The sequence below is a fragment of the Acidovorax sp. Leaf73 genome, assembly GCF_916855635.1.
GTDB classification, from domain to species: domain Bacteria; phylum Pseudomonadota; class Gammaproteobacteria; order Burkholderiales; family Burkholderiaceae_C; genus Acidovorax; species Acidovorax facilis.
Genome location: NZ_CAKASI010000006.1, coordinates 56908 through 114027, shown reverse-complemented (window position 1 = coordinate 114027; position 57120 = coordinate 56908). Strand labels below are relative to the sequence as shown.

At 65.0% G+C, this 57120-nt stretch carries 50 protein-coding genes and 1 tRNA gene (2 of these 51 cut by a window edge); 37 read left to right on the top strand and 14 right to left on the bottom strand.

Annotated elements, in window-relative coordinates:
* From LPA35_RS20200 to LPA35_RS20110, 19 genes are all read left to right on the top strand, one after another.
* Positions 1-1489, top strand: the 3' portion of a protein-coding gene (locus tag LPA35_RS20200) for a 4Fe-4S binding protein (protein WP_228898888.1). 593 nt of this gene lie to the left of the window's left edge; the window shows 1489 of its 2082 coding nt (coding positions 594-2082); the start codon falls outside the window, past its left edge; the stop codon is at positions 1487-1489.
* The gene (locus LPA35_RS20195; RefSeq protein WP_228898564.1) at positions 1486-2121 is read left to right on the top strand and encodes a molecular chaperone; all 636 of its coding nucleotides are present in this window, start codon (positions 1486-1488) and stop codon (positions 2119-2121) included. The genes LPA35_RS20200 and LPA35_RS20195 overlap by 4 nt, the downstream gene beginning before the upstream one ends.
* A 147-nt stretch (positions 2122-2268) precedes the next feature.
* The gene (locus LPA35_RS20190) at positions 2269-2478 is read left to right on the top strand and encodes a formate dehydrogenase (RefSeq protein ID WP_228898563.1); all 210 of its coding nucleotides are present in this window, start codon (positions 2269-2271) and stop codon (positions 2476-2478) included.
* A 13-nt stretch (positions 2479-2491) separates the two neighbouring features.
* Positions 2492-5452 carry a formate dehydrogenase subunit alpha gene (locus tag LPA35_RS20185; RefSeq protein WP_121421028.1) on the top strand — a complete coding sequence of 987 codons (2961 nt, stop codon included), beginning with the start codon at positions 2492-2494 and terminating at the stop codon, positions 5450-5452.
* 23 nt (positions 5453-5475) lie between these two features.
* A complete protein-coding gene (gene fdh3B, locus LPA35_RS20180; RefSeq protein WP_108616030.1) occupies positions 5476-6093 on the top strand; it encodes a formate dehydrogenase FDH3 subunit beta in 618 nt (205 codons plus the stop codon).
* Positions 6093-6335, top strand: a complete 243-nt coding sequence (locus LPA35_RS20175; RefSeq protein WP_228898886.1) for a hypothetical protein — start codon at positions 6093-6095, stop codon at positions 6333-6335. The genes fdh3B and LPA35_RS20175 overlap by 1 nt, the downstream gene beginning before the upstream one ends.
* 8 nt (positions 6336-6343) lie before the next feature.
* Complete coding sequence (locus LPA35_RS20170; RefSeq protein WP_228898562.1) at positions 6344-7561, top strand: formate dehydrogenase subunit gamma; 1218 nt, start codon at positions 6344-6346, stop codon at positions 7559-7561.
* Between the two features lie 11 nt (positions 7562-7572).
* Positions 7573-7959: a hypothetical protein gene (locus LPA35_RS20165; RefSeq protein ID WP_228898561.1), complete on the top strand. Its 387-nt coding sequence runs from the start codon at positions 7573-7575 to the stop codon at positions 7957-7959.
* A gap of 143 nt (positions 7960-8102) precedes the next feature.
* Positions 8103-9092: a formate dehydrogenase accessory sulfurtransferase FdhD gene (locus LPA35_RS20160; RefSeq protein ID WP_228898560.1), complete on the top strand. Its 990-nt coding sequence runs from the start codon at positions 8103-8105 to the stop codon at positions 9090-9092.
* A 109-nt stretch (positions 9093-9201) separates the two neighbouring features.
* On the top strand, positions 9202-10833 hold the full coding sequence (locus tag LPA35_RS20155; RefSeq protein WP_228898558.1) for a C13 family peptidase: 1632 nt from the start codon (positions 9202-9204) through the stop codon (positions 10831-10833).
* Between the two features lie 40 nt (positions 10834-10873).
* The gene (locus LPA35_RS20150) at positions 10874-13393 is read left to right on the top strand and encodes an ABC transporter permease (RefSeq protein ID WP_228898557.1); all 2520 of its coding nucleotides are present in this window, start codon (positions 10874-10876) and stop codon (positions 13391-13393) included.
* Positions 13394-13487: 94 nt separating this feature from the next.
* Positions 13488-13922, top strand: a complete 435-nt coding sequence (locus tag LPA35_RS20145; RefSeq protein ID WP_228898556.1) for a group II truncated hemoglobin — start codon at positions 13488-13490, stop codon at positions 13920-13922.
* Positions 13923-14112: 190 nt separating this feature from the next.
* Positions 14113-14682: a DUF2199 domain-containing protein gene (locus tag LPA35_RS20140; protein ID WP_228898555.1), complete on the top strand. Its 570-nt coding sequence runs from the start codon at positions 14113-14115 to the stop codon at positions 14680-14682.
* Positions 14683-14740: 58 nt separating this feature from the next.
* Positions 14741-15235, top strand: coding sequence for a RidA family protein (locus LPA35_RS20135; protein ID WP_218298603.1), 495 nt, complete (start codon positions 14741-14743; stop codon positions 15233-15235).
* A 52-nt stretch (positions 15236-15287) separates the two neighbouring features.
* The gene (locus LPA35_RS20130; protein WP_228898554.1) at positions 15288-15698 is read left to right on the top strand and encodes a GFA family protein; all 411 of its coding nucleotides are present in this window, start codon (positions 15288-15290) and stop codon (positions 15696-15698) included.
* Positions 15699-15703: 5 nt separating this feature from the next.
* A complete protein-coding gene (locus tag LPA35_RS20125) occupies positions 15704-16096 on the top strand; it encodes a GNAT family N-acetyltransferase (RefSeq protein WP_228898553.1) in 393 nt (130 codons plus the stop codon).
* 14 nt (positions 16097-16110) lie between these two features.
* On the top strand, positions 16111-16329 hold the full coding sequence (locus tag LPA35_RS20120) for a hypothetical protein (protein ID WP_121507315.1): 219 nt from the start codon (positions 16111-16113) through the stop codon (positions 16327-16329).
* Between the two features lie 125 nt (positions 16330-16454).
* A complete protein-coding gene (locus LPA35_RS20115) occupies positions 16455-18476 on the top strand; it encodes a bifunctional 2',3'-cyclic-nucleotide 2'-phosphodiesterase/3'-nucleotidase (protein WP_228898552.1) in 2022 nt (673 codons plus the stop codon).
* 122 nt (positions 18477-18598) lie between these two features.
* Positions 18599-19126 carry a midcut-by-XrtH protein gene (locus LPA35_RS20110; protein ID WP_228898550.1) on the top strand — a complete coding sequence of 176 codons (528 nt, stop codon included), beginning with the start codon at positions 18599-18601 and terminating at the stop codon, positions 19124-19126.
* A 105-nt stretch (positions 19127-19231) separates the two neighbouring features.
* Here the strand turns inward: LPA35_RS20110 and LPA35_RS20105 are convergent, their stop codons facing one another.
* Together LPA35_RS20105 and radC are read right to left on the bottom strand one after the other, a co-directional pair.
* Entirely contained in the window at positions 19232-20014 is a 783-nt protein-coding gene (locus LPA35_RS20105) for a Smr/MutS family protein (RefSeq protein WP_228898884.1), read from the bottom strand.
* A gap of 152 nt (positions 20015-20166) precedes the next feature.
* The gene (gene radC / locus LPA35_RS20100; RefSeq protein WP_228898549.1) at positions 20167-20880 is read right to left on the bottom strand and encodes a DNA repair protein RadC; all 714 of its coding nucleotides are present in this window, start codon (positions 20878-20880) and stop codon (positions 20167-20169) included.
* 90 nt (positions 20881-20970) lie between these two features.
* Between radC and LPA35_RS20095 the strand changes: the two genes are divergently transcribed.
* Together LPA35_RS20095 and ispH are read left to right on the top strand one after the other, a co-directional pair.
* Entirely contained in the window at positions 20971-21435 is a 465-nt protein-coding gene (locus LPA35_RS20095; protein WP_228898548.1) for a peptidylprolyl isomerase, read from the top strand.
* Complete coding sequence (gene ispH, locus LPA35_RS20090) at positions 21435-22430, top strand: 4-hydroxy-3-methylbut-2-enyl diphosphate reductase (RefSeq protein WP_228898547.1); 996 nt, start codon at positions 21435-21437, stop codon at positions 22428-22430. Before LPA35_RS20095 ends, ispH begins: the two co-directional genes overlap by 1 nt.
* Before the next feature lie 134 nt (positions 22431-22564).
* Here the strand turns inward: ispH and LPA35_RS20085 are convergent, their stop codons facing one another.
* Positions 22565-23293: an HPP family protein gene (locus LPA35_RS20085; RefSeq protein ID WP_121507309.1), complete on the bottom strand. Its 729-nt coding sequence runs from the start codon at positions 23291-23293 to the stop codon at positions 22565-22567.
* Between the two features lie 168 nt (positions 23294-23461).
* Between LPA35_RS20085 and LPA35_RS20080 the strand changes: the two genes are divergently transcribed.
* From LPA35_RS20080 to mnmH, 4 genes are all read left to right on the top strand, one after another.
* The gene (locus LPA35_RS20080; RefSeq protein WP_228898546.1) at positions 23462-24403 is read left to right on the top strand and encodes a threonine/serine dehydratase; all 942 of its coding nucleotides are present in this window, start codon (positions 23462-23464) and stop codon (positions 24401-24403) included.
* A gap of 32 nt (positions 24404-24435) precedes the next feature.
* Positions 24436-25758 carry a serine--tRNA ligase gene (serS, locus tag LPA35_RS20075; protein ID WP_228898544.1) on the top strand — a complete coding sequence of 441 codons (1323 nt, stop codon included), beginning with the start codon at positions 24436-24438 and terminating at the stop codon, positions 25756-25758.
* Positions 25759-25900: 142 nt separating this feature from the next.
* Positions 25901-26971, top strand: a complete 1071-nt coding sequence (gene selD, locus LPA35_RS20070) for a selenide, water dikinase SelD (protein ID WP_228898542.1) — start codon at positions 25901-25903, stop codon at positions 26969-26971.
* Between the two features lie 2 nt (positions 26972-26973).
* Positions 26974-28086, top strand: a complete 1113-nt coding sequence (gene mnmH, locus LPA35_RS20065) for a tRNA 2-selenouridine(34) synthase MnmH (RefSeq protein WP_228898540.1) — start codon at positions 26974-26976, stop codon at positions 28084-28086.
* Between the two features lie 293 nt (positions 28087-28379).
* On the opposite strand, the gene LPA35_RS20060 is transcribed toward mnmH, so the two are convergent.
* Positions 28380-29306 (bottom strand): LysR family transcriptional regulator, encoded by a 927-nt coding sequence (locus LPA35_RS20060; RefSeq protein ID WP_228898538.1) that lies wholly within the window; start codon positions 29304-29306, stop codon positions 28380-28382.
* Positions 29307-29417: 111 nt separating this feature from the next.
* Between LPA35_RS20060 and LPA35_RS20055 the strand changes: the two genes are divergently transcribed.
* A complete protein-coding gene (locus tag LPA35_RS20055) occupies positions 29418-30623 on the top strand; it encodes an alpha-hydroxy acid oxidase (protein WP_228898536.1) in 1206 nt (401 codons plus the stop codon).
* A gap of 104 nt (positions 30624-30727) precedes the next feature.
* Here LPA35_RS20055 and LPA35_RS20050 read toward each other — a convergent pair.
* Positions 30728-30817, bottom strand: a tRNA-Ser gene (locus LPA35_RS20050).
* 231 nt (positions 30818-31048) lie between these two features.
* Here LPA35_RS20050 and LPA35_RS20045 point away from each other — a divergent pair.
* From LPA35_RS20045 to LPA35_RS20015, 7 genes are all read left to right on the top strand, one after another.
* Positions 31049-31669, top strand: coding sequence for a hypothetical protein (locus LPA35_RS20045; RefSeq protein WP_121421008.1), 621 nt, complete (start codon positions 31049-31051; stop codon positions 31667-31669).
* A 110-nt stretch (positions 31670-31779) separates the two neighbouring features.
* Complete coding sequence (locus LPA35_RS20040) at positions 31780-32397, top strand: hypothetical protein (RefSeq protein ID WP_176888664.1); 618 nt, start codon at positions 31780-31782, stop codon at positions 32395-32397.
* A 92-nt stretch (positions 32398-32489) separates the two neighbouring features.
* Complete coding sequence (locus LPA35_RS20035) at positions 32490-35432, top strand: hypothetical protein (RefSeq protein ID WP_228898882.1); 2943 nt, start codon at positions 32490-32492, stop codon at positions 35430-35432.
* Positions 35429-36070 carry a tail fiber protein gene (locus LPA35_RS20030; protein ID WP_228898534.1) on the top strand — a complete coding sequence of 214 codons (642 nt, stop codon included), beginning with the start codon at positions 35429-35431 and terminating at the stop codon, positions 36068-36070. Before LPA35_RS20035 ends, LPA35_RS20030 begins: the two co-directional genes overlap by 4 nt.
* 42 nt (positions 36071-36112) lie before the next feature.
* Positions 36113-37528 carry a hypothetical protein gene (locus tag LPA35_RS20025; RefSeq protein WP_228898527.1) on the top strand — a complete coding sequence of 472 codons (1416 nt, stop codon included), beginning with the start codon at positions 36113-36115 and terminating at the stop codon, positions 37526-37528.
* Positions 37515-38372, top strand: a complete 858-nt coding sequence (locus tag LPA35_RS20020; RefSeq protein WP_228898525.1) for an FkbM family methyltransferase — start codon at positions 37515-37517, stop codon at positions 38370-38372. Before LPA35_RS20025 ends, LPA35_RS20020 begins: the two co-directional genes overlap by 14 nt.
* Entirely contained in the window at positions 38373-40679 is a 2307-nt protein-coding gene (locus LPA35_RS20015; RefSeq protein ID WP_228898523.1) for a glycosyltransferase family A protein, read from the top strand. It abuts the gene before it with no gap.
* A gap of 12 nt (positions 40680-40691) precedes the next feature.
* Here LPA35_RS20015 and LPA35_RS20010 read toward each other — a convergent pair whose 3' ends face one another.
* Together LPA35_RS20010 and LPA35_RS20005 are read right to left on the bottom strand one after the other, a co-directional pair.
* Positions 40692-42203, bottom strand: coding sequence for a protein kinase (locus tag LPA35_RS20010; RefSeq protein ID WP_228898519.1), 1512 nt, complete (start codon positions 42201-42203; stop codon positions 40692-40694).
* A 17-nt stretch (positions 42204-42220) separates the two neighbouring features.
* Positions 42221-43216 carry an FHA domain-containing protein gene (locus LPA35_RS20005; protein WP_176888670.1) on the bottom strand — a complete coding sequence of 332 codons (996 nt, stop codon included), beginning with the start codon at positions 43214-43216 and terminating at the stop codon, positions 42221-42223.
* Positions 43217-43736: 520 nt separating this feature from the next.
* Here LPA35_RS20005 and LPA35_RS20000 point away from each other — a divergent pair.
* The 3 genes from LPA35_RS20000 to LPA35_RS19990 are packed head-to-tail and all read left to right on the top strand — an operon-like array spanning position 43737 to position 46854.
* Positions 43737-44405 (top strand): hypothetical protein, encoded by a 669-nt coding sequence (locus LPA35_RS20000; protein ID WP_228898515.1) that lies wholly within the window; start codon positions 43737-43739, stop codon positions 44403-44405.
* A gap of 4 nt (positions 44406-44409) precedes the next feature.
* A complete protein-coding gene (locus LPA35_RS19995; protein WP_228898513.1) occupies positions 44410-45048 on the top strand; it encodes a glycoside hydrolase family 25 protein in 639 nt (212 codons plus the stop codon).
* Between the two features lie 57 nt (positions 45049-45105).
* Complete coding sequence (locus LPA35_RS19990) at positions 45106-46854, top strand: hypothetical protein (RefSeq protein WP_228898511.1); 1749 nt, start codon at positions 45106-45108, stop codon at positions 46852-46854.
* Positions 46855-47127: 273 nt separating this feature from the next.
* Here the strand turns inward: LPA35_RS19990 and LPA35_RS19985 are convergent, their stop codons facing one another.
* From LPA35_RS19985 to LPA35_RS19955, 7 genes are all read right to left on the bottom strand, one after another.
* Positions 47128-49479 (bottom strand): CHASE2 domain-containing protein, encoded by a 2352-nt coding sequence (locus LPA35_RS19985; protein ID WP_228898509.1) that lies wholly within the window; start codon positions 49477-49479, stop codon positions 47128-47130.
* A gap of 42 nt (positions 49480-49521) precedes the next feature.
* Entirely contained in the window at positions 49522-51285 is a 1764-nt protein-coding gene (locus tag LPA35_RS19980) for a FecR domain-containing protein (protein ID WP_228898507.1), read from the bottom strand.
* 80 nt (positions 51286-51365) lie between these two features.
* On the bottom strand, positions 51366-52064 hold the full coding sequence (locus LPA35_RS19975) for a response regulator transcription factor (RefSeq protein ID WP_121507291.1): 699 nt from the start codon (positions 52062-52064) through the stop codon (positions 51366-51368).
* Positions 52065-52161: 97 nt separating this feature from the next.
* Complete coding sequence (locus LPA35_RS19970; RefSeq protein ID WP_228898505.1) at positions 52162-53226, bottom strand: formylglycine-generating enzyme family protein; 1065 nt, start codon at positions 53224-53226, stop codon at positions 52162-52164.
* 8 nt (positions 53227-53234) lie between these two features.
* Entirely contained in the window at positions 53235-53498 is a 264-nt protein-coding gene (locus LPA35_RS19965) for a hypothetical protein (protein WP_055393485.1), read from the bottom strand.
* Positions 53499-53752: 254 nt separating this feature from the next.
* Complete coding sequence (locus LPA35_RS19960; protein ID WP_228898503.1) at positions 53753-55057, bottom strand: tryptophan--tRNA ligase; 1305 nt, start codon at positions 55055-55057, stop codon at positions 53753-53755.
* A gap of 35 nt (positions 55058-55092) precedes the next feature.
* A complete protein-coding gene (locus LPA35_RS19955) occupies positions 55093-55761 on the bottom strand; it encodes a site-2 protease family protein (RefSeq protein ID WP_055393480.1) in 669 nt (222 codons plus the stop codon).
* A 279-nt stretch (positions 55762-56040) separates the two neighbouring features.
* Here LPA35_RS19955 and LPA35_RS19950 point away from each other — a divergent pair, with 279 nt between their 5' ends.
* Positions 56041-57120: the 5' portion of a methyl-accepting chemotaxis protein gene (locus tag LPA35_RS19950; RefSeq protein WP_228898502.1), read on the top strand. It continues 78 nt past the right edge of the window; the window shows 1080 of its 1158 coding nt (coding positions 1-1080); the start codon lies at positions 56041-56043; its stop codon lies beyond the right edge, outside the window.

Genomic DNA, 57120 nt, shown 5'->3' with positions numbered 1-57120 from the left:
CGCCATCGGCCTCGATTACCAGATCGACATGGCGGCCTGCAGCTCGCACCGCGACTGTGTGAAGGTGTGCCAGGTGGCGGGTGCCATCGACTTCACCCGTGACGCCACGGCGCAGACCGAGCGCTTTGACCTGGTGCTCGACCTGCGTTCGCCCACCGCCACGCCCACCTTCTTGCAGCACGCGCTGCCGCAGGGTTACCTGCGCTGGGACGGGCGTAGTGATGGGGTCAATATGGCCACGCTGCTGAAGCTGCGCGAGCTGGTGGGCGAGTTCGAAAAGCCCAAGTTTTTTGTCTACAAACAAAAGCTTTGCGCCCACAGCCGCAACGAAACCGTGGGCTGCAATGCCTGCGTGGACATCTGCTCGGCCGAAGCCATTGCCAGCGACAAAAGCCGTCAGCAAATCAAGGTGAACCCCAACCTGTGTGTCGGCTGCGGCGCTTGCACCACCGTGTGCCCCACGGGCGCGCTGACCTATGCCTACCCCAGTGCGACCGAGCAGGGCACCAAGCTCAAAACCCTTTTGTCCACCTACGCCGCTGCAGGTGGCAAGGATGCTGTGCTGCTGCTGCACAGCCAGGAGCGCGGACAGGCGCTGGTGGAAGAGCTGGGTCGTGCCGCCCAGTTGAAACTGGCGCAGGGCGTGCCTGCCAATGTGATCCCGGTGGCGCTGTGGCACACCGCCAGCACCGGGGTGGACCTGTGGCTCAGCGCAATCGCTTACGGCGCCTCGCAGGTAGTGTTGCTGACGACACAGGAGGAAGCACCGCAGTACCTCGACGGCCTGCAGGCGCAGATGGATGTGGCGCAAGCCATCTTGCGGGGCCTGGGCTACACGGGCACCCATGTGCAGCTGCTGCGCGCCACCCATCCCACCGAGCTGGACGCCGCCTTGCAGGCCCTGGGCCAGACGCGCCAGAAGACCCCGGCCGTGGCCGCTCGCTTTGCCGTGGCGCAGGAAAAGCGCAGCACGCTGGAGATGGCGCTGGACCATCTCATCGAGCAGGCCCCGATGGCCGTGGCCGAGCGGCCCGCAGCCATCGCTTTGCCCGCAGTGGGTTCGCCCCTGGGCACGATTGAAGTCAACAAGGACCGCTGCACCCTGTGCCTGAGCTGCGTGAGCGCCTGCCCCGCCAGTGCGCTGCAGGACAACCCGCAGCTGCCGCAGTTGCGCTTTATCGAAAAGAATTGCGTGCAGTGTGGCCTGTGTGCCACCACCTGCCCGGAAGACGCCATCACCCTGCAGCCGCGCCTGCTGCTGGCGCCGGAGCGTGCGCAACTGCGCGTGCTCAACGAGGCCAAACCCTGGGCCTGTGTGCGCTGCAGCAAGCCCTTTGGCACCGTCAAGGCCATCGAGGCCATGCTGGGCAAACTGTCGGGCCACGCGATGTTCCAGGGCGACGCGCTGGAGCGCCTGAAGATGTGCAGCGACTGCCGCGTGATCGACCTGTATTCCTCTCAAAGCGAAACGAAAGTGACGGACCTGTGAGCGCCCAACCTGCTTCTTTGACCCCCCCTGGCGGCAGCTCTGCGCTGGATGAGGAAACGGCACGCGCCGAACTCTATGGTCTGCTGTCGCAGCTGTACTACGCCGCGCCCAGCGCCGAGTTGTCGTCTGCCTTGCGGGTAGCCGTGACCGAGGCACCCGCCGACGGCGCCTTTTTGCAAGAGCCTTGGCAGGTGCTGGTGGGCGCGGCCCGCGAACTGAGCGATGCCGCCATCGCGCAGGAGTTCGACCGTCTCTTTGGCGGTGTGGGCAAGCCCGAGGTGTTTTTGTATGGCTCGCATTACCTGAGCGGTTTTCTGAACGAAAAGCCACTGGCCCGTTTGCGCACCGACCTGGATCGGCTGGGACTGGCACGCGACGATTCCATGTCCGAAACCGAAGACCACATCGCGTACCTTTGCGAGGTGATGCGCTACCTGATCGCGGGGGATGACGTAGCTGTCTGCAACCTGACGGCACAGCGCGACTTTTTCGCAACGCATGTGCAGCCCTGGGTTTTGCAGTTGTGTGATGCCCTGGCTGCCCAACCGCAGGCGCGCTTTTATGCAGCACTGGCCCAGTTCACACGGGCCTTCGTGTCGGTGGAGGCCCAGGGCTTCGACATGCTCGACTAACCTCTGGGAGGCTCGAAAAGCCTGCTCAGGTTGCTACAAAAGATGAGTGTCTTAGTGGGAGGTGTAAAGCTCGATTGCAGGCTTTTACACACTGACATAGACTGTATGAATTCCGTTTCATAGCTGCCAGCCATTCTGGAGACAAGCATGCAGAACCGCCAGCCCAATTCCTCACGCCGGAGCTTCTTCTCCGGCACCGCCACCGTAGGGGCTGCAGCCGCAGCCGTCGTGGCACTCCCCCATGTAGTTCCCTCAGATGCCGTCGTGTCTGAACCCGCTCGGGTGGCGCCAGAAAAAGGCGGTGGCTATCACCTGTCTGCGCACGTGAAGCAGTACTACAAGACCACCCAACTCTGAAGCGGGGCGTGCCATGTTGCTAACCAAGAAGTCCTCCCACGCTGCGCAGGTCGCATCGTCTCCTTTTGTGCACAGCTTGCGCCGTGGCCTGTCGCAGGCGCTGCCCACGATGGACCGCCGCTCGTTCCTGCGCCGCTCCGGCCTGGGAGTGGGCGTGGGTATTGCGGCGTCGCAGCTCACGCTGGTCAAAAAATCCAATGCTGCCGAGGGTGCCAAGGTGGGCATCGGCGACAGCAAGATCGAAGTACGCCGCACCATCTGCACCCACTGCTCGGTGGGTTGTGCGGTGGATGCGGTCGTCGAGAACGGCGTGTGGGTGCGGCAAGAGCCTGTGTTCGATTCGCCCATCAACCTGGGCGCCCACTGCGCCAAGGGTGCGGCACTGCGTGAACACGGCCACGGGGAGTACCGCCTGCGCTACCCCATGAAGCTCGTCAACGGCAAATACGAGCGCATCAGCTGGGACACGGCCCTGAACGAAATCACGGCCAAGATGAAAGAGCTGCGTGCCGCCAGCGGCCCGGATAGCGTGTACTTCGTCGGCTCGTCCAAGCACAACAACGAGCAGGCCTATCTGCTGCGCAAGTTTGTGAGCTTCTGGGGCACCAACAACTGCGACCACCAGGCGCGCATCTGCCACTCGACCACCGTGGCGGGCGTGGCCAACACATGGGGCTATGGCGCCATGACCAACTCGTACAACGACATGCAAAACAGCAAGGTCGCTCTGTACATCGGCTCCAACGCGGCCGAGGCCCACCCGGTGAGCATGCTGCACATGCTGCACGCCAAGGAAACCGGCTGCAAGATGATCGTGGTGGACCCACGCTTCACCCGCACCGCAGCCAAGGCCGACGAGTACGTGCGCATCCGCTCGGGCACCGACATCCCGTTCCTCTTCGGCCTGCTGTACCACATCTTCAAGAACGGCTGGGAAGACAAGAAGTACATCAACGACCGTGTCTATGGCATGGAGAAGGTGCGCGAGGATGTGCTGGCCAAGTGGACTCCCGACAAGGTGGAAGAGGCCTGCGGCGTCAAGGAAGACCAGATGTTCAAGGTCGCCAAGATGCTGCACGACAACAACCCTGGCACCATCGTGTGGTGCATGGGCCAGACCCAGCACACCATCGGCAACGCCATGGTGCGTGCCTCGTGCATTTTGCAACTGGCACTGGGCAATGTGGGCAAAACAGGCGGCGGCACCAACATCTTCCGGGGCCACGACAACGTGCAAGGTGCCACCGATGTCGGTCCCAACCCCGATTCGCTGCCCGGCTACTACGGCCTGGCCGAAGGCTCGTGGAAGCACTTCGCCGCAGTCTGGGGTGTGGACTTCGAGTGGATCAAAAAGCAGTACGCATCGCCCGCGATGATGACCAAGAGCGGCATCACGGTGTCGCGCTGGATCGATGGTGTGCTGGAGAAGAATGAGCTGATCGACCAGGACTCCAACCTGCGCGGCGTATTCTTCTGGGGCCACGCGCCCAATTCGCAGACCCGTGGCCTGGAAATGAAGCGGGCCATGGACAAGCTGGATCTGCTCGTGGTGGTGGACCCGTACCCCTCGGCCACCGCCGCCATGGCCGCCATGCCCGGCAAGGCCGAAGACCTGAACCCCAACCGTGCGGTGTACCTGTTGCCAGCCGCCACGCAGTTTGAAACCAGCGGCTCGTGCACGGCCTCCAACCGCTCCATCCAGTGGCGCGAGAAGGTGATCGAGCCGCTGTGGGAGAGCCGTTCGGACCACATGATCATGCACCAGTTCGCTGAGAAGCTGGGCTTTGCCGCCGAGCTGTCCAAGAACTACAAGATGCAAAAGGTCAAGGGCATGGACGAGCCCGTGATCGAAGACATCCTGCGCGAAATCAACAAGTCGGTCTGGACCATTGGCTACACGGGCCAGAGCCCCGAGCGCCTGAAGGCCCACATGCGGAACATGCATCTGTTCGATGTGAAAACCTTGAAATCGAAGGGTGGCAAGGACAAGGAAACCGGCTACGACTTTGGGGGTGACTACTTTGGCTTGCCATGGCCCTGCTACGGCACGCCGGAGCTCAAGCACCCTGGCTCGCCCAACCTGTACGACACCTCCAAACACGTGATGGAAGGCGGCGGCAACTTCCGCGCCAACTTCGGCGTCGAGAAGGATGGCGTCAATCTGCTGGCCGAGGACGGCTCGCATTCGGTGGGCAGCGAGATCACCACGGGCTACCCCGAGTTCGACCATGTGCTGCTGAAAAAGCTGGGCTGGTGGGACGACCTGAGTGACGCCGAGAAGGCCAAGGCCGAAGGCAAGAACTGGAAGACCGACCCTACTGGCGCGATCATTCGCGTGGCCATGAAGCATGGCTGCCATCCGTTTGGCAACGCCAAGGCCCGCGCTGTGGTGTGGAACTTCCCCGATGCCATTCCGCAGCACCGCGAACCGCTGTATGGCACCCGGCCCGACCTCATGGCCAAGTACCCCACCCACGACGACAAGAAGGCCTTTTGGCGCCTGCCCACGCTGTACAAGAGCGTGCAGGAGAAAAACGTGGCGGACAAGGTGCACGAGAAGTTCCCGCTCATCCTCAGCTCTGGCCGTCTGGTCGAGTACGAAGGCGGTGGCGAGGAAACCCGCTCCAACCCCTGGCTGGCCGAGCTGCAGCAGGAGTCGTTTGTCGAGATCAACCCCAAGACTGCCGCAGACCGGGGCATCCGCAACGGCGAGCGTGTGTGGCTCAGCTCTCCCACTGGCGCACGGATCAACGTGCAGGCCCTGGTCACCGAGCGCGTTGCGCCCGATACGGTGTGGATGCCGTTCCACTTCTCGGGCCGCTGGCAGGGCGCGGACATGCTGGCTTATTACCCCAAGGGCGCGGCGCCTGTGGTGCGCGGTGAAGCCGTGAACACCGCAACGACGTATGGCTACGACAGCGTGACCATGATGCAAGAAACCAAGACCACGATCTGCAACGTGGAACGCGCCTGATCGCGCCACGCAAGGAGACACACATGGCACGAATGAAATTCATCTGTGACGCAGAGCGCTGCATCGAATGCAACGGCTGCGTGACCGCCTGCAAAAACGAACACGAGGTGCCCTGGGGCGTGAACCGCCGCCGCGTGGTCACGCTCAATGACGGTGTACCGGGCGAAAAATCCATCTCGGTCGCGTGCATGCACTGCAGCGATGCACCCTGCATGGCTGTTTGCCCCGTCAATTGCTTCTACCGCACCGAAGAAGGTGTGGTGCTGCACGACAAGGATGTGTGCATTGGTTGCGGCTATTGCAGCTACGCCTGCCCCTTTGGCGCGCCGCAGTTCCCTTCGTCCGGCACCTTCGGCGTGCGTGGCAAGATGGACAAGTGCACCTTCTGCGCCGGCGGCCCCGAGGCCCACGGCAGCCAGGCCGAGTTTGAAAAATACGGCCGCAACCGCCTTGCCGAGGGCAAACTGCCCGCGTGCGCAGAAATGTGCTCCACCAAGGCCCTGTTGGCGGGTGATGGTGATGTGGTGGCAGATATCTTCCGCAACCGTGTGGTGCAGCGTGGCAAGGGCGCCGAAGTGTGGGGCTGGGGCACGGCCTATGGATCACAACAGGCAGGCCAGCCTGCAGGAGGCAAGTCATGATGATGAAGCGTCTTGTTCCTTCGGCCCTGGCCGCCGCTGTGGCGCTGGTGGCGCTGACCGCCTGTGGCGAGAAGCCGCAGACCGGCGCGGGCATCCGTAGCGATGCAGCTCCCTATGCAGGTACGGGCAGCAATTTCATGCAGCCCGGCTGGAAGGCCGGAGACAAAGCCGGTTGGGAAGCGCAGTTGAAGGCGCGTCAGCTGTACGGCCAGAACGAATACACCCGCACCCAGTCCAAGTGAGGCCCGCCATGAAACACATCATGTGGTCCCTGGCTTTGGCGGTGGGATGTGCCTGGGGGCCAGCGGGTGCCCAGGCTCCGGCAGCGCCAGATGCCGCCGCGCCTGCGGTCACGGCACCGGTTGCTCCCGCAGCGACCGGCGGCATTCAAAGCCAAAACATTTTCGAGGTCAAGCCAGACGCCAGCGCAGACCCCAAATACGCCGAGCAGACCAATGGCGAACGCGCCAAGGTACAGCCCGGCAACAACGCGCCCATGTGGCGCCAGGTGGGGCAGGGCGTGACGGGCTACAGCAGCCTGCCTAAAACCCAGGCGCCCGAGGCGGGCAACCTGATCCAGCCGTTCGTGCAGTACCCAGGCTCGCGTTTCACCAACGCAGGCGAGGCGTGGCGCCAGGTGCGCAACCACTGGATCATTCCTTACGGTGCGGCCTTGTTTGCCATCGTGTTGCTGGCGTTGGGCATCTTCTACTTTGTCAAAGGCCCGCTGGGGCATGAGCACCCAGATGGCACCGGTGCCCGCCGCATCGAACGCTTCACACCTTTCGAGCGTGCTGCGCACTGGTCCAATGCCTTTGCGTTCATCGCGTTGGCCATCTCTGGCATCGTCATGGCGTTTGGCAAGTTCTTCCTGCTGCCCATCATGGGGGCCACGCTGTTTGGCTGGCTTACGTATGCGCTCAAGAACGTGCACAACTTCATGGGCCCGCTGTTTGCTGTCTCATTGCTGGTGATCATCCTTACCTTCGTCAAGGACAACATCGCCAACCGGGCCGACTTTGTGTGGCTGTCCAAGGGCGGCGGCATGCTGGGGGGTGACCACCAGGTTCCTTCCCACCGCTTCAACGCCGGCGAGAAGGGCCTGTTCTGGTGGGGTATCACCATCCCCGGCATCTTTGTGGTGGCCACCGGCTTGGTGCTCGACAAGCTCATTCCTGGCTTTGGTGACGTGCGCGGCGACATGCAGATCGCCCACATGATCCACGCCACCCTGGCGATCTGGATGATGGCGCTGATCTGCGGCCACATCTATATGGGCACGGTGGGCATGCGCGGCGCCTACAAGGCCATGAGGACGGGGTACGTGAGCGAGGGGTGGGCCAAGGAGCACCACGAGCTTTGGTACGACGACGTGCAAGCGGGCAAGATTCCCCGCCAGCGCAGCGCCAACCCATCCGCAGCCGAAGCTGCAGCTACACCATCTGCGGGCCAGCCCGCGCAGGTATGAGGTTTCGCACCATGATGCAATTTTCTCGATCTTCCCTGCTGGCGTTGTGCGCGGCCAGCGTCTGTACCCTGGCATCGGCCAAGCTGCCCGCGCCTTCACCGGAGGCTGCCGCCAAAGCTGCCGAGGCGGCGGCCAAAGCCGCCTGGGCCGGCAAGGTGGACAACTACAAGTTGTGCCTGTCACAAGACCGTGTGGTGGCCCACTACCGCAAAACTACGCCAACGGCCAAGCCTGCAACGGCAGCAGGCGCTGCGTGCACCGACCCCGGCCCCTTCGCCTACACACCGCCCGCTGCCAAGCCCATTGAAGCGGCGGGTGCCCATTCGCCACCGGGCACTGCCAGCAGCCCACCCAGCACGCTGGCACCTGCCGCAGCTGCGTCAGCGCCCAAGTCCTGACACCAACCACTGTCCCGCCGTCAAAAAGAGCCGCGCCCACTTGGTGGAGCGCGGCTTTTTTGTGGTGGTCGCAGTACGTGCTTTTCCCCGATTCAGATGCCCCATGCCCCGCCTTGGGGAGAGGTACTGCGTATATTCGCCCCATGTCTCTTTCATCACCTTCCGCCTCCCTGGCTGCGCCCGTGCTGCCGCGCCTGACGCAGGCGCATGCGCCCCTTACCCACAGCGTGGAGGTCGTGAACGAACTGGGCGAGCGCGAGCAGGTACAGATCCCCGCCGAGCGACCGCTCACCATCTATGTCGACAAGCGTGAACTCGTCACCCTCATGACCCTGGGCGCGCAGCCGGAACTGCTGGTGCTGGGCTATTTGCGCAACCAGCGGCTGGTGGAGTCCGTGTTCGACATCGAATCCATCACCGTCGATTGGGAGGTGCACGCCGCCGCCGTGCGCACGCGCCACGGCATCGCCCGCATTGAAGAGCGCACCGCGAGCAAGGTCGTCACCACCGGCTGCGGCCAAGGCAGTGTGTTTGGCGGGCTCATGGACGAGGTGGACCGCATCACCTTGCCTGAGGCGTGCCTGACCCAAGGCGAGCTGTACGGCATCGTCAACGCCATCCGCCTCAAGGAAACCACCTACAAGTCCGCAGGCTCCGTGCATGGTTGCGCCTTGTTCCGGGGGGAGGCGCTGCTCACCTTTGTGGAAGACGTGGGGCGCCACAACGCCATCGACACCATTGCAGGGTGGATGTGGATGAATACAGATGGCAAGGTGCCGCAAGGGGGCGCTTCCTCCACGCTATCCGGCGGCACGCCTGCAGAAAATGCCGCTTCGGAGAGTCTGCACGCGCCCATGTCCGGTGCAGACAAGGTGTTCTACACCACGGGCCGACTCACCAGCGAAATGGTCATCAAATCTGCGCAGATGGGCGTCCCCATCGTGGTGTCCCGCAGCGGCATGACCCAGATGGGACACGCCGTAGCGCAGCAACTGGGCCTGTGCGCCATCGGGCGCGCCACCAATCGCCGGTTTGTCTGCTACAGCGGCACAGATCGGCTGGTGCTGCAGCCGGAGCTGGCGCAGGTACCCGTCGTACCGGTGGCCAGGGGCGGAGCTGGAACTGTCTCCTGAGGAGGCGGGGCTGTGTGAAGGGGGCGTCACGCGATTTCGGGAAACATCGCAGTCCGAACTACCGGCTGGTGATTGAAAGAAACCGCTCCCGCAATGGCATGATCGCCCCATGAAAGACCTGAACGCCAAGAGCGCCTGGGCCGATACCCTGCCCAGCCAGTGGGGGCCTGAGTCCGCCAAGATCGAAATTCCCTTGGGGGAGCAGCCGCCCGCGCCATCTGCCGGCGCCGCATCCACCATGGCCCCGGCTTCCGCCAAGTTGTCCCTGTGGGACTGGATGCGTGAAGGCCTGCGGGCCGCGTTGTTCCTGTCGCCGCGCACTGCTGCTGCAGCGCCTTCACCCTGGCAGGTGCTGGTGCTGTCGCTGCTGGGTGGCGCGTTGCTGGTGGGGGCTGCGCGGTTTCAGGTGGCGGGGCCTGTGCAGTTCAGTCTGCGGGGCTGGCTGGCGCCGATGTGGAGCAGCCTGGTGCTGATGTGGCTGGCCTGGTGGGCCATGGCCCCGGCACAGCGTGCGGCGGCACAAGAGCCCTCGGAGGGTGTTTCGGGGCCTTCGGGCGGGCTGGCGGCCTGGTATGTGTTGTCCGCGTGGGCTCCGCTGGCGCCTTTGTTGCTGCTGTATGCCTTGATGGGGGCCGTGGCGCACAAGCCAGACCCGTGGGGCGGGGCGGTGGCTGGCAATATTTTCTGGGTGGCCTATGGCGTGCTCACGCTGTGGGTGCTGGCCACGCTGGTGGTGGTGAGTGCACGCTTCATCCGCTCGCGGCTGCGCACGGCCATCTTTTCGGTGGCGATGGCAGCCGTGATCGGGGTGGGCATGTGGCAGTTCCAGGACCAGCCCTGGGAGCTGGACGCCTTGGCCGCTGCATCTGCCCAGTCGGGCGAGGAGGGACAGGCACAACTGGAGCCCGCGCACCTTGTGCTCTCGCAAGCAGTCTTTGAGAACCAGCAGGTGCTCTGGGATCGGCAAGTGCAGGCCCTGCCTGCTGGCCGCGATGGCGTGGTGGATGTCTATGGGCTCGTGTTCGCCCCCTACGCCAGCGAAAACGTGTTCCGGCGTGAAAGCACCATGGTCAGCACGCTGCTGCAAGAGCGCTTTGACGCCCAGGGCCGTGTGGTTCACCTGCTCAACCACGCAGAAACCGCAGACACCCATGCCTGGGCCACGCCGCAGAACCTGCAGCGTGCCATCGCTGCGCTGGCCCAGCGCATGGACCGTGACAGCGATGTGCTGGTGATCTACATGACCTCGCACGGTGCGCGCAACCATGAGTTGGCGGCCTCGCACTGGCCGCTGGAGGTGCCCCCCGTCACGCCCGAAATGCTTCGCGCCATGCTGGACGAGGCGGGCATCCGCCACCGCGTGATTGCCGTGTCGGCCTGTTTCTCGGGCGGCTGGATCGAGCCCTTGGCCACCGACAGCAGCCTCATCATGACCGCCGCCGATGCCACGCACACGTCATATGGCTGCGGCACGCGCTCCGAGCTGACCTTCTTTGGCCGGGCGGTGTTCCACGAACAGCTGCGCCAGACGCATTCGTTCACCGAAGCCTTTGCCAAGGCAGTCCCCGTGATTGCGCAGCGCGAGGTGGAGGCGGGCAAGCAAGACGGCTTCTCCAACCCGCAAATCCATGTGGGCGCGCAGATTGTGCCGGTGCTGCGTGCGCTGGAGCATCGCCTGCAAACGGCAGAGGCAGACGGCAGCGCAGAGGCCCAGGTGGCCGCAGCGGGTGCAAAGCCCTGAGCTTCGCCAGAGCGTTCCATTTGCGCTAAGGTTCAGCGCCATGAACCTGTCTTTTTTACGCTTGGGCTGGCGCACGCTGGCCCGTGACCTGCGCGCGGGCGAGTTGCGGCTGCTGATCGTGGCCGTTACGCTGGCGGTGGCTGCCCTCACGTCGGTCGGTTTTTTTGCCGACCGCCTGCAAGGTGGCCTGCAGCGCGATGCCTTGCAGCTGCTCGGCGGCGATGCCGTAGTGGCCAGCGACAACCCCACGCCCCCCGCCTTTGTCGAGCAGGCCAAGGCCCTGGGTCTGCAGACAGTGACCACGCTGGGCTTTCCGACCATGGGCCGCGCCAGTGACGCCCAGGGCGGCGCCAGCAAGCTGGTGGCGCTCAAAAGCGTGCCCCCGGGCTACCCGCTGCGTGGCAGCCTCAAGGTGGCAGACGCCCCCGGCGCGCTCGACCAGCCCACCCGCGACATCCCGGCGCGCGGCGAGGTGTGGGTGGATGCCCCGCTGCTCGAATCGTTGAACCTGGCGATGGGCGACATGCTGCTGCTGGGTGATTCGCAGCTGCGCATTGCACGCATCATCGTGATCGAGCCCGACCGCGGCGCCGGTTTCATGAGCTTCGCCCCACGGGTGATGGTGAACGAGGCCGACCTGCCCGCCACCGGCCTGGTGCAGCCCGCAAGCCGCCTGACCTACCGCTTCGCCGTCATCGGGTCGGCCCCTGCGGTCAAGGCGTTCAGCGAATGGGCTGTTGCCGAATCGAAAAAGCCCGACGTGCACGGCGTGCGCGTGGAGTCGCTCGAAAGCGGCCGCCCGGAAATGCGCCAGACGCTGGACCGCGCGCAGAAATTCCTGAGCCTGGTGGCCCTGCTGGCAGCGCTGCTGTCGGCCGTGGCTGTGGCCCTGGCCGCGCGCGGCTTTGCGGCCGAGCACCTGGATGCCTCGGCCATGCTGCGGGTGCTGGGCCAGAGCCAGCGCACCATCGCGGGCGCCTACACGGCCGAATTTGCGTTGGTGGGCCTGTTTGCCAGCGCATTGGGTGTGGCGCTGGGCTATCTGGTGCACTACGCCTTTGTGCTGCTGCTGGCGGGCCTGGTCGAGTCGGCCCTGCCGCCGCCCAGCCTGTGGCCCGTGGCGTTTGGGCTGGGCATGGGGCTCACGCTGCTGTTTGCCTTTGGTCTGCCGCCTGTGCTGCAACTGGCCCAGGTGCCGCCGCTGCGGGTGATCCGGCGCGACGTGGGGGGGCTCAAGCCTGCCTCGCTGGCGGTGCTGGGCATTGGGGTGGCAGGCTTTGCCGCCTTGCTGCTCACGGTCAGCAGCGACATCACGCTGGGCCTGATTGCCGTGGGTGGCTTTGGCGGGGCGGTGGCCCTCTTTGCCGGGCTGTCGTGGGTGGCGGTGAAGCTGCTGCGCAAAAGTGTGAACGAGGCCACCGCGCCCCGCTGGCTGGTACTGGCCACACGGCAGATTTCTGCGCGCCCGGCCTATGCCGTGGTGCAGGTGAGCAGCCTGGCCGTGGGGCTGCTGGCGCTGGTGCTGCTGGTGCTGCTGCGCACCGACCTGGTGGACAGCTGGCGCAAGGCCACCCCGCCCGATGCGCCCAACCGTTTTGTGATCAACGTGATGCCCGACCAGGCCGACGCTTTCCAGCAGACGCTCAAGGACGGTGGCGTGGCCAAGTACGACTGGTACCCCATGATCCGGGGCCGCCTGCTGGCCGTGAACGGCAAACCCGTGGGCCCGGCCGACTACACCGACGACCGCGCCAAGCGCCTGGTGGACCGTGAGTTCAACCTGTCGAACGCCGTGGAGGCACCGCCCCACAACCAGGTGGTGGCCGGTGCCTGGACGCCGGGCGAAGAGGGCGCGATCAGCGTCGAAGAAGGCATTGCCGAAACCCTGGGCCTGAAGATGGGCGACCGCCTGCTGTTCGACATGGGCGGCGTGCAGAACGAGGCACGCATCACCAGCCTGCGCAAGGTGGACTGGGGCTCGATGCGGGCCAACTTCTTCGTGATGTACCCCGTGGCCACAGTCAAGGACGTGCCCGTGACCTACCTGGCGGCGTACCGTGCGCCCGAGACCAACGGCTTTGACAACGGCCTGGTGCGCCAGTTTCCCAACATCACCAACGTGGACATGGGTGCCACCATTGCCCAGGTGCAGCGTGTGCTGGAGCAGGTGATCCGCGCGGTCGAATTCCTGTTCGCCTTCACCCTGGCTGCTGGGCTGGTGGTGCTGTTTGCCGCCGTCACGGCCACGCGCGAAGAGCGTGCTCGCGAATACGCCATCATGCGTGCCGTGGGCGCCCGCGCCAGCCTGCTGCGGCAGGTGCAGCGCGCCGAGCTGATGGGCGTGGGCCTGCTCGCGGGCTTTCTGGCCAGCGCCGTGGCGGTGGGCGTGGGCTGGGCGTTGGCGCGATTTGTGTTCGACTTCACCTGGACGGCTGCCCCCTGGGTGCCCCTGGCGGGCGCCGTGGCTGGGGCCGTGCTGGCGCTGGCTGCGGGCTGGTGGGGCCTGCGTGAGGTGTTGCTGCGCCCGGTGGTCGATACGCTGCGGCGCTCGGCAGAGTGAGCAGGTGCATGGCCTTGGCCTGTGTTGTAGTTGATTTGCTATATTTTCGATAGCTTTTTGCGCTTTATGGATAAGCGCTAGGGCTTGTTTTGATATGAATTCTGATACCCCCCAAGCTGGTAGCGAAGGCACCGAAGCCGTGGCTGCCGCCATCCCCTTCGAATGGATCGGTGGCGAAAGCCGGGTGCGCGCTCTGGTCGAGCGCTTTTACGACCTGATGGACCTGGAGCCAGGCTACGCAGAGCTGCGGGCCGCCCACGGCAGCGACCTGGGTCAGGCGCGGCAAAAGCTGTTCATGTTCCTCTGCGGCTGGCTTGGCGGCCCCTCGTACTACACCGACCAGTTCGGCCACCCCCGGCTGCGCGCGCGCCACCTGCCGTTTTCTATCGGTATCAAGGAGCGCGACCAGTGGGTGGCCTGCATGGACCAGGCCATGGGCGAGACCGGCGTGCCCGCAGACCTGCGCGCGCGCTTGAAGGAGAGCTTCATGGGCACGGCCGACTGGATGAGGAATCGGGGCGCCCCCTGAGCGGATGCGCTGGTTTACCCCTGAACGGGGATGCACCCGGTGGACTGGCAGAGCCAGACCCTCGGGTGCACTGGCGGGGCCGCTGTCGCCGGCTTCGCGGGTGGACCCGTTCGCACGGCACGCCTGATGCGATGCGCCTGTTAAATTCGGGCTCCTCCCGTTACCCCGCCGGTTTCGCCGCCGCTGCGCCATGCCCGTGACCACCGCCCGCAAGACCACTGCACGCAAGACAGCAACGCCCGCCAAAGCGCGCAAGTCCGGCGAGCGCTCCGGTTTTCGCTGCGGCAGTTGCGGCGAGTGGCATGAAGAGCTGGCCACGGACATCGGCTGCGGCCTGCCCGACGCCGTGTTCGAGCTCAGCTACCTGGACCGCTACCGGCGCGCCCGCTACAACCAGGATTTCTGCACGCTCGACGGCAAGCGATGGTTCATCCGCTGCGTGCTGCCCGTGCCCTTCACCTATCGGGATGACTATTTCGGCTGGGGCGTCTGGGTTGAGGTGACGCAGCAGCAGCACGACCAATACCTCGTCTTCTTCGAGGAGAGTGGCGGCACACCGCCGGTCATTCAAGGCACGGTCGCCAACCAGCTCAAGGGCTACCGCGCCACGCAGGGCCTGTCCGTGCGCCTGGACATGGACCCGGACCGCCGCCCGCTGGCCTACCTGCTACCCACATCGCGCCATGCGCTGGCGCGGGAGCAGCGCAAGGGCATGGACGCCGAGCGCCATCATGCGCTGATAAGGCCCTTCGCGGGGTGATGTGACGTTGCCGTCGTCGCCCTTCTTCATTGTCTGCACTCCACTTGTTTGTCTTCATATGTCACGCGACCAACGTTTTCAGGATCAGGCCCAGGCCCTGGGCTACAGCTTTGATGGCGAGATCAAGATCGGCGGCAACTACGTGCCGCTGGTCCGCGATGGGCACCACATCTACCTGAGCGGCCAGATCCCGCGTGTGGGCGACACGGTGGTGGTCACCGGGGACGCGGGTGCCGGGGCGTCGCTGGCCGATGCGCAGAAGGCTGCGAAGGTGTGCGCGATGCGCGCACTGGCGCTGTTGCAACGCGCGCTGGGCTCGCTTGATGCGGTGCAATCCATCCTGCGCATCACGGTCTACGTGCAGTCGGCGCCGACATTCACGCAGCAAAGCGAGGTGGCCGACGGTGCGTCGGAAATCCTGTTTACCGTGCTGGGTGAGGCGGGCGCGCACACCCGCACGTCGGTGGGCGTGCTGCAGCTGCCCAAGAACGCGACGGTGGAGGTGGACCTGATCGCTTCAGTGAGCCCCTCTGCCGCAGCTGCTGCACCTTGAGCCTACACGGTCACTGCATCGCATCGCGCCCATCCCCCAAGGAAGAACGGCCATGAACAACCCCGTTGTGCACCAAGGAAGCTGTCTGTGTGGCGGCGTCCGCTATGAGACCACCGCGCCCGTCAAGGCCTCGTCGCACTGCCACTGCTCCATGTGCCGCAAGGCCCATGGTGCAGCGTTCGCCAGCTATGGCAACGTGCGTCGCGAGCGCCACCGCTTCGTCCAGGGCCAGGCGCTGGTGCGCACCTACCAGTCTTCGGCCCAGGTCACACGCACGTTCTGCTCGGTGTGTGGCTCGCCCCTGCTGTGGCACAGCGAGGGCGCCCACGCCGACTGGGTGGCCGTGCCGCTGGGCACGCTGGACACGCCCTACGACACGCCGCCCCAAAAACACATCTACGTGGACTCCAAAGCCCCCTGGGTGGTGATCGGGGATGGCTATCCGCAAGAGCCGCAGGGGTAGGGGCCATGGCGGTCAGAGACCTTGTTGATCAGGACCTTCCGCAGGTGTATGCCTTGCTGGTTGCGCACGGCTGGTCGCACCGGCTAGGCACCCTGTCGAAGTTCGAGGCGCTGGTGGCTGCGTCGCAGTGCAACCTGGTGGCGCTGCACGGGGACGAGGTGGTGGGCTATGCGCGCGCCATTACTGACGGGCTGAGCAATGGTTATTTGTCCATGCTGGTCGTGGCCCCTGCGTTTCGGGGCCGGGGGCTGGGGCGCGCGTTGGTGCAACAAGCATTGGCCAAGGCGCCCGCAGCCACCTGGGTGTTGCGCGCTGGCCGTCCAGGTGCATCCGAATTTTTTGCGAGAATGGGTTTTGCCCCGTCGGCGATTGCAATGGAGCGCACACGCTCCACCTGACACGCTTGAATCCCATGAACCACCCGCGTTTCCATGTTTTTGGCCGCATCGTCGAGGTGCGGCGCGAAGGTGCGCTGTGGCAGGCCTACCGCGTGGGCGCTGATGGTAAACGCACACCCTCAGGCTTTGTGATCCCCGACTTTGTCGAAGAACATGAACTGGCGCAGTTCCTCGAAGACCTGTTCCACGAAAGTGCTTCCCCGCACAACGGCGACGTGCACCGCATCGACTGACATCCTGACGACGGGGTGCCGCGTCACACCGCTGTCAAACCCCTGCCAGACACTCGGTCCCTTCTTTCACCCAGGGACTGTTCATGTCTGCGCGCACTCCAATCCATTCGCTTCTTTTTTCGCACATGTCGCGCCGCGTTGCCGCGCTAGGCATGGTGGCACTGGCGGCTTCGCTGGCTGCTTGCGGTGGCAGCGACGACAGCAGTAACAATGCGGGCGCCACGGCCACGCTGGCCGTGCTGGAGACCACCGACCTGCACTTCAACGTGCGCAGCTACGACTACTTCAAGCTGGCCGAGGACAAGAGCTATGGCTTTGAGCGCACGGCCACGCTGGTGCGCGCCGCGCGCAAGGAGTTTGCCAATACGCTGCTGGTGGACAACGGCGACACCATCCAGGGCACGGCGCTGGCCGACTACGAAGCCACCATCAACCCCATCCCCTGCACGCAGCAGCTGTCGATGTACAAGGCCATGGGCTCCCTGGGCTTTGACGCGGGCACCCTCGGCAACCACGAATTCAACTACGGCTTGCCCTTTCTGAACCAGGTGCTGGGCGGCGGCCTGGATGTGGACGGCGTGGATGGCTCCAAGAAGTGCGCTGGCGCGGGCTTCCCGGTGGTGCTGGCCAATGTGGTCAGCAACAAGACCAAGAAGCCGCTGGTGCAGCCCTACACGTTGCTGGAGCGCACCCTGGTGGCCAAGAGCGCGGATGGCAAGGACGTGAAGCTGCCCATCAAGATCGGCGTGATCGGCTTCACCACGCCGGGCATCATGAACTGGGACAAGCGCTACCTCGAAGGCAAGGTCACTACCGAAGGCGCGGTGGAGGCGGCCAACAAGTACGTGCCCGAACTGCGCGCCAAAGGCGCTGACCTCGTGGTGGCTCTTCTGCACGGCGGGCTGGACGGCGCGGCGTATTCGCCCACCATGGAGAACCCCGGCCTGTACCTGTCGAAGGTGGCTGGCATCGATGCGATGGTGATGGGCCACCAGCACGGCGTGTTCCCCGACACGGCGGCCATCCCCGGCTTCAAGCTGCCGGGGGTGGACCACAAGGCGGGCACCATCAACGGCGTGCCAGCGGTGATGGCCAGCTCCTGGGGCAAGGCCTTGGGTGTGGTGCAGCTCGCGCTGCAGTGGGATGGCACCAAGTGGGTGGTCAACAAATCCGCCAGCAAGAGCGAGTTGCGCAACATCCAGAGCAAGAACGCTGCGGGCACGACGGTGACCGTGGATGCCGACCCTGCCATCGCCCCGCTGATCGAGACGCAGCACCAGGCCGCGATCCAGTACGTGAAGACGCCCATCGGCCAGACCGACTTCCGCATGAGCACGCTGTTTGCCGATGTGGGTGACCCGGGCGCAATCCAGATCGTGAACCAGGCGCAGCAGGCCTATGTGGCGGCCTATGTCAAGGCCAACCTGCCGCAGTATGCGCAGCTGCCCGTGCTGTCGGTGAGTGCTCCGTTCAAGAGCGGCTTCCAGGGCGGCGCCGACTACACCGACGTGGCCGTGGGCCCGCTGGCCATCAACAACGCAGCCGACCTCTACCTGTACCCCAACACGGTGTACGCGGTGAAGGTCAATGGTGGCGACATCAAGAACTGGCTGGAGGCCGCCGCCAAGCGCTTCAACCAGATCGACCCTGCCAAGACCACCGAGCAGCAGCTCATCAGCACGTTCCCTGGGTACAACTTTGACATGTTCACCACCGCCGACATGCAGTATGAGATCGACGTGACCCAGCCCGTGGGCAGCCGCATCAAGAACCTCACCTACCTGGGCAAGCCCATCGACGTGGCGCAGGAGTTTGTGATCGCCACCAACAACTACCGCGCCACCAGCGGCAAGAGCTTTATCGACAAGCTCGATGGCTCGGGCACGATCTGGGCCTCACCCGATGCGAACCGGGATGTGGTGATCGACTACATCCGCAAGAACCCGGCGGTGACCCGCATGGCCAACGGCGCGGCCAAGAGCTGGCGCTTTGCCAAGGCCACGGCGGCGGGCCCGGTGGTGTTCAGCTCGGGTGCCAATGCGCTGAGCGTGGCACAGGCGGGCGGGCTGGCCAATGTGTCGCTGCTGGCGGCCGATGATGGATCGGGCAAGGGCACGTCGAAGTACGCGATCGACCTCTCGAAGTAAGTCTGGACGGACACAAATACCGCTCTTGGAGACAAAGTGTTACGTGTTAGAGTGACCGCCATGGGTGGAGCAGGCTCCTCTATTGGGGGCTCATTGCCCGCCATTCTCTTTTTGGAGCCACTATGAACCGAACCGCTATCCGCCGCTGGGCCTGTGCTGGCTTGGGGTTGTTTTCCTCTTTGGCAGCGCTGGCGCAGCCGGCTTCCGGCGGAGTCATCAGCTTTGGACTGAGTTCCTCGATCCCCACGTTGTCTGACTTGGGGATGCTGGCTTTGGTGGGTGCCCTGGGATTGCTGGCTTGGAATGCCTTTCGGCGCCAGGGGCAGAGCGCCAGGTTCTACTCGCTGCTGGCGGCAGCCGTGGGGGTGACCCTGGTGCTGGGCGGTGTCTTTGGTGCACGCAATGCGTACTCGAACGGCAGCATTGATGCGGCCAACTACATCGGGTCCTCGTACAACTTCCCCGCCAATATTGATGAGGTGGTCTACAACTCCGGGGATGAAGATGTGTTGATCCTGAGCATCCAGGCAACCCCCGGTTACACCATCGTTACGCCAAATACCTTGCCCCAGTGCCAGGTAGGTATGCGGATCCCTGCCCACAGCGCCATCCCCTTCTGCTACGTCCGGGTGCAGGGTGGTCCGGTTTGACCGGAAGCTTCACGGCCAAATTCTGGAAGCGTATCGTGCGGATGATGCTGTAGTGATTGCTCTGAAATAGATAGCGCCCAGTGCTTTTCTGTCAAGAGCTAGGCCCTATTTCCGCAGCATCTTCTGCGCCGAGCGTAGCAGGACCACCAACGCACCTGCTCCACCTTCATCCCCCCGGGCTTGCACAAAGGCCAGGACTTCGTTCTTCTGCACCAGCCAACTGTGCACCCGGCCTTTGAGGACCGGGCTCTTTCCCGGTGAGCCCAGGCCCTTGCCGTGCACCACGCGCACGCAGCGCAGGCCGGTCTTGTGGGCGTGGCGGATGAAGTCGCCCAGCGCCTCGCGCGCCTCGTCCACGCGCAGGCCGTGCAGGTCCAGCTGGCGCTGGATGCTCCAATGGCCCGCGCGCAGGCGGCTCGTCACTTCCACGCCGATGCCGGGGCGGCGGAAGCTCAACTGGTCGTCCGTGTCCAGCAGCGTGGTCACGTCAAAGTCGTCGCTGATGGATTCGCGCAGCACGCGCTCTTCGTCCAGCCAGTGCTGCACGGGCAGCGGCGGGGGCTGGTGCTTGCGCAAACGCGCCACGTTGGGGTTGCGCAGCGGCGTGACGGGGCCCACGCTGCGGCTGAAGAGGTGGCGCTCGGCCTCGGCCCGGGCGGCGGCTTCGCGCTGGGCTTTCTCCTCGGCCTCGCGGCGTTCCTGGTCCTCGCGCAGGCGGCGGGCCACGGTGGCCAGGTCCTGCAGCTGGGTGATGCGTTCGCCTGCCCGGCGAGGGGCAGGTGGTGCGCGGCGTCGGGGCGGTGCCGGGTTGTCACTGATGGCGGGCGGCGCGGGGGCATGACGGACAGGCCGCATCGCCGCCTTGGCCGCAGCCTTCTTGTCGGCCAAACCTGCGCGCCGGGCGGACCGGGGCACGGCGGTGGTGGTGGGGGCAGGGGCAGGCTGGGCGGCGCCCATAGGGCCTTCGGGGCCGCGCGTAGCGCGTGCCAGTGCGGCGTGTAATGCCGTCGTCGGGTGGGCCGGTGCGGGCGCAGGCGCAGTCACACCAGGCCCTTTTCGGCCATCGACAGCGCCTGGCCGGGCGCCACGATCACATGGTCGAGCACGCGCACGTCTACCAGTGCCAGCGTGGTCTTCAGGGTCTGGGTCAGCGCCTCGTCGGCGCGGCTGGGCTCCACGCTGCCACTGGGGTGGTTGTGGGCCAGCACCACGGCGGCCGCCTGGTGGTGCAGGGCGCGCAGCACCACCTCGCGCGGGTACACGCTGGTCTGGGTGAGGGTGCCACGAAACAGCTCTTCCAGCGCCAGCAGGCGGTTTTGCGCATCGAGGAACAGCACCGCAAACACTTCGTGCCCCTTGGCCGCGAGGTGCAGCTGCAGGTAGTGCTTGACGGTATCGGGCGAGTCGAACACCTCGCGTTCGCGCAACTGCTGGGTCAGTGCGCGGCGGGCCAGCTCCAGCACCGCCACCAGCTCGGCGCGCTTGGCGGGGCCCAGGCCCTTGATGCGCTCCAGGTCGGCCGCGCTGGTGTGCAGCAGGCCGGCAATGCCGCCAAAGCCGCCGGTGATGGCGCCCGTGTCCGGGTCGATGCCGGGCGGGTCCAGCAGCTCCTGCGCCATCTGCAGCACGCCCTTGCCCACGATCCCCGTGCGCAGCAGGATGGCCAGCAGCTCGGCATCGGCCAGGGCGGCGGGGCCGCGCGCCAGCAGTTTTTCGCGGGGCTGGGCGTCGGCGGGCAGGTCTTTGAGGGGCATGGCGCGAGGGTCTTTGACGCCTGTCAGGGAGTGACGGGCGTAGGGCTTTGCCCGGTTTTCTACAATGCAGGCCAGTTTATCGGGACTTTCATGACCTCTATCGATGCCTCCGTTCCCACCGTCCAGTCGGGCTCTTTCCTCACCTTGCATTACCGTCTGGCGGGCCCTGCAGGCGATGTGATCAACACCTTTGCCGACAAACCCGCCACCCTGTCGCTGGGCACGGGCGAGTTGTCGCCCGCCATGGAGCAGCGCCTGCTGGGCCTGGCCGAGGGCACGCGCACCACGTTCGAGCTGCCTGCGGGCGAGGCCTTTGGCGAGCGCAACCCCGACATGCAGCAGTGGGTGGCGCGCAAGCTGATGAATGAGCTGGGCGACCCCGACGAAAAGTACAACGTGGGCGACGTGGTGCAGTTCCCCACGCCCGACGGCCAGGGCAGCTACGCGGGGGCCGTGATGCAGGTGCGTGACGACGGCGCGGTGCTGTTCGACTTCAATCACCCTCTGGCGGGCCAGCCGGTGACCTTTGAAGTGCAGCTGATCGGGATCCTGTGATGCAGGCGCCGCAAGAGATCCTGCTGGCCGAGCCGCGCGGGTTTTGCGCAGGGGTGGACCGCGCCATCGAGATCGTGGAGCGCGCCATCCAGAAATTTGGCGCCCCCATCTATGTGCGCCACGAGATCGTGCACAACACCTACGTGGTGAACGACCTGAAGGCCAAGGGCGCGATCTTTATCGAAGAGCTGTCGGACGTGCCGCCCGGCGCCACGCTGGTCTTCAGTGCCCACGGCGTGAGCAAGGCCGTGCAGCAAGAGGCCGTGGCGCGTGGCTTCAGCATTTTTGACGCCACCTGCCCGCTGGTGACCAAGGTGCACGTCGAAGTGGCCAAGCTCGCCAAAGAGGGCTACGAGTTCATCATGATCGGCCACAAGGGCCACCCCGAGGTCGAGGGCACCATGGGCCAGCTCGATCATGGCATCCACCTGGTGGAAGACGTGGAAGACGTGGCCCGGGTGCAGCCGCGACAGACCGAGAAGTTGGCCGTGGTCACGCAGACCACACTGAGCGTGGACGATGCGGCCGAAATCTCTGCCGCCGTGCGCGCGCGCTTTCCCAGCGTGCGCGAGCCCAAGCAGCAGGACATCTGCTACGCCACCCAGAACCGCCAGGATGCCGTCAAGGTGCTGAGTCCGCAGGTGGACGTGGTGATCGTGGTGGGCAGCCCCACCAGCTCCAACAGCAACCGCCTGCGCGAGCTGGCGGCCAAGCTGGGCACCACCGCCTACATGGTGGACAGCGCCGACGAGCTGAAGGGCGAATGGTTTGATGGCCTCGCCCGCGTGGGGCTGACCGCCGGAGCCTCGGCGCCGGAAATCCTGGTGCAGCAGGTCATCGACCGCATCAAGGCGCTGGGTGCTGTGTCGGTACGCACCATGGCGGGCATCGAGGAAACCATCAAGTTCCCGCTGCCCAAGGGGCTCAAAATCGACGCGACCACCGGCTTGAGCATCACCGAACGCACACCAGAGACCGGGCCTGCGCGGCATTGATCTGGGGGCAGCGGGCGCCTCATGGGAAGGTGTTTGTTGGTTTTTGCTTCTTAATTGATAGCTGCTAGCGTTTGATGGATAAGCGCTAGGGCCTGATTTGAATCCTATTTTGTCGCCGTGCAGGATGGGTTGCGCTACAGCGCCATCGCAGGCCCGCTCCACAAATCCAGCGGTGGGTCCGCCGCCACCGCGCGCAGGATGTCGGTGCGGGAGATAAAACCCGACAGCACGCCCGCCTCGTCGGTCACCGGCAGGCCGGGCAGGCCCGTGTCCAGCAGCACGGCGGCCACGCGGCGCAGCTCGGTGTCGGGCGACACGGTGGGCACGGGGCTCACCATCACTTCGGATACCGGGCGGCGCGCCAGGTCAATGGCCTGCTTGACGGCACCGGGCTCGGGCAGCAGGTCCAGCGGCGCCATGTCGGCCCGCAGCAGCAGGCCAATCACGCGGCCCAGCGCATCCACCACCGGCGCCTGTGCGACCTTGTTCTCGGCCAGGGTCTGCCAGGCATCGTTTACGCGCACACCGGGCGCCACACTCACGCCACCGGTGGTCATCACGTCGCTCACCTTGGTCAGCGGCTGGCGGGCGGTGGCCTGGGGGCCTTGTTCGGTTTGCGCATAGGCGCTCACGGCGTCGTGCATGCGCAGGTTGACGATGGCGGCAGGTGCGGCAGCGCTGGCATCGGCTGCAGTGGGACGGGGCGAGGCCGTGAAGATGGGCCCCGGCTGGCCATCTTGCGCGTCCATGGCTCGCGTGCGCAGGGCCTGCGGGCGCTGCACGCTGCGCACCGCAGAAATACGCGCCAGGTTTTCAGGGCCACCCCGGTACATCTGGCCCGACGGGCCGAACACAAAGAACATGCTTTTTCTCCTGCGCGCAGGCCGACCACCGCGTTGGGGTGGGAACTGCTCTGCCCATGTTATCGGCAGTTGTGCGGCGCGCGTGCAGTCAGCGTTGTGTCTGCATGTTGCGGGCAACCCCTACACTGCCCCTTCTTTTGACCCCACCAGCTTCACCGGAGCCCCTGCATGATCGACCGCGCCGCCATCGCCGCCGCCCGCCACCAACTGGCCACCCAGCCTGATTTTTTGCGCACCACGCCGCTGATGCGCGTTTCTGGCAAGTCCCTGGGCGTGGATTGCGCCGAGGTCTGGCTCAAGCTGGAGCACCTGCAGGTGGGCGGCAGCTTCAAGGCGCGCGGCATGTTGTACCGCCTGCTGGCCAACCCGGTGCCCGAGAGTGGCGTGATCATTGCATCTGGCGGCAACGCCGGAATTGCAGTGGCTGCTGCCGCCAAGGCGCTGGGTGTGCGCTGCGAGGTGTTTGTGCCCGAGGTGTCGCCCGAGGCCAAGCGCGCCCGGCTGCGCGCGCTGGGCGCCGAGGTGGTCGTCACCGGCGCTGCCTATTCACAAGCCTTCGAGGCCTGCGTGGCCCGCCAGAAGGCCACCGGCGCGCTGCAGGCCCACGCCTACGACCAGCCTGAGGTGGTGGCCGGTGCAGGCACCTTGGCACTGGAGATGGAAGAGCAGGGTGGCCGCCTGCCCGACACTGTGCTGGTCAGTGTGGGCGGCGGTGGCCTCATCGGCGGCGTGGCCGCGTGGGTGGAGAGCCGCGCCCATGTTGTCGCGTTGGAGCCAGAACTTGCGCCCACCCTGCACGCGGCGCGCGCCGCAGGCCAGCCGGTGGATGTGGACGTGGGTGGCGTGGCCGCTGATTCCCTCGGCGCGCGCCGCATCGGCGCCATTGGCTGGGAGCTCAGCCAGCGCCATGTGCACGATGCCCTGCTGCTGCCCGACGACGCCATCCGCGCCGCCCAGCTGTGGCTGTGGAAAGAGTTGAAACTGGCCGTGGAGCCCGCTGCCGCGCTGGGTTTGGCGGCGTTGCAGATCGGTGCCTACAAGCCCCAGCCGCAGGAAACGGTGGCCCTCATTCTCTGCGGCGCCAACTTCGACCCGGCAATCCTTGCCTGAGCCCAGTCCGACCACCCCTTTAAAATCCAGCCATGCTTGACATTCTTCTCCTCCGCAAAGACCTCGACACCGCCATCGCGCGGCTGGAAACCCGCAAAAAGCCCCAGGCCTTCCTGGACGTCTCCGCTTTCCAGGCCCTGGAGTCCGAGCGCAAGACGCTGCAGACCCGCACCGAAGAGCTGCGGGCTCAGCACAACCAGCTGTCCAAGCAGGTCGGCATGCTCATAAGCCGGGGCGACAAGGACGGCGCCGAAGCCATCAAGGCCCAGGTGGCTGCAGGCAAGGTGGAACTGGAGCAATCCGCCGCCCGCCTGGAACAGATCCTGTCCGAACTTCAGGCCATGTTGGTGGCCGTGCCCAACCTGCCGCATGAGTCAGTGCCTGTGGGCAGCGACGAAGCGGGCAACGTGGAAGTGCGTCGCTGGGGTACGCCCGGCACCTTTGCCTTCGAAGTGAAAGACCACGTTGACGTAGGTACCCCGCTGGGGCTCGATTTCGACATGGGCGTCAAGCTCTCGGGCTCGCGCTTCACCGTGATGAAGGGGCCTATTGCCCGCCTGCACCGTGCCCTCAGCCAGTTCATGCTGGACGTTCAGACCCAGGAGCATGGCTACACCGAGTGCTATGTGCCCTACGCGGTGAACGCCGATTCCCTCAAGGGCACCGGCCAGCTGCCCAAGTTTGAAGGCGATCTGTTTGCCGCCAAGAAGGGCGGCCAGGACGGCGAGCCTGTGCCGGACAACGCTGCGCTGTACCTGATCCCCACCAGCGAAGTACCGCTGACCAACTTTGTGCGCGACGTGGTGGTGGCCGAGTCCGACCTGCCCATCAAGCTCACGGCCCACACGCCGTGCTTCCGTTCTGAGGCTGGCAGCTACGGCCGCGACACGCGCGGCATGATCCGCCAGCACCAGTTCGACAAGGTCGAGATGGTGCAGATCGTGCATCCCGACAAGAGCTACGAAGCGCTGGAAGAAATGACCCGCCACGCAGAGACCGTCCTGCAGAAGCTGGGCCTGCCCTACCGCGTGATGAGCCTGTGCACCGGCGACATGGGCTTTGGCGCCGCCAAGACTTATGACCTGGAAGTGTGGCTGCCCGCGCAGAACACCTACCGCGAAATCAGCTCGGTGAGCAACTGCGAAGCCTTCCAGGCCCGCCGCCTGCAGGCCCGTTTCAAGAATGCACAAGGCAAGAACGAACTGCTGCACACGCTGAATGGCTCCGGCCTGGCCGTGGGCCGCACGCTGGTGGCGGTGCTGGAAAACTATCAGCGTGCGGACGGAACCGTCGAGGTTCCGGCCGTTCTCCGCCCCTACATGGGCGGAGTGTCGGAGCTGACACCCGCGGCCTGACCGGCCACGTGTTGCGCCCCGGATCGGCTTTGGCCGGGCGCACCCCGCAGGGCCTGCCCACGCAAATCAAATGCGCGGGCAGGCCCTGGTGTTTTTGCGGCCCCGCAATGGTTGTGGGGCGCCGATTCGGGACAATGCGGCCATGACTTCTCCCGACACCCCTCCTGGCAACGCCTCCCCCAGCCCCCCCATCCGTCTCACCCAATACAGCCACGGTGCAGGCTGTGGCTGCAAGATCAGCCCCAAGGTGCTTGACGTGATCCTGGCGGGCAGCGGCGCCCAGAACCTGGACCCGCGCCTGTGGGTGGGCAATGCGTCGCGGGACGACGCTGCCGTGTACGCGCTGGACGACGAACGCGGTGTGGTGTCCACCACCGACTTTTTCATGCCCATCGTGGACGACCCGTTCGACTTCGGGCGTATTGCTGCCACCAATGCCATCAGCGACATCTATGCCATGGGTGCAGACCCCCTGATGGCCATTGCCATCCTGGGTTGGCCGGTGAATGTGCTGCCGGCCGAGGTGGCACGCGAGGTGGTACGCGGCGGACGCGCGGTGTGCGATGCTGCAGGCATTCCGCTGGCCGGCGGGCATTCGATAGATGCGCCGGAGCCCATCTTCGGGCTGGCCGTGACGGGCGTGGTGGAAAAACGCCACCTCAAACGCAACGACACCGCTACGGCGGGCTGCCGCCTGTACCTGACCAAGCCGCTGGGGATCGGCATCCTCACCACCGCAGAGAAAAAGGCCAAGCTGCTGCCCGAGGACGTAGGCCGCGCGCGCGACCTGATGTGCACCCTCAACCAGCCCGGCAGCCGTTTTGGCAAGTTGCCGGGCGTCATGGCCATGACCGATGTCACGGGCTTTGGCTTGCTGGGCCACCTGGTCGAGATGGCCGATGGCAGTGGCCTGACGGCGGTCCTTGACTATGCCGCCGTACCGCGCCTGAGCGGCGTGGAGTACTACCTGGCCAAAGGCTGCGTGCCCGGCGGCACCCAGCGCAACTTCGACAGCTATGGCGCCAGGATTGCGCCGCTGGACGACACGCAGAAGCAACTGTTGTGCGACCCACAGACCAGCGGCGGCTTGTTGGTTGCCGTGGCACCCGAAGGCGAGCGCGATTTTCTGCAAGTGGCAGCCGGGTGTGGCTTGCAGCTTGCGCCCATCGGCCACTTGACGGCGCGACAGGCCTTCGCTGTCGTTTTGGGCTGACCATGGAGAACCTGGCCGACTACCGGCACATCTTTCTGAACGATGTGCCCATGATGGATGTGCGTGCACCCGTGGAGTTTGCCCAGGGGGCTTTCCCTGCAGTGGTCAACCTACCCTTGATGGACGATGCCGAGCGCCAGCAGGTGGGAACCTGCTACAAGCAGCGGGGCCAGCAGGCGGCCATTGCGCTGGGGCACTCGCTGGTATCCCGCGACATCAAGCGGGCGCGCATCCAGGCCTGGGCCGAGTTTGCGCGGGCCCATCCGCAGGGCGTGCTCTATTGTTTTCGCGGCGGCTTGCGCTCCCAGATCGTCCAGCAGTGGCTGCAGAGCGAAGCGGGCATCGACTACCCCCGCGTGATTGGTGGTTACAAGGCCATGCGCACCTTCCTGCTGCAGACCACGCAGGCTGCTGCCCAGGAATGCCGGTTTGTGGTGCTTGGCGGGCTCACGGGCACCGGCAAGACCGAGTTGATTGAACAGCTGGCCAGCGGACTTGACCTGGAGCGGCACGCGAACCACCGGGGATCCAGCTTTGGCCAGCGTGTGAGCGGCCAGCCCGCGCAGATTGATTTCGAGAACCAGCTGGCCATCGACATCCTCAAGAAGCGCGCGGCAGGGCAGCGGCTGTTCGTCGTCGAGGACGAGGGCCGGCATGTGGGGCGCTGCGCTGTGCCGCTGGAGCTGAGGCTGTGCCTGGAGCAGGCCCCGATGGTGTATGTCGAGGAGCCCTTTGAAGCCAGGGTCGAGCGCATCCTGCGGGACTACGTGGTCGCGCAGTGCGCCGAGTTTTGTGCTGCGCAGGGCGAGGTGCAGGGGTTTGACGCCTTCTCTGCCCGCCTGCTGGAAAGCCTGGACAAACTGCACAAGCGCCTGGGGGGAGATCGTCACCAGATGCTGCGGGCGACGATGCTCCGCGCCCTGGCCCAGCAGAAGGCGCAGGGCGATGCTGCGCAGCACCGCGACTGGATCACGGCGCTGCTGCGGTGTTACTACGACCCCATGTACGCCTACCAGCGCGAGAGCCGGGCTGACCGCATTGAGTTTCAAGGGGCATACGGTGAAGTCCTGGCGTATTTGCGGGAACGCGCCGGGCCCTCAAGCTGCCAGTCGTAGGGACCCTCTGCACGAATCACCGCGCCGTGTGCATCTGCGGCCTCGGGCGGTCTGTGGCGTTGCAAATACTCGCGCTAGCTACGGCTATTGCTGCGTTTTTGCGCCTTGCAGCCCATCCCGCTCCGCAGCGCCCACTTGCCGTTCAATTCGTGCAGAGGATCCCTAGGGATGTCCTGCATAACTCCCTGCGGTCTGTGATAGCGCGGTCTCGGGCAGTCCGCTGCGTTGCTTTTCTTGCCAATAGCCCGGCTATTGGCTGCCAAAAGACGCCTTGCGGCCCCACCCGATCCGCACTACCACCGACTCGCGAGGGTTATGCAGGACATCCCTAGCGCAGGCGACACCGAAAAGTCCACCTCTGCCTGCGCCAGGCGTTGCATGGCGGGGATCAGTGCCCGCGCATCACCCCGGCGCCACTGGAAGCTGTATTGCAGCGGCGCTAGTGGCGTGCGTGCGCCCGGGGTGCGCAAACCCAGCCGGCCCACCCACCCCGAGGGCAGAAACCCCACACCCACTCCTGCGCGCAGCATGCCCGCCACGGCCCCCAGGCTGTTGCACAGGATGTGCTCGCGGACGGTGACACCTTGCGCCAGCAACCAGTCGTCCAGCAGCCGCGTGGTGCCAGCGCTTGGCGGCAGCGTGACGAGGGGATGCTGCTGCAGCAACGCTTTGATGCCCAGGCGGCTGGCGCCCGCCAGGCTGGGTGACAGGGCCCAGGCGAAGCGCGCGGCGCCCACGGGCTGCGATAGCAGTGTGCTGCGCGACGAGCGTCCTGCGATCACGGCAAAGTCCAGTTCGCCGCCGTCCAGGCGGCGCTCCAGCACCCCACCCACGTCCACGCAAGGTTCCAGAGCCAGGCGTGGGTGCGTTCGCCGCACTGCCGCCACAAAGGTGGGCAGCCACGTGAGCGCAGAGAGGTCGCCCACGCCAAAACGGCAGCGGCCCGCAAGCTCCTCGCGGGAGCCTAGCGTATGGCCCAGCGCCGCCATGGCGTTGAGTACTTCCAGTGCGGCCGGCAGCAGACGCTCCCCCGCCTCGGTGAGCACGGCACGGTGCCCGCTGCGGTCGAACAGCGACTGGCCCAGCGTGGACTCCAGTTCGCTGATGCGTTTGGACAGCGACGAGACCGACAGGTGCACCCGCTCCGCTGCCGTGGCGAAATTGGCGCAGGTGGCCGCCCACCAGAAGGCTTCAAGTTGTTTGACCGAGGGATGGGGCATGTGCAGAGATATTGGCAAAAAGCGAACAAAGTCATTCTAAATATTCCGCTTTTATTCACTGATGCGGAAATCTACAGTGGCGCTGATCCCTCAACGCAATGACCATCTGCCATGCCCGTCTCCACTGCTACGCCGTCTACCACCGCGCCGCGCTCGCCTGCTGTATTGCGCCGCATGCTGTCGCTGCACGACTTTGAGGACGCCGCGCGCAGGCGTCTGCCCCGGCCCATCTTCGGGTACATCGCCGGTGCGGCGGAGGACAACGCCTCGTTGCGCGACAACCGCGCGGCGTTTGGAGACTTTGCCTTCGTGACGCGGGTCCTGCGAGATGTATCGCAACGGTCGCAATCCGTCGAGCTCTTTGGCGAACGCTACAGCAGCCCTTTCGGGATAGCGCCCATGGGCATCAATGCGCTGTCCACCTACCGGGGCGATCTTGTGCTGGCGCGTGCTGCACGGCGCATGGGCATTGCGTCTGTGATGAGCGGTACGTCGCTGATTCCGATGGAAGACGTGGCCCGCGACAGCCCGGGCACCTGGTTCCAGGCCTACCTACCTGGCGATCAGGCACGCATTGATGCGCTCATCGACCGCGTGGAGCGTGCAGGTTTTCGCACCCTCGTCGTCACGGTGGATATCCCCATCTCCGCCAACCGTGAGAACAACATCCGCACGGGTTTCTCCACACCCTTGCGCCCCAGCCTGCGTCTGGCATGGGATGGTCTCGTTCGGCCGCGTTGGGTGGCGGGAACCTTTTTGCGCACGCTGCTGCGCCACGGCATGCCGCACTTTGAAAATTCGTTCGCCACGCGCGGTGCGCCCATTGTTTCTTCCACGGTCCTGCGCGACTTCTCGGCGCGCGACCATTTGAGCTGGCGCCACATTGAGGCCATTCGCCGCCGCTGGAAGGGGCCCTTGGTCGTGAAGGGCCTGCTCAGCGTGGAGGACGCGTTGCAGGCGCAGCATGCCGGGGCCGATGGCGTGGTGCTGTCCAACCACGGGGGGCGCCAGCTCGACGGGGCCATATCGCCCATGCGCGTGCTGGAAGACGTGGTAGCGGCCGTAGGCCCGAGTTACCCGGTGCTGGTGGATGGGGGCTTTCGGCGCGGCTCCGACGTGCTCAAGGCCATTGCGCTGGGCGCGCGCCTGGTTCTGGTGGGCCGACCATTCAACTATGCAGCCGCCGTTGCCGGTGAAGCGGGGGTGCTCCACGCAATCACCCTGCTGCGCGACGAGGTCGATCGCAACCTCGCCATGCTCGGCGCCACGGGTTGCAGCGAACTGGGACCCCAGCACATCGCGCGCCAGAGAAGCTGAGGGATGGATTGCAAGGGACGGCGGTGGTGTCGCCCTTGTCCGTTCACGATGCGCCAAAGAAAAAGCCCTGCGCTATCGATTAAATAGCATCAGGGCTTTGTCAGTGGCGGAGAGGGTGGGATTCGAACCCACGGTAGTGTTGCCACTACGCCTGATTTCGAGTCAGGTACATTCGACCACTCTGCCACCTCTCCTGTGTGTCGAAGCCTGCGATTATAGCCAGATTTTCAGGGACACCAGCGCCTCTCTCTATCTTCCACGCCAAATGCGGTCGCTTGCCGTGGGCCAGCGCGCGCCGTCTGGTGGAGCTCCTGCCTGTAATTGCCTGTAATCGCTTTGCTTTGCGGGCCTGCCTACAGTCGCATCACTGCTTCAAAAACGCAGTGCCAAGCAACCCAGCGACAGGACATCAGGTAGGAGTCCCCATGGATATCAAGCTGCGATTTGTGAACCAGTCCCGCGACGGCAATAAGTCGGAGGTGGTGATGTATCAGAAGAACCAGCTCACCGGCATGGCCTCGCTGGCAATGGCCTGGAAGGTGATCCGGTTCTGCGGGCGTGACTGCTATCACCCCTTTGCGTTTCCGGCAGGTTTCGAGGTGGGTGTTGCCGATGAGTACGGCAATTTTTCACCCCGCATGGCCGCAGAGAACGGCCAGATGCTCCGGCTGGAGTCCACCGCATCGGGGGGACGGCGCCTGCGGCGTGCAGGGCTGGCCAGCGCATCCTCTGAAATCGATGTGCTCAACGACCTGGGCCAGGGCGCGGTCAATATCTGCGTCTTCAGAGATGGTCGGATGGTGGGCATGAAAACTGCCGTCACACCGGGCCAAAAGGCAGTTTTTCAATACCAGCCGGTGCTGTGGATTGGCGTGGCGTCCCAGGTCGCGCAGGGCTCGGCCATCAGCTCTGCTGTCATGAGCAATGCCAATACCGAGCTGTCGTTATTGGGCATCGCCAGCGCAGACATCGTGATGTCGGGCGGAGGGCCTGGCGAGGGCTCCACACCCTACGAATTCAATCTCGAAAACATCGTGCAGATCTGACCATCCGGGCAGGTCTGCATCCACAGAGTTCGCTTTTCGGGCTTCAAGGCCGAGGGGCAAACGGGCAACGCATGGCGTGTTGCCACCACTTTCACCAACAGGAGAAACTCATGGGCGTTCAACTCAATTTCATCAACAACTCCAACGACACGAACAACTCGGAGGTCGTGATATTCCAGAAGAATGTCGCCACCAATTTTGACGAACTGGCGGTGGCCTGGCAGGTCATCAAGTACTGTGGCCAGGGCGACAACCATCCGTTCACCTTCCCCATGGGCATGCAGGTGGGGGCCAGCGACAGCTACGGCAATTACACGCCGCAGCTGGATGCCCAGAACGGCGAGCTGTTCCAGATGTCCCTGACCACCTCTGGCGACCGGCTCGTGCGCGCAGGCAATGGCAGCAGCTCCAGGGAAGTGCAGGTGCTCAATGCGCTGCCCAAAGGCGCCATCAACGCCAGCTGCTACAAGGATGGGAAGCTCCTGGCCATCAAGACCTCGATCGCGCCCCAGCAAAAGGCAGTGTTTGAGTTCAAGCCCACCATCTGGATTGGCGTGGCCTCCCAGATCGTGCAGGGCCAGGTCATGAACTCGGCCATCATCTCCAACATCAACACCGAGCTGTCCCTCCTGGGCATTGCCAGCGCGGACATTGTGATGACGGGTGGCGGCCCTGGCGCCAACTCGACGCCGTTCGCGTTCAACCTCGAAAACATTGTGATGTGCTGAAGCGGTGCGTCGGTGCGGGGGGGCTGTTGAGCGCCCCCGCGCCGATGCTCCGCAGCCCTCGCCGTCCACCCAGGATGCATGCTGTGAACGAAATGGTCCAAAGAAGATGGAGCGCCATGGATGGCTGCCTGATCTTCGACATCACCATCAACCGTGCACCCCACGACGATGTCCCCTCCTGTGTTAGCGTGTCCTGCAGTTCGGGGGAGTCGGAGCGCCAGCGGGTCACCGTCACCAGACACTGGCCCGCACAGCCGTTTGAATTCAGATTCTCCTCGGGCTGCTATGTGTCGGGCTACCTGCAGCAGAAAACGCCGGTGCACATCGACGGCGTCCCCAATACGGCCATCTTTGCCGACATCCACTATGGAATGCGGGGGCAGGCGGATGACCACCACTTTGAAGGCCTTATGGCAGCGTGCCCCATGCGTGGGCCCCTTCCGCCCCCCCAGCCTCCCAGTCCATTGCCGCCTGTTCCCACGCCGGTGCCGCCAGCCCCGCCGGTCGATCCCGTCGAGCCTCTGCCTGTCATCAATAGCCATCCGGAGGAGCTGTTTCCTTACGTGTACGTGCGCCGCTGGCCCAAGATCTCATCCTCGGATCTTTTGCATGGCTTTGTCCAGTACGCCAGTGCCAGCCCTCCTTGCTGCAGTTTCTTTGAGGACCTGGTAGCGGCACGCGCCCAAGGCCGTGAAGCCGTGCAGTCACTGGCGCTGCGGTTCATTGACGGAGATGCCCCTTACCAGGGACTCTTCATCGGAGACCTGGACCGCCTTCCCGGGCCCATGGGCCAGTTTGCGTCCTTGCTGGAGCAACTGCCCGCGCCTCATGACAAGCCGCTTGAGTGGCTGGCGACCGCCCGTGCGGAAGTCACGCAGTTGCTGCAGCGGTACGCCCTGACCTGGAGCTATTTGGAGTCTGGAAACTACCTGCAGACCTTGGACAGGGTCTGGCAGAGTTACTTCGCCCTGGTCATCACCCTGGGGTATGACGCTGCCTTGCTGGACGGGTTGACCCGCACCTTGCAGATGGCCCATCTGATCGCGGTGGCATTGCAGCCCAAAGCCCAGGACATAGCTGCAGTCGGCGCCGCATCAGAGACGCCAGCGCCCTTGCAGCCGGCCCCCATCAGTGCCGCCCAAATTGCATTGCTGCGCGAGGCCACTGTGGTGCTGCCGGCCCAGGTTTTTCCTTTGCCACCGGCCCGCTCGGCAGACAGATCTCCGCCCGTGGCCCCCGACGGTTGGATCGAGCCCTATGCCATTGGCGACTTGCAGATGGTGCGCCAGCGCCTTCTGCGCTACCAAAGCGGAGAGATCGCACGCATAGAAAACGTGATGCGCGGTGAGCGCCGGGAGGTCACGCACAAACGCACCCACCGGCAAAAGGATGAGCAAAAGCAGACGCTGGCCGAGATGCATGTCCTGCAGAACGATGCGGCGGACGAACGCAGCAATCTGCAGGAAGAGTCGCGCAAGACCGTGGCCGAGGCGACCGAGACCCACCAGTACAACAAGTTCACCAGCAGCTACGGCCCTCCCACGCAGGCCACCCTGGATGGTTCCTGGACCAAGGCCGTGCAGCAAGGCGCCAACCCGGGGCTGGACGACACCACCCGCTTTGCACGCGACATTCTGAACAAGACGGTCAACCGCATCAGCCGCAGTGTCAGCCACACGCGCTCCAGCAGCACGATGAGCCAGACCGAAGATGCGGTGGTCAGCCTGATCGACAACACCTCGGGCATCCGGAACATGCGCGCCGTGTTCCGCTGGGTGAACAAGGTGTACGAGGCGTGCGTTGTGAACTACGGCCAGCGGTTGATGATGGAGTTCATGGTGTGCCAGCCCGCAGCGGGCTTGATTGCGCAGGAGCAGGCGCTGGCGGGGCAGGACTTCGCCAAGCCGCTGTCACCGCTGCAAATGGGAGTGGCCACCTTCGAGGACATCAAGGTGGGCGGCCCGCGCAACTACGCACAGCTCGGGGCCTACTACGGCGTGCTGGATCTGGATCCGCCCCCGCTGGCAGTGCGCTTCGCCTCGGCCACACTGCGCAACGGTGAAGAAAAGCAGATCGCCGTTCCCGCAGGGTACGGCGCTACCCAGGCCTTTGTCAGCTGGGTTGGAGCGTCCCCTGGCCAACAGGCGCCTGTCGTGCTGGTGGGGCGGCAAACCGTGACCCCAGGCGCTGCGGCCAGTCCCGTGGCGCTTCACGGAGAGGACGAAACCGTGCCGGTGTCCGTGATGGACTATCCACCCGGCTTCTCGCCACCCGGCGACCAACCGTTGCAGGTCAACGTGGAGATCGGCTGCGCGCCTTCCAGTCGATGCATGGACCAGTGGCGCATCCGTACCTACGCCAGCATCGTGCGTGGCTATCAGGAGCGGATGGCGGCATACCATGGCCGCGCCCAAGGCGGCGCGCCATCGTCTCCCGCACCGGCCTGTTCGCCGCTGGCCCGTCGGCAGATCGAGCAGCGTGAGTTGAAGAATGCCTGTCTGCGCCTGTTGCTGGAACGCCTGCTGACCCTGACTGGCATGTCCGCAGGTGCCGCGTGGGGGTCTCCGCCATCGCAATTCATGGTCAATGAGCCCCGCTATCTGCAGTTCTTCGACGAAGTGCTGGAGTGGAATGAAATGGCCTACAGCTTCTATGCCAGCCCTGGCCTGGGCGCTGCGGGCGGGGTGCCGGAGCTGGGGAGCCTTGCGGCCGACGACGATGCCTTGTTCGCCAGTTTCTTGCAGGCTGGTCAGGCGCGCGTGCTGCTGCCCGTGCAGCCAGCGCATGTCCTGGCCTTTCTGTATTTTTATTCGGCGGGCATGCTCTGGAGCGCCCCGGATCGGCTTGCCCCCGTCAATGCGGACGACATCGCACTGCTCAACGACCTCAAGCATGCAGGGCCCCGGCAACAGAGTCCTGCGCACCGCCTGGGGCCGTGCTGGCAGGTGGTGGTGCCTACCTCCATGCAGGTGCTGGATGCGCCGGGCGACGAAGGGGGTGCGGACCTGCCCGCCCTTGGGGGGGCTGCACCATGATCGTGGTACCGGGGGCAGCCAGCCCCTTCTTCTGTCGGCCAGCTTTTGGCGACCTCCCCGTGGGTTCGGTGACGGCGTTTGCTGGCACGTTGGGGCCGCCCGACAGCGCGAGCCCTGCTGCTGCGGTGAGCCCAGCCGCTTACACCACCAACCCCCTGGAGGCGTGGGGATGGATGGTTTGCGATGGCCGAACGTTGCCTTGTGTGGACTACCCCGAACTGTTTGCCGTGCTGGGCTACGTGTATGGCGGTGCTGACGACAACTTCAACATCCCCGACTACCGTGGTTACTTTCTTCGCGGTATTGGCACGGGCACCCGCAACGATCCGGACATCGACCAACGCAGCCAGCCGCCTGGCGGCCAGGGTGCGAGCGATGGTGTGGGTTCCATCCAGCCGTTTGCCGTACAGACGCATGAGCACACCTACAGCAGCGCACCAGCCCCTTCGGCCACCTCCCCCAGTGGAACAGCAGCAGGCGCGCCCAGCGTCGCCAGCACGCTGACCACGGGTGGTCCGGTTGCGGGCGCGGGCCAGGCGCAGGCGGTGCAGGTGAGCCCGAACGAGACGCGCCCCCTCAATGTGTACGTCAACTACCTCATCAAGTTCACCTACGGACTGCTCCCGCTTTTGAGATGACCGCGCACGTGTCCCCAGAACCCTTTCCAAGGAGAAAATTGCATGGCATACACCAACGTCCAATTCATCGGCTACGTGCTCGACACGGCGCCCCAGGTGAACCCCGATGGATCCAAGACCTATCTGGGGTTGAACGATCCAAAGCTCGACATTGAGGCGCGCTGCGATGTGATGTTGCGCGCCATGCAGACGGCCCGGGATGCGCTGCCGCAGGCGTCTCCACCGACACCCGAGGGGGAAACCCTGAAGGTCTTCATGGCCCCCGAGTTCTTTTTTCGAGGTGCCTCGGGGGCTTACCAGATGGACGATGTCCAACGCGCCATTACCTCCTTGCAGCGCATGGCGGCCGATGACCAGTGGGTGGACTGGGTGTTTGTGTTCGGCACCATTTTGGGCGCGTCGTCGGCCACCCAGCAGACGCCGCCGTACGACATCGACCCACTCGCGAGCACCGAGATCTACAATTTTGCGCTGGTGCAGCAAGGGGGCGTGGCGGCGCAGGGCGATGCGGGGGCGCGGATGGTGATGAAGGAGTTGATGTCGGGGGTTGATTTCATCGCCACTGCCGTGAATCCGGGCGGCCTGTTGTTGGGCGACGTGGAATACTGGCCTGCATCGACCGGCGGTGGGCTGGGACGTGAGCAGCAAGAGGTCAACTATGACGGTGCCGGCGTGTTCGAGTTGGCAGGCATCACCTGGGGGCTGGAGGTCTGCCTGGACCACAGCGACACGGTGCGCCGACTACAGAGGTCGCCGCAATTGCCGGGCCAGAAGCTGATTCAGCTGCAGGTGGTGCCATCGTGTGGCATGGGCATCCAGGCGCCGAGCGTGATCACGCAGGCGGGCGGCTATGTCTTCAATTGCGATGGCTCGGGCGCGGCAAGCCACTCCACCCTGGTGCAGCAGGTGCCACCGTTGGCCAATGTGCCCATGCTTTGCAGTGCGCCGGTCAGCGATGCCGATGTCGCGCTGCAAAGCACCTCGCCGCTGGAGGATGTTGCTCTCAGTGCCCTCTACGCCAGGGGGCCGGGCGTGGTCAATATCTATCCGGCACTGGCCTTGCCTGCACAGCAGGTGGTGGTCGGCAACACCGTATGCCTCGACTGGCCCGCCAGCCCGGACTACCGTTTCATCTTCCAGCTGGTCTACAACAGCAGTGGCAGCTTCGTGACGCTGGTGTGCGAGATACGCAGCAAGAAGGCCAACTTCTACGGGAACAACTATTTCCTGCCGCTTTCGCTGCAGACGCAGGACTCCTGGAAACAGGATGTGCGCATCCAGATGACCTTGGCGGCGGGCAGCAGCCCTTATGCTGGCGCCGTGTGGTGCAAGATCAACGTGCCCGGATTCATCTTTGAAGGCAATGCCTTTGAGTTCAGTGCCACGTATGACGGCCCCACGCCGTTCACCATCTGGCAGTCCACGGACACGGGTGGCCTGGCCAATGACAACCTGTGACCCTGGCGCCGAGAGCGCACTGCAAGCACTGAGCGTGTCGGTGGGCCCGCAGGCCTTCCTGGTGCGTGCCAATACGGCCCGGTGCGCGTTCTGGCACCGGGTGCAGGCTGGCGCGTGGGAGCCGCAAACCTTCGAGGTCTTCCGGCGTTTTCTGCAACCAGACCGCTCCTACATTGACCTGGGTGCCTGGATCGGCCCTACGGTGCTCTATGGCGCGACGCTGTCGCGCAGCGTGCATGCCCTGGAGCCTGACCCGGTCGCCTTTGCAGAGCTGGACCGCAACGTGCGAGCCAACCCTGGGCTGTGCAAAAAAATCCATCTGTACTCCTTCGGCATTGGCCCCGAGTCTGGTCCGCTGCAACTCTATGCCGGTGGCCTTTACTACGCAGGGCGCAGCGAGTTCGGGGACAGTATGTCGGGCATGTTGGCCGCGCCGGATGTGCCTGGCCAGCCTTGCCACGAGGCGCGGGGTGTGGACATGGAACGCTTTCTGGACATGTATGCCGGGAAGGACTGCAACTTCATCAAGATGGACATAGAGGGTGGCGAATACGCTGTGATTCCCGGCCTCTGGCGCCGTTTGTGGCGGTGGGGGCCACCCACCCTTTGTGTGTCCTTTCATGCTCCGGAAATCGCCCGGCGCGAGTCCTTGGTGCGGGCCTGCATTGAAGAGCTGCTGCTGTGTTACCCGCGCTTTTATGCGGCTGCCGACACCAAGGCCGTTGCGCTCGAAGAACTGGCGGACGCGGTGCATGACTGGGGCGACGAAGCCCCTGGCAGCCCCTGGCGCAAGCTGGAAGCGCTGCTGGGAGCGGGTCTGGTGGCGACCAGTGAGGAGTGGTGAATGACTGCTGCACCAGATCGCCAGATCCTGATTGGGGTGCATGTGACAGGGGCGGGCGAAGGCCTGGCCGCCACGCTGTCCAGTGTTTTCGAGAACACGCCGCTGACCTTCGGGCTGCGGATATTGCCGGACAGTGCCGCCGCATCCCAGGACCCGGGTTTGCTGCAGTTGCGGCTTGTCCCTGGGTCTCTGGTGCAGCGGCCCAGCCCGGCGCAGCCGGGGGCTGCTGTCTGCTTCAACCAGCTGGTGAGCGAGCCTGCCGACATCTATGTGTTTCTGGAAAATGGCGTCCGGGTCTGCCCTGGCTGGCTGGAGCTGATATTGGCGGCGCTGGACAGCGACGTCAGCCATGGCTTGGCGGGCCCCTCCACCAACCGGGGGTGGAACGAACAGGCCGTGGCACCAAACTGTGGCAGCACCCAGGAAGCCCTGTGGGACCAAGCGGACACCTTGCTGGCCCGCTATGGCAATGCCTGTGTACCCTTGGCGCCCCTGCACAGCCTGGCGGACTTCTGCTACGTGGTGAAGAACGAGGTGGTGGCTGCCATTGGCGCGGCGGACACGGCATACACCCAAGGCCCCTGCTGGGAGATGGACTACAACGTGCGCGCTGCCCGCGCCGGCTTCCTGGGTGTTTGGGTGCAGGGCGCCTTTGTGCACCGTGCGCCCCGCTGCGCGGTGCTGGCGCCTGTCCACGATGGACTGCTGGAGGCGAACAAACGGCTGTACCAGGACCGGTTCTGTGCCTGGCGCCGCGAGAGCCACCCGCAGGCGCCGCCCTACCACGGCCACTGCGTGGGAGACGAATGCCGCTACTTTGCCGTGCCCGAGCAGATGCGTATCTTCGTGCCACTGCCTGGCAATGTGGAACCCGCACCACTGGTGCCTGCGGCCACCGCATTACCTTTGCTGAGCTGTGTCATGCCCACGCGGGGGCGGGCGGCCTTTGTTGCGCAGTCGATCCGCTACTTCCAGCGGCAAGACTATCCCGCGCTGGAACTCATCATCGTCTACGAGGATGAGTCCGACCTCCCTGCTGGCATTGATGACCCGCGCATCCGCTGCATCCGAATGCCGGCCCGCACCAGCATCGGCGCCAAGCGCAATGAAGCGGTCCGCGTGGCGTGGGGCGAACTGATCGCGCATTGGGACGATGACGACTGGTATGGCGCGCAGCGCCTGAGCCGCCAGGCCGCGCCCATTTTGCACAACCTGGCGGATGTCACCGGGCTCAACGACATGCTGTTTATGGCCCGGCCGCTGGCCGAGTTCTGGGCCAGCAGCCGGGCACTGTTTCGCCGGTTGTTTGTAGAAAACGTGAGCGGCGGCACCTTGGTCTTCAGGCGCAGCCTGTGGGAGCATCATGGGCGGTATCCCGATACCTCGCTGCGGGAGGATGCGGATTTTCTGCTGAAGACCCTACGGGGCGGTGCGCGGCTGTGCCGCATCTCGGGGCGTTCGCTATGCATCTATGTGCGCCACGATGGGAACACCTGGAAGTTCAAGGAAGGCCATTACCTGCAGCAGGCCGCCTGGACCCTGGTGCCTGTACCGGAATGCCTGTCGGACGAGGATCGCGATTTCTACTTTCCTGCCGCCCCCGGTGGCACAGGCGACACTGTTGGCGCTGTTGGCACAGAGGGCTCGCCGACGCCCGCGATGCCGCTGGTGTCGTGCATCATGCCCACCGCAGACCGGCGTGAGTTTGTGCCCCAGGCCATTCGGAACTTTCTGGCGCAGGACTATGAGCCCCGCGAACTGATCGTGCTGGACGACGGGCGCGACAGCGTCGCCGATCTGATCCCATCGCACGGCAGCATCCGATACCTGCGCCTGGACCGCAAATCCACCCTTGGTGCCAAGCGCAACATGGCCTGCGAGTTGGCGCGCGGCGAGGTGATTGCACACTGGGACGACGACGACTGGATGGCGCCCACCTGGCTCAGTTCGCAGTTCAAGGCCTTGCGCGGCCAGGGGGCCGACATCTGCGGCCTGGACAAGGTGTTCTTCTATGCGCCAGACGCGCGCCGGGCCTGGCAGTATGTGTATGACGGGCGCACACCCTGGGTGTGTGGGGGCACGCTGTGTTACCTGCGCGAGTTCTGGCGCAGTGCGCCGTTCGCCGATATCGATGTGGGGGAGGACAACGCTTTTGTCTGGTCGGTGCGGGACAAGCGCATTGCCACCAACCCGGACCAGCACCTGTATGTGGCCCGCGTCCACGACCGCAACACCAGCCCCAAAGACACATGGAACCGGCGCTGGCACAGTTACCCGGTGGAGCATGTCGAGAGGCTCATTCGCTGACTCTGTTCAGGCCTACTGGAGGGTGACGGGTGCCAGCCGGTACACCGGCTCGGGTTCCGGCGGGTGGGTCTTGCTGGTGCTGGCGTAGGCCTCCATTTTCACGCTGCCAGCCAGCTCATGGTGCGCGCGGTGGCTCAGCAGAACGGTTCCGGGGCCTGCCAGGCTGTTCAGGTGCAGCGTCACGTTGGCCGCGTGGTGGCTGTCCAACGGCTCACCGTGGGCTTGCAGGGTGGCCGTGTGCATGCTCCCTGATATTTCCAGGCGCACGCCATGCTGCACCTCCAGCATGCGGCTTCTTCGTTGCACCCGGATGCACAGGTCCTGTGCCAAGGCTGCTGCCTGCTGCAGGTTCTGTGCGCTGCTGGGGCCCTGCTCGAAGTGGAACAGCATGCAGTCTCCCAGCGTCCCCGCGCCATGGCCCTGGCCCGACTGCACGGCGTTGGCGCACCAGCGCAGCTGCTGCTCGCGAATCTCCTGCAGGTCGGACAGGGCCAGGGAAGCATCGCGGGCGGGGTACAGGCGCAGGGTCAGGCACAGGATGGCGCGCGAAGGAGCATCGACGTTCTGCGACCTGGGACGTTCCAGCGAATCCATGGTGGCCTGCTGCGCCTGGCCGGATGTGGACGGATCTGCAGGGCTTGGCCCCGCCGCATGGCTGGGTGGGCGAAGCTGGCGCACCTGCGCCGCGCACTGGGCAAGGTCACCGTACAGTTGCGCGGCATCGGCGGTACGCCGGCGCACGTCCTTTTGCAAGGCCCGCTGGAGCAGCGCGGCCAGCGGACTGCCCTCTAGTTCCTCTGGCAAGGCGACGATATCTGTGCTCAGCTGGCGCTGCAGCACCTCTGTCAGGCTGGCGCCCTGGATGCTCGGTCGTGCGCTCAGGCACTCCACGAACATCAAGGCCCAGGCATAGATGTCGGTGGCGGGCCCGCACACCTCGCCGCGCAGCTGTTCGGGTGCGCAGTAGGCGGGCGTGCCCTCGGCTCCCGCGGTGAACTGGGGTTCTCCGTGGTGGCTGGCAAGCCCAAAGTCCAGCACCTTGGCGTGCAAGGTGGTGCCGCTGGAGATCACCATCACGTTCTCTGGCTTCAGGTCGCGGTGCACGATATGGTGGGCATGCAGGAAAGCCAGGGCATCGAGCAGCTGCGCCATCAGCCCCACCGTGTCCGGCAATGAGAGCCGGCCCTGGCGCTGCAGGAATTCGCGCAGCGTTTCGCCAGTCACGTACTCCAGCACGGCAAACGGCACGCCCTCCTGGGCCAGGCCTTTATCGATGAGCCGGACCACATGGATGTGGTGCAACAAAGACAGCACCCGGGTTTCCTGGTGCAGCCGCTGCTGCACACGCCGCCGGTTGGCGGGATCGCGCGCGGCTGGGGTGCTCGGAATCTTGATGGCCACGAACTGGCCGGTGCTGCGCTGCCGGGCCTTGAAAACCTGGCCCGATGCGCCCTGGCCCAGCAAACCCAACGATTGATAGCCCGGCACACCCACGGGAAAACCGTGCGTGGGCACTCGTGTCATTGCGATGGGGGGCAGGCTCAGGCCGCAAGCGACTCTTCAGCGTGGATGGGGCTGATCAGGGCCAAGGGGTCGAAATCGGCTTCCCGCTGGGTACCCCGTGTGATGCTGAAACGCAGGCACCCAAAGCGCAAGGAGCCACGGCGCCTTTCGATCAACTCGGGGACATGGGAGTCGCCGGGCATGGCCAGTGCAAGTTGCTTGCGCATGCGGAAGATCTGGATGTTGAGGTGCCCGGGCTCCACACCCAGCATCTTCGCCAAGCGCTCCAACTCGACCCAGCCATGGGCCTGGCTGTCCCGGTGGCGCTGCGCATCGGCCCATCGCAAACGTGCCAGCGTCAGCAGTGCGTAGTGGTGGGTGCGCTCGCCCAGGTCGAACTGCCGGTCTCCCTCCTGCACTTGCAGGCGCACATGTTCCTCATCCAGGCTGACGTTGAAATGCAGGCTCGTGCGTGGACGAATACACGGCGCTGCGCCAACCATGGCCTCCATGGTCGATGTGACCTCCTGCGCCGCAAGGAAGCACCACGCCTGGTTGGAAAATCGGACCTCGTCGCCGTCTTCCAGCACCCAGCTGCCCTGGGGCGTGGTACATATCCACCGGCCTTGCTCGGCGCAGTGGATGGACACTTCGGCATGCTGGCCCTGGGGCAGCAGGTTGGACCGCTCCAGTGGCACGGGAGCGCTGTCGTGCCCCAGCGGCCAGAGCAGATTGGCGGGGGCTGCAAGGTCTTCCACAACCCAGCCAGAGCCGTCGTCACGCCCGAAGCCGATGGTGCTTCCCACGCGGAGTGCAAAGGCTCCGCTATGGGACAGCAGCTCGCCATCGAGCAGGGTTCCGTTGCGGCTGTGGTCGTGCAGTTCCCAGGTGCTGCCTGTCCAGCGGATCGATGCATGCAGTTGCGAAGCATCCGGGTTTTCCAGCAAGGTGTCCGAGGAACGGCCTCGCCCAAACACGTGAAGTGTTCGCAAATGGATCTTGCGCTGTGTTGCGCGGTTTTTCAGGATTGCCATCAGTCAGTCCCTCATTTTTTCTTCGTCACACCTTGCGGCGCGGTTTCCTTTGGCCCCGCGCATGGCTGAATGTGATGCCTCGCAGCCCGTGGCATGCCGCTGTGCAGCGGACGCGGGTTTCCTGTCCGGGCGTTCGCCAAGAATTCCCGATGCAGCCCAATGAGTGTGTTGGCGCTGTCCTCCCCACGCAACTACCAAATCTGGTAGTTAACGTTCTGCTTGCAATTGCGCGGGATATCAACGGCGTGACGCCCCGTTGCAAGGCATCGCGCAGCCCAGCCGTTCAACTGATTTTTGACCCCGCTGTTTGCAGGGCCAGGTAGTTTTGGGTTTGACTGCAGCGGCACGACGGTGCAAAGAATCTGCTCCCTAGGCCGGCTGCAGACTGGTGTGCAGAGCGGTGGGTCAGTACCTGTGATGGCGTGTAATGGGCTGTAATCGCCAAGCGAGAAAAGGGTCTCCACAATGTATCGAGCGAGATGCGCTTGCCATCCGCACCGATCCATTGACGGAGAAAACCATGCCTTACCTGTCTGACACTCAACGCAATTTGCTGGCTACTGCGGGCCAGCCACATCCCCGCAACGGTGCCACGGTGCCAACCTCGCAGCAGGCGCCCTTTGTGAACGCCGCCTGCTGGGGTTGGGCGTTGAATGGTGAATACGTGAATGCCGACGACCCCTACGCAGCCACCACCATCTATACCTCGGACAACGGCGCCTTCGTGTTCAATGCCGAGCGTGTTCCCACCGGTCTGAATGCGGATCTTTTTGCGGTCACCGATGTGATTTTTCCGCAGACGATGCCGTATCACACCACACTGGCCGCCAATTTTGCCAACGCACTGGGTGGCAATGTGGCAGCGCAGGACGCCTGCCGTTTTGCCCTGATGAAGCTCACGGCAGAACTCAATGGGCATACGGTGTTGCCCGACAACGGCTCAGCGGTCTACACCATGGTCATGAAGTCGCCGAGCTGGTACGGCTGGTGCCATTGGGGAATTGGCATTCAGGGGGCAGGCGGTGGGGACACGACCTACCAGCAAAAGGTCAACGGCAGCGTCCTGAACCCCAACACCCTGCAATACAACTGCGGCGTGATGTGGGATGAAGGCCAGCCGCTGACCACGACGATCCGCATTGATGGCCTGTTGCAAACGCAGGTCGACATGCTCAACCGCGTGGTGTGACGCCATGACAGTCCAAACCCGTGGCATCGACGTCAGTCACTACCAAGGCAACGTCAACTGGCCCAGCGTGGCTGGCAGCAACGTGGCCTTTTCCTTCATCAAGGCCACCGAAGGCATTGCTTATGTGGACCCGCTTTTCCGTGCCAATTGGTCCGGCAGCGCCGCCGCAGGATTGCGCAGAGGCGCCTACCACTTCGGCCATGCTGGCAGCGATGCCGTCGCCCAGGCACAGTTTTTCTACAACACGGTCAGCGCCGATGGAACGCTGGGGCCCGGGGACTTGCCGCCGGTGCTGGATCTGGAAACCCTGGATGGGCAAAGCCCCGCCGAAGTCCTGCAGTGGGCCCTGGCATTCCTGTCTGAGGCCGATGCGCTGTTCGGGCGCCAGACCATGGTCTACACCGACACGGGCTTCTGGCAGGCGCTTCAGGCGCTGCCCGGTTGCCAGGTGCTGGCCTCCCGCCCGCTGTGGCTGGCCGCGTATTCGGCCTACCCGCACGTGCCACCGCCCTGGTCGTCCTGGACGTTCTGGCAGTACAGCGATGGCTCCTCCAATGGCGGCAGCCCGGTGGCGGGTGTGGTGGGTGCCGTGGACCAGAACTGGTTTGCAGGCTCGGAGGCGCAGCTTGCCACGCTGGGCTGATGTCGTTTGTTTGCCAAGAAGGGCAACGGCCCAATTTTTCCAACAGAAGGAGTAGCCATGAACACCGAATCAATCACGATCGTGTTGTCCGATAACACGGGTCTTCAGGCGACTGATGGAACAGCCTATGTGGCAGGCTGGATCAACGCAGCGCCGAGCGGGGCGTTTCAGTTTCAATTTCTCGGGAGCGGTGGAGCATTCGTCGCGGCGCCCTCGGTGCTGCCGATTGCCGTGCTCGCGATACAGGCCTGGCAGAGTACCGGTATCGACGTCAATCCATCCGCTACTCCGGTGACGATTGCCTATGTGGGCGGTGGTTGGAGTGCGGACCCCGACACGAATAGCGGACAGCTCTACGATGCGGCCGGTTGTCCTGATCTCAATGTTCCGACCGATCAGACGCAGTACCCCATTGTCGGTGTGCCGATGGGCGGACTCATCGGCAGGATTGGCAGTACAGGTTCACCGTTCTTCATTGGCAGGGGGCCGTATTTGATGCCATCGACCTTTCCCAGTGGCGAGCTCCAACTCTGCATCAACGATGATTTGACGGGTGCATATGGTCCTGGCTTGAAAGACAACAACGGCAGCGTGAGTGTTGCGGTCTTCAACCGGGGGCTTGCTTTCCTTGAGATGTCCTCGGTTCCGAGCATTGCGCTTACGACGGCAACCAATGGCAACGAACGGCTGGTCTTCGCTGTCGCTCCGACTCAGCCGACACCTTTGCCAATTTACGCAGCCTCACCACCGATAGCGACTCCACCGCCCGTTGCCCCCACGCAAGCGGTCCCGGCATTTGCCGTGATGCAGTATCCGCCGCCGCCCTACGGCAATCAGCCACAGCCTTCACCTCCCGGACCGTTCGATTTCTTCGAGTTCGGTTACAACGCAGCAGCCGATGTCAGCGCCGTGAATGGCTTTGGCCTCAACCTGTCGTTCAGCTCCGCAGGCGAGAGTTTCGGTGTGGACCCCCGCATCAGCCGCGCGACCATGGCAAGTGCGTACACGGACTTCATTGCCAAAGAGGGCGCGAGCGCAGCAGCCTATGGCGAACTGCTGACGGTCGGTGCGCTTGGCTCCAGCTACACGCCGCCCACGGTGAAGGGCGAGTTCTTCGCTATCTCTGATCCCAGCGACGTGCTGATCGCGAAACAGGCGGCAGGGGTGCTCGACTCCGATTCCCTCGCAAGTTACTGGGACGCAACGCTGAACGCTTTCTTTGCGGTGAACAGTTACCTCAGCATTGATCTCAGTGGCGACGGCACGAATGTCTATACCGGGCAGTGCACGATGCAGAGCCTCAACACCGTCAGCACAGCGGCCTATACGCTCTCGAATGGCACGAACACCTACACGTTCTACCAACCGCCGCAGGGCCTTCAGAGTGCGCTCTATGTTTTCCAGCAGGCGTTCAGCCAGTACCAGGAGGGAGGATCCGGCGGCGATGCCGGGCTGCTGCAGATGAACATCTGGGAAGCGTTGTGCAGGGGCGTTGCGGTGGCGGGAGTTGCGACCCAGAGTCCCCCTAGCGGCTTCTCCACCACCGCCTGGAATGATTCGGCACAGTGGTACGGGGCAGGTTCAACCTGCAACTACTATGCCAAATTCCTTCATTGCGCGAATGCGCAGGGCGAGGATGCACGCATCGCAGGCAATGGCCCCCCCATCTTCCTCGGCGGGGCGGCGTATGGATTCAGCGCCGATGAAAATCCCAACGGGTCGTACAGCGGTCCCAATGTGCCCTCCAAGACACAGGGCAATGTGGCGCCGGGCTCGACCGTCGCGATCACGCTCGGCCCCTGGTAGGGAGATGGCAAGGCCGAACCCACCGCAAGGGGGGACTTCGCACGGTCGCTGCCAATGAAAGTGGCCCGTGCCCGTCATTGCGAGCGCAGCGCCGTCTTGGTCTGGATCGGTGCGGCCTGTAGGGGGGGTGATTTTCTGTGCGAATTCATGCACGGGAGCGGTCGATTTACCGATTGATTTCGGATAAAAATTGGCTCTAGCGCTTTATGGTCATGAATTAATTGCTATAAAAATCGTAGCAATTCTGGGGTTTGCGAGTTTTGCCTCCTGGAGTCAGGCGCCTAGGGGCAATACCAGCCTGAACTCCGCTCCCCGTCCCACATCGCTGTCCACTTCCAGCGTTCCGCCGTGCCGGTGGATCACGGTGTGCACCAGGGCCAGCCCCAGGCCGACACCGCCGATGGCGGGGTGGCTGCGGTCGTGCAGTCGCTGGAACGGTGCGAACAGCTGGCCCTGCAGTTCCGGTGCGATGCCGGGGCCTTCGTCGCGCACTGACACGATCCAGTGGGCCCCCCGTTGCACGATGGAGCACTGCACCGTGCCTTCTTCGGGGCTGAACTTGACGGCGTTGTTCAGCACGTTGGCCAGCGCGCGGGACAGCAGGGCGCGGTCGCCCACGGTGGGGGCGGTTTCCGGCGCGGTGGCGATGGTTACCTCCACGCCCCGGTCGCGGGCCAAGGCCCAGATGTCGTCCACGGTTTCGGCCAGCACGGCCACCAGGTCCAGGGGCGCCATGCGGTATTCCTGCGACTCGGCGCTGGCGAGCTTGACGAAGTTTTCGGCCATGCCCAGCGACGCGCGTGCATAGCGCTCGATGCGCAGCATCAGCTCGCCATCCGGCATGCGGCCAGGGTAGGCTCGCTGCATCTCCAGCAGCGTGAGGATGGATGCATTGGGTGCACGGATGTCGTGCGAGATGAAGTTCATTGCCTGGTCGCGCTGCAGCTGGGCGCGGCGCATGTCTGTCAGGTCCACCAGGGTCAGCAGCCAGCCGGCCTTGGCCAAGTCGGTGAAGGGCTTGCACAGCACCAGCAGGTTGCGGCCTTGGGCATCGCGGCCTTCGCTCTGTTCGGGCATGTGGTGGTTGTGCAGTTTGTCCTGCGTGACCAGGGGCTGGCCGGTGCCGGTGTGCACCAGGTCGTGCAGCAGTTCGACCACGGACTGGCCCTGCAGCGGCACCTGGGGGTCTCCGCCCACGTGCCGGCGTGCCGCCATGTTGGTGAGCAGGATGCGCCCCTGCGGGTCGCAGACGATGGTGGGGGAGGGCAGCTGCTGCAGGCTTTCGCTTACGAAGTGGTGCAGGTCGCGCAACTGGCGCGATGCGCGTTCCACAGCATTGATGCGTTTTTCCAGAAAGTCACCGGAATCCCCGGGGCGGTGCAGCAGTCGCATCGACAGGCCGTCGCGTTGCAGGCGCTCCATCTCCAGTCGCAGGAAGTGTGCGGCTGCGCTCAGGCGCCGCCAGCTCCACAGCGGATAGGCCAGCACCAGCCCGGTCAGAGCCGCAGCGGGTGCGAACTGCAGGCCTATCCACGAAGGCAGGGCCACGCTGAGCAGCAGGGTGACCACGCCCAGCGCTGCGCTGGTGAGCAAGGCCACGAAGGGGCCCAGCAACAGCAGAGCCAGCAGCGCGCACACCACGGGCGCCAGGTTGAACAGGGTGTTGAGGGCGGTGGCGGCAGGCTCGATCCGCACGCCCGACAGGCGGCCGTCCAGCACCTGGGCCACCACCTCCACGCCGGGCATCAGCCGCGATTGCTCGCTCACGGGTGTGGCAAACATGTCGCCCAGGCCCGAGGCCGCAGCGCCCACGATCACGTACTTGCCGCGAAACGCATCTGCCGGCACCTGGCCGCGCAGCACGTCGATGTAGGAGTACGTGGTGAAGTGGCCCGGGCCGCCGGCATAGGCAATCAGCGTGCGGTCAGCGCGTTGCCAGGGGCCACTGCCTGGAGGCTCTGTGGCTGCAGCGCCGCCGGCCACCGGTGCGGCGCGCGCTGCATTGCACTGGGGCGATTTGTGTGATGCGGATGTGGAAGCGGCCACGCATTGCAGCGCCATGCTGAAGTGCTGCCAGGACGCGGCGGCGGGTCCTTCCTGCAGGTAGAGGCTGCGCACCACGCCGTCGTTGTCGGGGGCCACATGCACATGGCCCAGGCCGGCTGCGGCGTCTGCAAATGCGGGCCAGGGCAGGTCGGCTATGTTGGCTGCCGGGCCATGACCGCGCCGCAGCACCGGAAGCACCACCCGCCCACTGCGCCGCATGGCGTCGGCCAGCAGCACATCGTCCTCGGGGTAGTCCAAGTCTTCTTCGTTGAACAGCACGTCCATGCCGATGGCGCGGGGCTGCTGTGCCGATACGCGCGCGATCAACTCTGCGTGTAGCGCCCGGCGCCAGGGCCAGCGGCCAATGGCCGCGATGCTAGGGTCGTCGATGGCAACGATGACGATGTCGGGGTGCGCGGGGCGCGAAAGCAGGCGCAGGCCAGCGTCCTGCACCAGGTGGTTCATCCGGCTCAGGCTGTCGGCGGTGCTGAGCCAGGCCACCAGCCCCAGCAAGGCGGCGGCCAGAAGGCTCCATTCCAGGCGCCGCTGCTGGCCCCGGGTGCGTCCGGCGGTGATCATGGGCTCAGAACCCTCGGGCCTGGGGCAAACGGCGTGCGCGGCTCAAGGGCGTGCCACGGGCTGGCCGTTCGAGGTGGAGACCGGCAGACCCGAACCCGTGCTGATGCCCGAGCCGACCCGGATCTGGCGCGGCGGCGAAAAGTCGCTCTGCAGCCCCGTGGGATCCAGCACCTGGATGCGCACGAGGTAGTCGCCTGCAGGCAGGTTGCTGGCGGTCCATGCAGGGGTGTCGAGCTGGGTGTCGAGCACGACCTTGTCAAACGCCAGGTCGTTGGCTGGGGCCAGTTGCAGGCGGAACCGCTGGCCAGGCTGCGCGGGCCAGTGCACCCGCACCGTGGTGTCGCCATCCTGCGCTTGCAATGACTGGGGCGACAGCGTGGCGGGGCGGTCTGCCACCGAGAAGGGCTGGGGTGGGGCAAACGGACCTTGGTCGGCCTGACTGCTCGGACTGTTTGGCAGCTGCAGCAGGCTGGCCGCACGCCAGAAATAGTTGCCTACCGGCAGCGTGTTCAGCGGCAGGCGGCATTCGGTGAGGCGTTGCTCGTCCAGCACGGGCTGGGTGAACTGTGCATCGCGGGCCACCTGCAGGCGGTACCAGGCCACACCGGGCACCTGCGTGCACCGCAGCTCGCCCGTGCCGCTGGCCAGCACCGCGCCGGGCGCAGGTTGCTGGTACAGCGGGGCCACGGGGCGCGTCTTGACCACAAAAGGCTGCACGGCAGGCACACCGGGGATGCCCGCGTCGTCCAGGGCGCGCACCGACAGGTAGTAGCGCCCGTCTTCCACGGCTTTCCAGCGCAGCTGGCCGTCGGCAAAACTGCCGTGGCGCAGCACCTGGGTGAAGTCGGCGTCCTGCGCCACCTGGGCCTGGTAGCGCGCGGCGCCCGGCAGTGGTGGCACGTTGATGGCCAGAATGCTCGCATCGCTGAGCATGGCAGGGACGCCCGATGTGTCGGGCGCCACCAGCAGCGGGCGGGGTGCGCCCACGCTGCCATCGGCCGCCACTGCCAGCCCTTGCCCCGGAGCCAGCATCGAGGCCGCTGCCGCAGACGAATTGGATGGGCCAGTGGTTTCTTGTTGGCGGGACTGTACGGCCACCGAGCCGCTAAGCACCGAAGCGGTGGTCTGGCCCGATTCGCCCATCGCAACGCCAAAGTGGGTGCCGCGCACACTGGTCACGGCCAGGGGCGTGCGCAGCTCAAAGCGGCGAAAAGCCTCGGCATTGGGTGGCACGCTGGATTCCACCGCACCGCTGCGCATCTCCAGCACCGACTGCAGGCTGCCCGCACGCCCCCGGCGGCGCAGCTGCCGCAGCAGCAGTTCGGACTGCGCCTGGACTCGCACCACCGTGCCGTCGGCCAGCTTGACGGAGACAAAAGCATCCGGCCCCACCTGCAGCGCGGTGCCCTCTTCAAGCTTGCCGCCCTGGGTGACGGGCGCCGGGGCGTCGCCCGCGCGGGCTTGGGCGGTGACCGTGCCGTGCACGAACTCCACCGTGGCCGACTCGGCGGGTTGCAGGCGCACCGGAATCCACACCACCGAACCCGGCACCAGGCGCCGGGGGTTGGCCACCTTGTTGCGGGCCTGCAGCAGCGGCCACTGCCGGGGCGCGGCCAGATAGGCCTTGGCCAGGCCTTCGAGCGTGTCACCCTCCTGCACGGTGTGGGCAATTTCATCGCCCTGCGGCGTGGTGGCGGCAGGGGGAGCCGCCTGGGCACTGGTGCCCACCAGGCTGCTGAGGAAACCCAGGGTCAATGCCGCGCTGGCGCGCAGGGCCCAGCGGGGGCGGCCGGTGTTCGTTGCCACGTGAAATCTCCTTCGTGCCGCTCGGTGCAGGCGGGCTGGCGATGGCATCCTGTGAGGATGCCGCCGTTGATAGTTGGGGGTCAGGCCCTTCGCTGGGCCTCAACAGCTTCAAAACGGTAACCCACACCGTAGACCGCCGAGACGATGAAGCCGTTGGCGGGCCGCAGGTCCAGCAGGGTGCGCAGGCGCGAGATGTGGGTGTCCAGCGAGCGCGACATGACATCCGCCACCTGGCCCCAGACGATGTCCTTGAGGTGGTCACGCGACAACAGTCGGCCCATGTTCTGAAACAGAAACAGGGCGAGATCGTACTCGCGGTTCTTGAGCTCCACGGGCACGCCGTCAATTTCGATGGACCGGGTTTCGGACAGGAAGCGGTAGCGCCCGAACTCCACCACGCCCCCCACATTGGCTGGGTAGGCCCGCCGCAGCAGGGCCGACACGCGGGCATTGAGCTCGCCAATGCGCACCGGCTTGACCATGAAGTCGTCGGCGCCACTGCCCAGGCCTTCGACGATGTCGCGCTCTTCCTGGCGGTGCGTGACGAACAGGATGGGCAACTGGGTGCCCACATTTTTGCGCACCCAGCGCACCACTTCAGGCCCCGTCGTGTCTGGCAGGTGCCAGTCCACGATCAACAGGTCAAAGGTCTCGCGGCGCATCTCGCGCAGGAAGTCGGCACCGTTGAGGTGGGTGTGGCAGACATGGCCCATTGCCTCCGTGGCCTGTTTGATCAGATCCAGCTGGAGCGCATCGTCGTCCAACGCGGCTATGCGCATGGTTTTCTCCCCTGTCGAAAATGCAATTGCGGATTATTCGCGATAACCGCTGTCTGCGCTGCTGCGCACCGGCCTACTGCCCGGCAGTTGACATTTGTTAACGCTCTCTCGTTCGCCGCGACCGGGGAAGGGGCTGGGGAGAGATTTCGCGCACCAGCCGCATGCCGACCAGGGTGTACCGGGTTTGCGGGCTGTTCCAGTTGCGGTAGCCGCAGCGGGCATAAAACGACCAAGTGTGCCACGAGCCCCCACGGCGCACCCGCACGGTGCCGTCTGCGGGGCCTTGTGGATCATTGCGCGGGGAGTGCGCATAGTAGGTGTCCCCGTGCCAGTCCGACACCCACTCCCAGGCATTGCCCAGCATGTCGTGCAGGCCAAAGGCATTGGGCGCATAGCTGCCCACCGGGGCGGTGAAAACATGGCCGTCGCTGCCCGCCAAGGCGTGCTGCTGCCAGCGGGGCCACAGCGGGGCGACCTCCTGGTCAAAGGTGTTGGCTGTGTGCAGCAGGCCCTGCGGGTCGTCGCCATGCGGATAGCGGGTGCGGGTGCCAGCGCGGCAGGCGTATTCCCATTCGGCCTCGGTGGGCAGGCGGTAGTGGTGGCCTTCGGTGCGGCTCAGCCATTGGGCCAAGGCCTGGGCGTCGTTCCAGGTGATGTTGACCACGGGATGGTCTTGCCCCTGCGCAAAACCCGGGTCGCGCCACGAATAGCGAGGGTCCCGGCCCTCAAAGGCATCGCCGCGCTGGGTGGTGGCGGGGTCGTACTGCGCGTTGTAGCCGTAGCCGCCCGTGCCATCGGCTTCCGATTCGGGCTGGTAGCCCGAGGCCTCCAGAAAGCGCTGGAACTGCCCCACGGTGACCTCGTGCCGACCCAGGTAGAACGCCCGCCGGATGTGCACCGTGTGCGCGGGGCCTTCATCGGTCAACTCGGTAAAGCGCCTGGCCTCCAGCGACGGGTACGCGCGTGCCAGGGTATCGGGCGGCTCCACGCCTCCCATCGTGAAGCGGCCTGCCGGGACCTGCTGGAAGACCATGCCCAGGCTGTTGGTCCAGGTGGCGGGGGCGGTGTTTTGCGCAGGCCCCGCATGGGCGCAGGCGCAGACCAGCGCGGCTGTCAGGCCCACGCCATGCGCCCTGAGGGGGCGCCGCAGAAACCAGGCCATGTCGGGGATCAGGGTTGGCGGTCGGGGGCTTCGCTCACGCATTCAAAAATCAGGCGCGAGCCATCGTTGCGCAGCAGCTTGGGGAACAGCGCCAGCCGCTGGCATTCGCGCGTGGCCGCTGCATAGGCGGGCGACGTGTCGGTGCCGTACACGGGCACGCTGAAGGTGCGGTCACGGCCCGATGCCATGGGCCCCGAGGGGTGGTGGGGGCTGGTAGCGTTGCAGCCCGCCAACACGGCGAGCACGGAGAGGGTGGCAACTGGCAGTTTCATGGGAGTCTCCAAGAACAGAACGGACAGTTTACGCACAAGGCCCACGCCGACAGCGTAGGCGCATTGCGCACACACCACCATCTTCTGTCGCAGCCAAGCGGGTATCCTGCGGATTCACCCTAGAGATGAATATTTGAATAATTTTGGCCGCTAGCGCTTATTGGTAAAGCGCGAGCAGCTATCAAAAAGTGACCGCTTCCCCCCAGCGCATTCCGACCCCGGATCTCGCGTTGGACAGGGAGGGACAGAGCGGTTTACGCGGCGGCTGCAGCCTCTGCCAGCGCCTGCAGCGCGGCGACCACATCGTCGGCGCTCACGCCCTCCACCGGTGCCAGACGCGGTGCCAGTGTCTGCAGTGCGTCCGGGTCTTTTTGCAACTGGGCAATGGCCTGGCCTGCTTCCTTGGGCGCGTCAAAACCGGTGCTTTGCAGCAGCAGGCGGCCATCGGCATCCACCAGCTTGAAGTAGAACTTGCCGTCGGCTTCGCGGTATTGCTTGAACGAAGGCAGCGCTGTCTTCGCGGCCTTGACGGGCTTGGGCGCCGCAGTGGCCTGGGCCAGACTGCGCAGGCCCACAGCGGCGCGCAGCTCGCGGATGAACGGCGTGGCCAGCGCACGGGCGCGTTCGGCACCGGCCAGCAGGGTCTGCTCGATGCGGGCGGGGTTGTGGATGAGTTCTTCGTACTGCGCACGCATGGGGGCGATCACCTGGTCCACACGTTCGAACAGAGTGTTCTTGGCATCACCCCAGGCGATGCCATCGGCGTAGGCCTGGCGCAGGGCGGCGGTTTCGTCGGGCGTGGCAAACGCCTGGTAGATCTGGAACAGCGCCGATCCCTCGGTGTCCTTGGGCTCGCCGGGTGCGCGCGAATCGGTCAGGATTCCACCGATCAGCTTCTTGAGCTGTTCGCGCGAACTGAACAGCGGGATGGTGTTGTCGTAGCTCTTGCTCATCTTGCGCCCGTCCAGGCCGGGAAGCGTGGCCACATGGTCGTCAATGGCGGCCTCGGGCAGCACAAAGTGTTCGCCATACAGGTGGTTGAAGCTCGCAGCCATGTCACGCGCCATTTCGATGTGCTGGATCTGGTCGCGGCCCACGGGCACCTTGTGCGCCTTGAACATCAGGATGTCCGCGCCCATCAGCACCGGGTACATGAACAGGCCGGCCGTCACACCGTCGTCGGCATCGCGGTCGGCGGCAGTGTTCTTGTCCACGCTGGCCTTGTAGGCGTGGGCTCGGTTGAGCACGCCCTTGCCCGTCACGCAGGTCAGCAGCCAGGTCAGTTCGGGGATCTCGGGGATGTCGGACTGGCGGTAGAACGTGACCTTCTCGGGGTTCAGCCCTGCGGCCAGCCAGCTGGCGGCGATCTCCAGCGTGGAGCGCTGGATGCGCACCGGGTCTTCGCACTTGATGAGCGCGTGGTAGTCGGCCAGAAAGTAAAAGCTCTGCACGCCGGGCGTGAGGCTGGCGGCCACCGAGGGGCGGATGGAGCCCACGAAGTTGCCCAGGTGGGGTGTGCCCGTGGTGGTAATGCCGGTGAGAAAACGCGTGATGCTCATGGGAAGGATGTCAGCAAGAAACGGGGGTAGAAGAATTAACGCAACAGTGCTGTGAGCGGGGTGAGCAGAAACTGGATGACGCCGTAGCCCAGCGACATCAGCGGGCGTAGCCACAGCGTCCCCACCACCCCAGCGATCACCAGGCCCATCACAATGAAAAAGCCCCAGGGTTCGATGCGAGAGACCATGTGCGCCTGTTTCCAGGGCAGCAGGCCCACCAGGATGCGCCCGCCATCCAGCGGCGGCAGCGGAAACAGGTTGAACGCCCACATCACGAGGTTGACCAGCACGCCAGCGCGGGCCATCTCGATGAAAAAGCGCTCCTCCACGCCAGAGCCCACCAGTGCCACCAGCAGCACGGCCCAGCCAATGGCCTGGATGAAGTTGGACGCCGGGCCCGCCAGCGCCACCCAGACCATGTGTTTCTTGGGATTGCGCAGGTTGCCGAAATTGACCGGCACCGGCTTGGCATAGCCAAACAGGAAGGCTCCCGAGGTCGCAAAGTACAGCAGCAGTGGCATCAGGATGGTGCCCACCGGGTCGATGTGTTTGATCGGGTTGAGGGTGATCCGGCCCATCATGTACGCGGTGTTGTCGCCAAAGTGGCGCGCGGCGTAGCCGTGGGCTGCCTCGTGCACGGTGATGGCAAACAGCACCGGCAGGGCGTAGATCAGAACGGTTTGGATGAGATTGGAGATGTCCACCCGGTGATTGTCTCAGACGCCCGCCACCCCAGCCGTTGCCGGGGCGACCCGCACGGAGTACACGGCATGCCTGTGGTGGGATGACCGGCGCACAACAGGACTCGGGCAAGTGGCTCACCCCCAGGCAAGCCGGTTGTTGCATCCCGATTCGCGCAAGTTCTATGTGGGATGTACGTATGCCGAGGGCGCCCGCAGCGCCGTGATCATTGCTAGCATCTGCCAGTTGCCCCCGGGGCGACCCAAAAAACCAAAACAACAGCCCTGGAGAGGCATAACATCATGTGGAACAACCTGAAAATTGGAACGCGCCTGGCCCTGGCGTTTGGCGGTATGGCACTGCTGGTGCTGCTGTTAATGGTCATGGCGCTGGCTGGCATCGGCGGGGCCGAGCAGGCACTGCAGGGCGCGCCTGTGACGGCGCCCCAGGCCCAGGCAGCACAGGCGCACCTGCAAAGCGCCCGGGCATGGATCATCGGCTGCAGCTGTGTGGCGTTTGTGCTGGCGCTGCTGGCTGTGTTCAGCCTGCGCATGAGCATCGTGGCGCCGCTCAACCAGGCCATCCTGATTGCAGAAACCGTGGCTTCGGGCGACCTGAGCCAGGAATTCAGCTCCGATTTGCAGGGCGACTTTGGCCGGCTCCTGAACGCCCTGGGCACCATGGAGGACACGCTGACCGACCTGGTATCGCGCATCAAGCAGGACGCCGATGCCATCAGCGACTCTGCCGCAGACATCGACCATGGCAACACCGACCTTTCCCGCCATGCAGAAGACCAGGTCTCTTCACTCACCGAAACTGCTGCCAGCATGGAGCAGCTGACCGCCACCGTGCGCCAGAACGCCGAGCGCGCCCATTCCGCCAGCGACCTCGCGGTGAAGGCCTCGGGCATTGCAGAGCAAGGGGGCGCGGTGGTGGGCGATGTGGTGTTGACCATGCAGGCCATCAGTGGCAGCTCACGCAAGATTGTGGACATCATCCAGGTCATCGAAGGCATTGCCTTCCAGACCAACATCCTGGCGCTCAACGCGGCGGTGGAAGCCGCCCGCGCGGGCGAGCAGGGCCGGGGCTTTGCCGTGGTGGCCAGCGAGGTGCGCAATCTGGCCCAGCGCAGCGCGGTGGCCGCCCGCGAGATCAAGGCGCTGATCAGCGCGTCGGTCGAGCAGGTGGAAAACGGTGCTGGCCAGGTGGGCAAGGCGGGCAAGACCATGCAGGAGATCGTGGCGGCCGTCGGGCAGGTCAGCGCACTGCTTGGCGAAATCTCCCACGCCCTGCGCGAGCAGAGCGATGCCATCAGCCATGTGAACGGCGCCGTGTCGCACATGGACGGCACCACCCAGGAAACGGCTGCGCTGGTTCAG

What these genes read in the sequence shown, in the direction of transcription:
- LPA35_RS20125 (WP_228898553.1), top strand. Translation starts at nt 15,704, where the DNA reads ATGGCGGTCAGAGACCTTGTTGATCAGGACCTTCCGCAGGTGTATGCC.
- LPA35_RS20030 (WP_228898534.1), top strand. Translation starts at nt 35,429, where the DNA reads ATGATCGTGGTACCGGGGGCAGCCAGCCCCTTCTTCTGTCGGCCAGCT.
- LPA35_RS20110 (WP_228898550.1), top strand. Translation starts at nt 18,599, where the DNA reads ATGAACCGAACCGCTATCCGCCGCTGGGCCTGTGCTGGCTTGGGGTTG.
- LPA35_RS20115 (WP_228898552.1), top strand. Translation starts at nt 16,455, where the DNA reads ATGTCGCGCCGCGTTGCCGCGCTAGGCATGGTGGCACTGGCGGCTTCG.
- fdh3B (WP_108616030.1), top strand. Translation starts at nt 5,476, where the DNA reads ATGGCACGAATGAAATTCATCTGTGACGCAGAGCGCTGCATCGAATGC.
- LPA35_RS19970 (WP_228898505.1), bottom strand. Translation starts at nt 53,226, where the DNA reads ATGGCCTGGTTTCTGCGGCGCCCCCTCAGGGCGCATGGCGTGGGCCTG.
- LPA35_RS19990 (WP_228898511.1), top strand. Translation starts at nt 45,106, where the DNA reads ATGAACACCGAATCAATCACGATCGTGTTGTCCGATAACACGGGTCTT.
- LPA35_RS20010 (WP_228898519.1), bottom strand. Translation starts at nt 42,203, where the DNA reads ATGACACGAGTGCCCACGCACGGTTTTCCCGTGGGTGTGCCGGGCTAT.
- LPA35_RS20170 (WP_228898562.1), top strand. Translation starts at nt 6,344, where the DNA reads ATGAAACACATCATGTGGTCCCTGGCTTTGGCGGTGGGATGTGCCTGG.
- LPA35_RS20025 (WP_228898527.1), top strand. Translation starts at nt 36,113, where the DNA reads ATGGCATACACCAACGTCCAATTCATCGGCTACGTGCTCGACACGGCG.
- LPA35_RS20130 (WP_228898554.1), top strand. Translation starts at nt 15,288, where the DNA reads ATGAACAACCCCGTTGTGCACCAAGGAAGCTGTCTGTGTGGCGGCGTC.
- LPA35_RS20145 (WP_228898556.1), top strand. Translation starts at nt 13,488, where the DNA reads ATGAATTCTGATACCCCCCAAGCTGGTAGCGAAGGCACCGAAGCCGTG.
- LPA35_RS19985 (WP_228898509.1), bottom strand. Translation starts at nt 49,479, where the DNA reads ATGATCACCGCCGGACGCACCCGGGGCCAGCAGCGGCGCCTGGAATGG.
- LPA35_RS20140 (WP_228898555.1), top strand. Translation starts at nt 14,113, where the DNA reads ATGCCCGTGACCACCGCCCGCAAGACCACTGCACGCAAGACAGCAACG.
- LPA35_RS20095 (WP_228898548.1), top strand. Translation starts at nt 20,971, where the DNA reads ATGACCTCTATCGATGCCTCCGTTCCCACCGTCCAGTCGGGCTCTTTC.
- LPA35_RS20080 (WP_228898546.1), top strand. Translation starts at nt 23,462, where the DNA reads ATGATCGACCGCGCCGCCATCGCCGCCGCCCGCCACCAACTGGCCACC.
- LPA35_RS20060 (WP_228898538.1), bottom strand. Translation starts at nt 29,306, where the DNA reads ATGCCCCATCCCTCGGTCAAACAACTTGAAGCCTTCTGGTGGGCGGCC.
- LPA35_RS19960 (WP_228898503.1), bottom strand. Translation starts at nt 55,057, where the DNA reads ATGAGCATCACGCGTTTTCTCACCGGCATTACCACCACGGGCACACCC.
- LPA35_RS20185 (WP_121421028.1), top strand. Translation starts at nt 2,492, where the DNA reads ATGTTGCTAACCAAGAAGTCCTCCCACGCTGCGCAGGTCGCATCGTCT.
- LPA35_RS20120 (WP_121507315.1), top strand. Translation starts at nt 16,111, where the DNA reads ATGAACCACCCGCGTTTCCATGTTTTTGGCCGCATCGTCGAGGTGCGG.
- LPA35_RS20150 (WP_228898557.1), top strand. Translation starts at nt 10,874, where the DNA reads ATGAACCTGTCTTTTTTACGCTTGGGCTGGCGCACGCTGGCCCGTGAC.
- LPA35_RS20165 (WP_228898561.1), top strand. Translation starts at nt 7,573, where the DNA reads ATGATGCAATTTTCTCGATCTTCCCTGCTGGCGTTGTGCGCGGCCAGC.
- LPA35_RS20135 (WP_218298603.1), top strand. Translation starts at nt 14,741, where the DNA reads ATGTCACGCGACCAACGTTTTCAGGATCAGGCCCAGGCCCTGGGCTAC.
- LPA35_RS20190 (WP_228898563.1), top strand. Translation starts at nt 2,269, where the DNA reads ATGCAGAACCGCCAGCCCAATTCCTCACGCCGGAGCTTCTTCTCCGGC.
- LPA35_RS20000 (WP_228898515.1), top strand. Translation starts at nt 43,737, where the DNA reads ATGCCTTACCTGTCTGACACTCAACGCAATTTGCTGGCTACTGCGGGC.
- LPA35_RS20045 (WP_121421008.1), top strand. Translation starts at nt 31,049, where the DNA reads ATGGATATCAAGCTGCGATTTGTGAACCAGTCCCGCGACGGCAATAAG.
- LPA35_RS19975 (WP_121507291.1), bottom strand. Translation starts at nt 52,064, where the DNA reads ATGCGCATAGCCGCGTTGGACGACGATGCGCTCCAGCTGGATCTGATC.
- ispH (WP_228898547.1), top strand. Translation starts at nt 21,435, where the DNA reads ATGCAGGCGCCGCAAGAGATCCTGCTGGCCGAGCCGCGCGGGTTTTGC.
- LPA35_RS20160 (WP_228898560.1), top strand. Translation starts at nt 8,103, where the DNA reads ATGTCTCTTTCATCACCTTCCGCCTCCCTGGCTGCGCCCGTGCTGCCG.
- LPA35_RS20005 (WP_176888670.1), bottom strand. Translation starts at nt 43,216, where the DNA reads ATGGCAATCCTGAAAAACCGCGCAACACAGCGCAAGATCCATTTGCGA.
- radC (WP_228898549.1), bottom strand. Translation starts at nt 20,880, where the DNA reads ATGCCCCTCAAAGACCTGCCCGCCGACGCCCAGCCCCGCGAAAAACTG.
- LPA35_RS20155 (WP_228898558.1), top strand. Translation starts at nt 9,202, where the DNA reads ATGAAAGACCTGAACGCCAAGAGCGCCTGGGCCGATACCCTGCCCAGC.
- LPA35_RS20035 (WP_228898882.1), top strand. Translation starts at nt 32,490, where the DNA reads ATGGTCCAAAGAAGATGGAGCGCCATGGATGGCTGCCTGATCTTCGAC.
- LPA35_RS20055 (WP_228898536.1), top strand. Translation starts at nt 29,418, where the DNA reads ATGCCCGTCTCCACTGCTACGCCGTCTACCACCGCGCCGCGCTCGCCT.
- LPA35_RS20085 (WP_121507309.1), bottom strand. Translation starts at nt 23,293, where the DNA reads ATGTTCTTTGTGTTCGGCCCGTCGGGCCAGATGTACCGGGGTGGCCCT.
- selD (WP_228898542.1), top strand. Translation starts at nt 25,901, where the DNA reads ATGACTTCTCCCGACACCCCTCCTGGCAACGCCTCCCCCAGCCCCCCC.
- serS (WP_228898544.1), top strand. Translation starts at nt 24,436, where the DNA reads ATGCTTGACATTCTTCTCCTCCGCAAAGACCTCGACACCGCCATCGCG.
- LPA35_RS20020 (WP_228898525.1), top strand. Translation starts at nt 37,515, where the DNA reads ATGACAACCTGTGACCCTGGCGCCGAGAGCGCACTGCAAGCACTGAGC.
- LPA35_RS19965 (WP_055393485.1), bottom strand. Translation starts at nt 53,498, where the DNA reads ATGAAACTGCCAGTTGCCACCCTCTCCGTGCTCGCCGTGTTGGCGGGC.
- LPA35_RS20175 (WP_228898886.1), top strand. Translation starts at nt 6,093, where the DNA reads ATGATGAAGCGTCTTGTTCCTTCGGCCCTGGCCGCCGCTGTGGCGCTG.
- LPA35_RS20040 (WP_176888664.1), top strand. Translation starts at nt 31,780, where the DNA reads ATGGGCGTTCAACTCAATTTCATCAACAACTCCAACGACACGAACAAC.
- LPA35_RS19995 (WP_228898513.1), top strand. Translation starts at nt 44,410, where the DNA reads ATGACAGTCCAAACCCGTGGCATCGACGTCAGTCACTACCAAGGCAAC.
- mnmH (WP_228898540.1), top strand. Translation starts at nt 26,974, where the DNA reads ATGGAGAACCTGGCCGACTACCGGCACATCTTTCTGAACGATGTGCCC.
- LPA35_RS20015 (WP_228898523.1), top strand. Translation starts at nt 38,373, where the DNA reads ATGACTGCTGCACCAGATCGCCAGATCCTGATTGGGGTGCATGTGACA.